The following is a 53,578-nucleotide window of genomic DNA, read 5'->3' on the forward strand; positions in this document are numbered from 1 at the left end:
CGCGGCTCGCGTCGGTCGGCCGCGCCGACGGCCCGCTGCTGCCGGGTGCCGCGCCGCTGTCGTTCGACGCGTTCGCGCGGCGCGCGCTGACCGAGAAGTTCGACCTGTGCCAGTTCGAATTCGAATCGCAGCCGTGGCGCTTCGACCGCGCGACGGTGAAGCGCCTGCGCGTGCCGCTCGCACTCGCCGCGGCGACGCTCGGCGTGGCGGTGATCGGGATGAACCTGCACTGGTGGAAGCTGTCGCGCGAGCGCGATGCGCTGTCGGCGCAGATCACCGAGACACTGCTGTCCGCATTCCCGAAGACGACGACGGTGCTCGATCCGCCCGCGCAGATGCAGCGCCAGCTCGATCAGCTGCGCGTGGCGGCCGGCGAGCTGTCGCCGAACGATTTCCTCGCGCTGTCGAGCGGGCTGTCGCGATCGATGGGTGCGCTGCCGCTGAACGGCATCGCGTCGCTCGACTATCACGACCGCCGGCTCGACGTCGGCTTCAAGCCGGAGGTCAAGGTCGATCCCGATTTCACGCAGCGCCTCGCGCGTAACGGACTGTCCGGCGAAGTCGACAGCAATACGGGCAAATGGACGATCCGGAGCCGCTCATGAAGACGGAACAACTGAACCAGACGCTGGCCCAGTTCTGGGGCGAGCGCTCGCCGCGCGAAAAAATGCTGCTCGGCTGGGGCGGCGCCGTGCTGGCGGTCGCGATCGCGTATTCGGTGCTGTGGTCGCCCGCGCAGGAAGGCCGCGCGCGGATCCAGCGCGAGCTGCCGACGATGCGCCGCGAGCTCGCGCAGATGACCGCGCAGGCGAACGAGGCGAAGTCGCTGGCGGCCGCCGCGCAAGGCGTGGCACCGACCGGCCTCGCGCTGAAGGACGCGCTGACCGCGTCGCTGTCCGATCACGGGATGCAGGGTGCGCAGGTACAGATCGTCGGCAACGGCGTGCAGATCCAGATGAAGAACGTGTCGTTCCCGGCGTGGACGCAGTGGCTCGACGATGCGCGCCGGCAGTTCAAGGTGCAGGTCGGCGAGGCGCATGCCACTGCGCTGAAGGACGACGGCCAGGTCGACCTGACGGCCGTGATGCAACCGTCTACGCAGAAATGACGCAGTGGATGACGCAAGTGGCGGTCGGCCGATGAGGCCGGGGATCAGGCGGCTCGCCACCGCATTGCCGTGGGTACTGGCGGGCGGACTGGCGACGGCGGTGACGCTCGTCGCGCTCGCGCCGGCCGCGTGGATCGCGCCGCAGTTCGCGCGCGCGACCGGCGGGCACGTGAATCTCGTCGATCCGGACGGGTCGCTGTGGCACGGTTCGGGCACGCTGATGCTCGCGCCGGGGGCCGACCAGAGCGCGGCGACGCTGCTGCCGGGCCGGGTCGAATGGACCACGGGCTTCTGGCCGCTCCTGACCGGGCGCGTGCAGATGCGCATGCGGCAGACCGACGCGATGCCGGATGCGGTCACGCTCGATGCGACGTGGCGCGGCGCGGTGTTGTCGGCGGGCACGATGGCCGTGCCGGCGTCGCTGCTCGCGGGGCTCGGCACGCCGTTCAACACGCTCGACCTGCAAGGCGACGTGCGGCTCGGCTGGAGCGACTGGCGCCTGATCGGCAACAACGCGTTCGGCCAGCTGACGGTGACGATCGACTCGATGAGTTCGCGCATCTCGCGCGTGAAGCCGCTCGGTTCGTACCGCGCGGTGCTGCAGGCGAAGGGGGCCGGCGCCGATCTCGACCTGTCGACGACGCAGGGCCCGCTGTTTCTCGACGGCCACGGCAACTTCGGCCCCGGCCAGGGATCGTTCCGCGGCACCGCGCATTCGGCGCCCGAGCAGCAGGCGAACCTCGCCGGGCTCCTGAACCTGCTCGGCCACCCGATCGGGAACAACGAGGTTTCGCTGATCTTCGGCGACGCGCAGCGCTGACGCGCGCGTCGCCCTTTCCTTCCTACTTCTGCGCGAGCGGCGCGGCGACCGACGGTGCGGTGGCCGCCGGCGCGGCCGCACCGGACGCCGGCACGGGTGCGGGCGCCGCCATGTCGCCGTTCTCGCGCGCCATCTCCGCGACGTTCCACCCGCCGCCGAGCGCCTTCACGAGCCCGACCGACGACACCATCCGCTGGCCGGCGATCGTCGCGAGCTTCTGCTGCGCGGTGAACGCGGTGGTCTGCGCGGTCAGCACGTTCAGGTACGCGACCGTGCCGGCCTTGTACTGGTTCGTGACGATTGCGAGCGCGTGCTCGGCGCTGTCGACGGCCTGCCGCTGCACGTCGATTTCCTGCGCGAGGATGCGTTGCGACGCGAGGTTGTCCTCGACGTCCTGGAATGCGGTGAGCACCGCGAGGCGGTACGCGGCGACGTCCTGGTCGTAGGTCGCACGCGCGGCGTCGGTCTGCGCGGCGCGCAGCCCTGCGTCGAACAGCGTGGCCGCGAGCTGCGGGCCGACCGTCCAGAAACGCGCCGGCAGCGTGAACAGCTGCGACCACACCGAGCTCTGGAAGCCGCCGGTGGCCGACAGCGTCAGGGTCGGGAAGAACGCCGAGATCGCGACGCCGATCTGCTCGTTCGCAGCCGCCGCACGGCGCTCGGCCGCCGCGATGTCGGGCCGGCGCTCGAGGATCGCGGACGGCACGTCGACCGGCGTGATCGGCGGCTCGGCCGCGAGCGGATTCGGCGGCAGCGAGAAGGTCGACGCCGGTTCGCCGATCAGCGTCGCGATTGCATGCTCGTACTGCGCGCGCGCGACGCCATTGTCGATCGACGCCGCCTGCGCGCTTTGCAGTTGCGTCTGCGCCTGGATCACGTCCGCGCGCGCGGCGACGCCCTGCGCGTACTGGTTCTGCGTGAGCGTCAGCGACCGCTGGTACGACTTCACGGTGTCGTCGAGCAGCTTCTGCAGCGCATCGGATGTGCGCAGCTGGTAATAGGTTTGCGCGAGCAGCGCCTGCTGCGACAGCCGCGCGTTCGCGAGATCGGCCGCGGCCGCCGCTTCGCCGGCGCGTTGCGCGCTGACGGTACGGCTCACCTTGCCCCACAGGTCGGGTTCCCAGCTCGCGTCGAGACCGACGCTGTAGCTGTTGTTGATCGAACCGGACGAGCCGCTGCCGAAACCCGACGACGAACCCGACGATACCGACGTGCGCGGCGTGCGGGCGCGCGAGCCCGACGCGGTCAGCCCGACGGTCGGGAAGTACGCGGCACGCGCCTCGGTGACGAGCGCGCGCGCCTTCCGGTAAGCGGCCGCCGATTGCGCGATGGTCTGGTTCGATGCATTGAGCTTGCCGATCAGCGCATCGAGCTGCGGATCGTTGTAGACCGTCCACCACGGGCCGCGATCGGTGCGGTCGGCGGGTTGCGCGACCTTCCAGCCGGCCGGCGCTTCCTTGTATGCGGCGGGGATCGACGTGTCGGGCCGGTGATAGTCGGGCCCGACGGCGCAGCCGGCGAGCAGCACGGCCGTCGCGACGGCGACGGCGGCGCTCAGCGGGCGAAGGGCGCGCGGGAGGGAGGCGTACGGCATGGTGATTTTCCTGTCTGGGCGCGACGTCCGGCGAGCGGCGTCGCGCGATGCGGTCGTCGTGCCGCTGGCGGACAAATGGTAACTGACGGCGGGATAGCTGCGCAGCCCAAAGGGTACGGTGCGCGGCGACAGGAATGTGTTACCGGCGCGAGCGGCCGGTTTACCGGCCATTACGGCTCGCTGGCCGGAAGACGGGCGGGCGGTGCCGGCCGTGCGGGGCGCGGCCGGGGTTCGGGACGGAACCCGGACGAAACAGTCGGGAAGGCAGGCGGAAGGTGCGCGCCGTCAGTGGCAGCGCGCGGGCAGCGGGAGCGGTTCGGCGGCGGGCCGCCATGTCGACGGCTCCGTCGCGGCCGGCTGGCCCGTGCGGCGCGCACCGTCTTTCGCGTTGCGCTGCCGGCGATGATCGAACCATGCCACCCCGAGCGCCGCGAGCGAACCGCCCGGCACCACCAGCATCGTCACGTACAGCGCGATCTTCCAGCCGCGGTGCGGCCCGGAAAACACATGGTGAGCGGTATCGGTCAGGTTGCGGCGCAGCGCGCCGGCGGCATTTTTCAGGAACAGCATCGCGAACATCCTCGGGTGCCCGGCAGCGCGGGCGAATCGGTCAGAACATAGTCTCCGGCAGTGCAACATGCACGTCGTAACTGGTAGTCTCGAATAATATTGACTAAGCAATCAATTTTCAAGATACTGGGCGCGTTCAAATCCGAAACGCACTATTGCTGCGCGCGCAATCGCATGACCGGCGGCCTCTACGATCCCGAGAACATCACGCTGGAAACGAGCCTCGGCTATTACCTGTCGAAGGCGAAGCAGGCGCTCGTCGAGCGGATGGATCGCGCGCTCGAGCCGCTCGACCTCACCGCGCAGCAGATCGGCGTGATCCTGCTGCTGGCGCGCGGTTATGCGCGTACACCGTTCGAGCTGTCCCGCAAGATGTCGTACGACAGCGGCTCGATGACCCGAATGCTCGACCGGCTCGAACGCAAGGGGCTGATTGCCCGCTCGCGCAGCGAGCAGGACCGCCGGATGATCGAGCTGACGCTGACCGAACGCGGCGCCGACGCTGCCCGTGCGCTGCCGTCGCTGATCGCGACCGCGCTCAACGCGCAGCTCGACGGTTTCTCGGCCGACGAGCTTGCGACGCTCACCGGCCTGCTGCAACGCTTCATCGCCAACGGGCCCGGCACCGCCGGTTGCCCGAAACCCGACGACGAAGCGGACTGCTGATGTGCGCGGAGGCCCTCATGTCTAGGTTAAGCGTTCGCTTATTTATCTGTCTGGGCAGAAGATGACAGGGCACGCGCTCCCTTTTTCCCTTTATCCGTTCCACCCGGCCGGGCTGCGCTGCGGCGCACACCCGTGCGTTGTGCCGGCGCGTCGCGCGCGCCGCGTCTAGGAGATTTCGATGTCCGCCACCACGGCATCCGCCGCCTCCCCCGCCGCCGAACCCGCGCCGCTGTCCGGCGGCGCCCTCGCGCTGCTCACCGTCGGGCTGGCGCTCGGCACCTTCATGGAAGTGCTCGACACGTCGATCGCGAACGTCGCGGTGCCGACCATCTCGGGCAGCCTCGGCGTCGCGACGAGCGAAGGCACCTGGGTGATCTCGTCGTACTCGGTCGCGTCCGCGATCGCGGTGCCGCTTACCGGCTGGCTCGCGCGGCGCGTCGGCGAGGTGCGGCTGTTCACGCTGTCGGTGCTCGCGTTCACGATCGCGTCGGCGCTGTGCGGCCTGGCGACCAACTTCGAGACGCTGATCGCGTTCCGGCTGCTGCAGGGCCTCGTGTCGGGGCCGATGGTGCCGCTGTCGCAGACGATCCTGATGCGCAGCTACCCGCCCGCGAAGCGCGGGCTCGCACTCGGGTTATGGGCGATGACGGTGATCGTCGCGCCGATCTTCGGCCCGCTGCTGGGCGGCTGGATCAGCGACAACTACACGTGGCCGTGGATCTTCTACATCAACCTGCCGATCGGCATCTTCTCGGCGACCTGCGCGTATTTCCTGCTGCGCGGCCGCGAGACGAAGACGACGAAGCAGCGGATCGACGCGATCGGCCTCGCGCTGCTCGTGATCGGCGTGTCGTGCCTGCAGATGATGCTCGACCTCGGCAAGGACCGCGACTGGTTCAACTCGACGTTCATCGTCGCGCTCGCGCTGATCGCGGTCGTGTCGCTCGCGTTCATGCTCGTGTGGGAGGCGACCGAGAAGGAACCGGTGGTCGACCTGTCGCTCTTCAAGGACCGCAACTTCGCGCTCGGCGCGATGATCATCTCGTTCGGCTTCATGGCGTTCTTCGGCTCGGTCGTGATCTTCCCGCTGTGGCTGCAGACGGTGATGGGCTACACGGCGGGCAAGGCCGGCCTCGCGACCGCGCCGGTCGGGCTGCTCGCGCTCGTGCTGTCGCCGCTGATCGGCCGCAACATGCACCGGCTCGACCTGCGGATGGTCGCGAGCTTCGCGTTCATCGTGTTCGCCGGCGTGTCGATCTGGAACTCGACGTTTACGCTCGACGTGCCGTTCAACCATGTGATCCTGCCGCGTCTCGTGCAGGGGATCGGCGTCGCGTGCTTCTTCGTGCCGATGACGACGATCACGCTGTCGAGCATCTCCGACGAGCGGCTCGCGAGCGCGTCGGGGCTGTCGAACTTCCTGCGCACGCTGTCGGGCGCGATCGGCACCGCGGCCAGCTCGACGTTCTGGGAGAACGACGCGATCTACCACCACGCGCGGCTGTCGGAATCGGTGAGCGTGTATGCGCAGAGCACGACCGACTACCAGGGCGCGCTGTCGCAGCTCGGCATCGTCGGCCAGACGGCCAACGCGCAGCTCAACCAGCTCGTCACGCAGCAGGGCTTCATGATGGCGACCAACGACTTCTTCCTGTTGTCGGCCTTCATGTTCGGCGCGCTCGCGGCGCTCGTGTGGATCACGAAGCCGAGGAAGGGGGCGGGGCCGGCGATGGGGCATTGAAATCGGCAAGCTGTTCGAGGGTGACGCATGAAGTTGCTGCTCGATACACGCCTGCTTCTTTGGGCGGCAGCCGGTGCGGCCGAACTGCCCGCCCGCGCCGGTGCGCTCATCGAGGATCCCGCCTGTACACCGCTTTTCAGCATCGCGAGCCTCTGGGAGATCGTCATCACGCGTGGCCTGGATCGCGACGATTTCCAGGTGGACCCAAACGTGCTCCGTCGCAATCTCCTCGATGACGGCTACATGGAATTGCCGATCACGAGCGCACACGCACTTGCAGTCGAACAACTGCCGTCGATCCATCGAGATCCGTTTGACCGTCTCCTGGTCGCGCAGGCAATCTCGAAAGGCATTACGCTGCTTACGCACGACCCTGCCGTCGCCCGCTATCCGGGCCCGATCAGGCACGTCTGAGTGCGCCGGGCATCGCCCGGCCGTCACGCCCTCGCCCGCAACCCGCCGAACGCCAGATCGTCGCCGGGCGCGATGGGCAGCGTCGCCCGCGCGACGTCGAGCCACGCGCGCGCCGCGTGCGACAGATACCCCTTCTTCAGCCAGCCGAGCGCGATCGCCCACGTGATTTCCGGCTCGACGATCGGCCGGCACGTGAACTGACCCGCGTCGAGCCGCCGGCAATACGGCTCGGGCAGCAGCGCGATGCCGACCCCCGCATGCACGAGCGCGGCCATGAAATCCCAGTGGCCGCTGCGGCTCACGATCGACGGCGTGAAGCCGGCCTGCCGGCACGCGTCCAGCACCGCGTCGTGCAGCGCGAGGCTTTCCGCGTAGAACACGAACGACTCGCGCGCGAGATCCGCGAGCGGCACGGCCGCGTGATCCTCCCAGCGCGACTCGCGCGGCGCGACGAGCCACAACGGCGCACGCACCATCGGCAGCCGCTCGAAGATGCCGGGATCCACCGGCTCCAGCAGCCCGCCGAGTTCCAGTTCACCCGACGTCAGCGCGGCCTCGATCATCCGCGCGCCCTGCTCGAACAGCTTCAGCTCGATGTTCGGGTAGCGCTGCTTGTACGCGGCGATGATCGGCGTGAACAGCGAGCCGCCGAGCGGCGGGATGCCGATCGTCAGCTCGCCGCGCCCGAGCGTGCCGAGATCGTTCAGCTCCGACTGCAGCTGCGCCTGCGCGGCGAGCACGTCCTGGCCGCGCTGGAACACGATCCGCCCCGCGTCGGTCAGCACCATCTGCCGACCATCCCGCAGCAGCAGCGGCGAACCGATCTCGTCCTCCAGCGCCTTCACCATCTTGCTGATGGTCGGCTGGGTCACGAACAGCCTGTCGGCGGCCGCCGTGAAGCTCTGCTGGCGAACCACCTCGACGAAGTACCGCAGTGCGCGCAATTCCATCGATCACTCCCCAGATTGGTGCAACGAACACAATCAGAATTCCGAATTGGAATGATAAGAATAGAGACAAGTCATTTTATTTATGGTTAGGGGAAACCCTATACTCCTCCCATCAACGCAATATCTGTATGGAGCCTGCCATGACCAAGCCGACCGCTACTGCCGCCGCCCGCCCCGCCGCTTCGGGCAGCATTGCGCACACGGGCCGGATCGTGCTGCAGGCCGCCGCGCTCGGCGTGCTGTGGATGGCGGTCGACTGGGCCGTGCGCAGGATCGGGCTGCCGATTCCGTCCGGCGTGATCGGCCTCGCGGTACTCCTCGTGCTGCTGTTCTCGGGCCGCGTCGCACCTGCGTGGGTGAAGGACGGCGCGAACTGGCTGCTGTCCGACATGCTGCTGTTCTTCGTGCCGGCCGCCGTCGCGGCCGTGCAATACGGCGGGTTGTTCCGCGAGGACGGCTGGCGCATCGCGCTGGTAATGCTCGCCGGCACCGCGTTCGTGATGGTCGCAGTGGCCGTCGCGGTCGACCTCGCCGCAAAGCTCGAGCGCCGGCTCGCCGCGCAGCGCGTGTTCGCCGAACGCCGCCGCGCGCGCCTCGCCACCGTGTCCGCCCACTGAGCCGGAGCCTGCCATGTTGCCGCTGCTGTCGAGCCTGTCCGCCGACCACGTGAATACCGCGATCTCGATCGGCTGCTTCGTTCTGACGGTCGCGCTGTATTTCGCGTCGAAGCGGCTCTACGCGTACAGGAAGACGCTGCTGTTCTCGCCGCTCGTGTTCGTGCCGGGCGTGCTGGTGCTGCTCGTGCTGCTGACCGGCATCCCGTATTCGGTCTACTTCCGCGACACGCGCTGGCTGATGTGGCTGCTCGGCCCGGCGACGATCGCGTTCGCGGTGCCGATCTACGACTATCGCGACCTGATCCGCCGCCACTGGCTGTCGCTGTCGGTCGGCGTCGCGGTCGGGATCGGCGCGGGCGTGTGCGGCTCGCTGCTGCTCGCGAAGCTGCTGCACCTGTCGCCTGAGCTGCAGCGCTCGCTGATGACGCGCTCGGTCTCGACCCCGTTCGCGCTCGCCGTCTCCGACAAGATCCATGCGCCGAAGGACCTCACCGCCCTGTTCGTGATCGCGACCGGCATCTGCGGGATGCTGCTCGGCGAGATCGTGCTCGCGCTGGTGCCGATGCGCACGCGGCTCGCGCGCGGTGCGCTGTTCGGCGCGGCCGCCCACGGCGTGGGCACCGCGAAGGCGCGCGAGATCGGCAGCGAGGAAGGCGTCGTGTCGAGCCTCACGATGATGATCGCGGGCGTCGCGATGGTGCTGATCGCGCCGCTGCTGTCGCTGTTGCCGATCTGACGTCGTTCGGGCGGGCGCCACGGCTCGCCCTCCCACCGTTCCTCGCTTTTCCCGCCTGACGGAGCGCCGGCCCGCCGCCGCGGCCGGTTTCCCCCGCCGTTCCTGCCCTGCATCGAGCCGCGCCGGCCGACAATCGGCTGAGATAGCCGCAAATCCCCCCTCTTTTCCGCCCATCAGGCTCGGCCCGGATGCCGAACAATGCATGCTACGAGACATCACGCACGCATCCACATGGCCTCCACGACCGCAAACCCGACCGCCGACAAGCCGGCTTCGTCCGGCAAGTTCAAGCGCATCGCGCTCATCGCCGTCATCGCGCTGGGCGCGGCGGCCGCCGCAGCCGGCGGCATGTACGTGTTCCTGAGCAAGGAAGGCGTCGGCCATGCGAGCGCGCCCGCCGAGCCGGCGCCGCTGGCCGCGCCGGTGTTCTTCCCGCTCGACCCGCTGACCGTGAACCTGCAGTCCGACGACGGCGCGCAGCACTACCTGCGTGTCGGCCTGTCGCTGAAGCTCACCGACCCGAAGGCGCAGGAGCAGCTGACTGCGCGGATGCCGGAGATCCGCAGCCGGATCCTGCTCGCGCTGTCGAACAAGCATCCCGAGGATCTGGCGACGCCGGACGGCAAACGTTCGCTCGCGAAGGAACTGCGGGAACTGATCGAACAGCCGACGCAGCCGGGCAACCAGCGCGCGAAGGTCGACGACGTGCTGTTCACCGAATTCGTCGTCCAGTAACGCGGCCGCGAAAGGAGCGCGTATGGGCCACCAGGAGTTCATGTCCCAGGAGGAGGTCGATGCCCTCCTCAAGGGCGTCACGGGCGAAACCGATTCGGTCGACGAGCAGCGCGACACGTCGGGCGTCCGCCCCTACAACATCGCGACGCAGGAGCGGATCGTCCGCGGCCGGATGCCCGGCCTCGAGATCATCAACGACCGCTTCGCGCGCCTGTTGCGGATCGGCATCTTCAACTTCATGCGGCGCACGGCGGAAATTTCCGTCAGCCAGGTGAAGGTGCAGAAGTACAGCGAGTTCACCCGCAACCTGCCGATCCCGACGAACCTGAACCTCGTGCACGTGAAGCCGCTGCGCGGCACGTCGCTGTTCGTGTTCGACCCGAACCTCGTGTTCTTCGTCGTCGACAACCTGTTCGGCGGCGACGGGCGCTTCCACACGCGCGTCGAGGGCCGCGATTTCACGGCCACCGAGCAGCGGATCATCGGCAAGCTGCTGAACCTCGTGTTCGAGCACTACACGACCGCGTGGAAGAGCGTGCGGCCGCTGCAGTTCGAATTCGTGCGCTCGGAGATGCACACGCAGTTCGCGAACGTCGCGACGCCGAACGAGATCGTGATCGTCACGCAGTTCTCGATCGAGTTCGGGCCGACGGGCGGCACGCTGCACATCTGCATGCCGTACTCGATGGTCGAGCCGATCCGCGACGTGCTCGCATCGCCGATCCAGGGCGAGGCGCTCGAAGTCGACCGCCGCTGGGTGCGCGTGCTGTCGCAGCAGGTGCAGGCCGCCGAGGTCGAGCTGACCGCGAATCTCGCCGAGATCTCGTCGACCTTCGAGAAGATCCTGAACCTGCGCGCGGGCGACGTGCTGCCGCTGGAGATCGAGGACACGATCACCGCGAAGGTCGACGGCGTGCCGGTGATGGAATGCGGCTACGGAATTTTCAATGGTCAATATGCGTTGCGCGTGCAGAAGATGATCAGCGCGGGCGACGCGATGAAGGAAGGTGGATATGAGTGAGCTGAACCAGACGCCCGAGGACGACGCGCAAGCGATGGCCGACGCGGCCCTCGCGGCCTCGGCCGCCGCCGCGCAGGCGGCACCGGCCGCAGCGGAGGAAGATCCGGGCATGGACGACTGGGCCGCCGCGCTCGCCGAGCAGAACCAGCAGCCGGTGCAGCCGGGCGCGACGGGCGCCGGCGTGTTCCAGCCGCTGTCGAAGGCCGCGGCCAGCTCGACGCACAACGACATCGAGATGATCCTCGACATCCCGGTCAAGATGACCGTGGAGCTCGGCCGCACGAAGATCGCGATCCGCAACCTGCTGCAGCTCGCGCAGGGTTCGGTCGTCGAGCTGGACGGCATGGCCGGCGAGCCGATGGACGTGCTCGTGAACGGCTGCCTGATCGCGCAGGGCGAGGTGGTGGTCGTCAACGACAAGTTCGGCATCCGCCTGACCGACATCATCACGCCGGCCGAACGCATCCGGAAGCTGAATCGATGAACGTGGCTAAGCCCGGCCGCCGTGCGCGCATCGCGAGGGCGGTGGCGGCTGTCGCGGCCATCGCGGCGTCGCTCGCGTGCGCACCGGCCGGTGCCGCCGACATGAACGCGGTGAACCACGCCGGGGCGATCGCATCGAGCGTGGCCGTCGGTTCGGCCGCGCCGTCGCTGGGCATCGGCGCGGTGCTGCAGACCCTCGTCGGGCTCGCGGTCGTGATCGGTCTCGTGTTCGCGTGCGCGTGGCTCGCGCGTCGCTTCGGCTTCCAGCACGTGCGCCGCGGCGGCCCGCTGAAGGTCGTGTCGAGCGTCGCGGTGGGCGCCAAGGAAAGCGCGACGATCGTCGAGATCGGCGACACCTGGCTCGTGCTCGGCGTCGCGCCGGGCAACGTGCGGCTGCTGCATGCGCTGCCGGCCGGTTCGGCGGCGGCCGGTGCGACGACCGCCCCGACCGGCGCACCTTCCGGCGCCGCACCGTCCGAAGGCGGCCTGCCCGGTACGTTCGGCTCGCGGTTTCGCGACGCGCTCGCGGGCGAAGCCGTGAAGCGCCTCGGTCGCGGCAAGGACCGCTGACATGGCGCCGCGCCCTCTTTCCGACTCCGCATTTCGATGAAACACGCACTCCTGCATCGCGCGGCGCGCTTCGCGCCCGTGCTGATCCTCTGCCTCGCCCCCGCGCTCGCCTGCGCGCAGGCGAACGGCCTGCCCGCGTTCAACGCGAGCCCGGGCCCGCACGGCGGCACCACCTATTCGCTGAGCGTGCAGACGATGCTGCTGCTCACGATGCTGTCGTTCCTGCCGGCGATGCTGCTGATGATGACGAGCTTCACGCGCATCATCATCGTGCTGTCGCTGCTGCGCCAGGCGCTCGGCACCGCGACGACGCCGCCGAACCAGGTGCTCGTCGGCCTCGCGATGTTCCTCACCTTCTTCGTGATGTCGCCGGTGCTCGACCGGGCCTACAACGACGGCTACAAGCCGTTTTCCGACGGCTCGATGCCGATGGAGCAGGCCGTGCAGCGCGGCGTCGCGCCGTTCAAGACCTTCATGCTGAAGCAGACCCGCGAGACCGATCTCGCGCTGTTCGCGAAGATCTCGAAGGCCGCGCCGATGCAGGGCCCGGAAGACGTGCCGCTGTCGCTGCTGGTGCCGGCGTTCGTCACGAGCGAGCTGAAGACCGGCTTCCAGATCGGCTTCACGGTCTTCATCCCGTTCCTGATCATCGACATGGTCGTCGCGAGCGTGCTGATGTCGATGGGGATGATGATGGTGTCGCCGTCCACCGTGTCGCTGCCGTTCAAGCTGATGCTGTTCGTGCTGGTCGACGGCTGGCAGCTGCTGATCGGCTCGCTCGCGCAGAGCTTCACGTAAGCCGCGGAGGAAACGCACGATGACGCCCGAACAGGTGATGACCCTCGCGCACCAGGCCATGATGGTCGGCCTGCTGCTCTCCGCCCCGCTGCTGCTGGTCGCGCTCGCGGTCGGCCTCGTCGTGAGCCTGTTCCAGGCCGCGACGCAGATCAACGAAGCGACGCTGTCGTTCATCCCGAAACTGCTCGCGGTGGCCGCGACGCTCGTGATCGCCGGCCCGTGGATGATGACGACGATGCTCGACTACCTGCGGCAGACGCTGTTGCACGTCGCGACGCTCGGCGTCGGCTGAGCCGCGCGCGCACGATCCGGCGGCGATGTTCTCGGTTACCTACGCGCAGCTCAACGGCTGGCTCACGGCGTTCCTGTGGCCGTTCGTGCGGATGCTCGCGCTCGTCGCGACCGCGCCCGTCGTGGGCCACGCATCGGTGCCCGCGCGCGTGAAGATCGGCCTGGCCGCGTTCATGGCGCTGGTCGTCGCGCCGACGCTCGGCGCGATGCCGGACGTCACCGTGTTTTCCGCGCAGGGCATCTGGATCCTCGTCACGCAGTTCCTGATCGGCGCCGCGATGGGCTTCACGATGCAGATCGTGTTCGCGGCCGTCGAGGCGGCCGGCGACTTCATCGGGTTGTCGATGGGGCTCGGCTTCGCCACCTTCTTCGATCCGCACACGAGCGGCGCGACGCCCGTGATGGGCCGCTTCCTGAACGCGGTCGCGATGCTCGCGTTCCTCGCGGTGGGCGGCCACCTGCAGGTGTTCGCCGCGCTCACCGCGTCGTTCCAGTCGCTGCCGGTGTCGGCCGACCTGCTGCACGCGCCCGGCTGGCGCACGCTCGCCGCGTTCGGCACGACGGTGTTCGGGATGGGGCTGCTGCTCTCGCTGCCGGTGGTCGCGGCGCTCCTGATCACGAACCTCGCGCTCGGCATCCTGAACCGCGCGGCGCCGCAGATCGGCGTGTTCCAGATCGGCTTTCCCGTCACGATGCTCGTCGGGCTGTTGCTCGTGCAGCTGATGGTGCCGAACCTCGTGCCGTTCGTGTCGCACCTGTTCGACATGGGGGTCGACGCGATGGGGCGGGTGCTGATCGGCTGGCGGTGATGCGCCGGTGATTCGTCACGAGATCGGGGCGCTGCCTCGGCCAATTCATCGCGATCTCGTATCGATTCAGCGCGCATTCGCCCGGCTAAATGGCGGCGATTCTGCCGATCGATCCGGAAAGGATTCGATCGTCGGATGACGATACTCGCCAGCGTGTTGCGAGCAGCATGGCCAAGCGTTGACCGCTGCCAACGGCGGAGCGCTGGTGCCGCGGTTGCAACAGTGCGGCCTTGTCAGACTGTCGATGTGTTTGCTGGTGGTTGTGTTTCGTTCCGGCCGGACGTCCTCGGTGCGCTCCTGTGCAGCAACGCGCACGCCGGTGCATTGCACGGCCTGCCGCTATTTCCGCTCGGCGCTCCGCCGCGTCGCACTGTTCGCAAGCCTGCCGGCACCTGTCCGAAATTGGACGAACGACGATATCGTGCCGCTCCCCGCCACTGAATAATCTCCGCTTTGCGGCGCGACATCGCCGCGGTTCTCGCGACCGTCAGGCAGCGGCGCGTACAGGCAGATGATTTCGACACGATCCTTCCGGCTGGTGGCCGTTCTCGGCTGGCTCGGCGCCGCATGGCCGGCGCACGCGGCCGACCTGCTCGACGCGGTGAACGCGGCGCGGCGGTTCGATGCGGGCATCGGCGCGGCACGCAACGCGCAGCTCGCCGGCCGCGAGAAACGCTGGCAAGGTCTTGCGGGGCTACTGCCGCGTGCGGAGCTCAACGGCAGCTACACGAAGCAGGACCAGCCCACCGCCGCGTACGCAGCGGCGGTCCGCCGTCACAGCGTGTCCGCAACCGTCACGCAGCCGCTGTTCGACGTGTCCCGCGTCGCAGATTTCAAGCGCGGCGGCACGCTCGCCGACCAAGCCGACATCGAGTACGAGAAAGCGTCGCAAACCCTGATCACCGATGTCGCCGGCGCCTATTTCGACGTCCTGTTCGGACGCGAAGTGCTGCAGGCCGCCGAAGCCGCGCAGCAGGCATTCCACAAGCAACTCGAGCAGGCGCAGGCCGCGCTGCGGATCGGCGACGGCACGCGGACCGACGTCGACGAGGCGCGCGCGAATCTCGACGAAGCGCTGGCGCGTACGGTGAGCGCGCAAACGGATCTGGCGATCGCGAACGGCACGCTGCAGCGGATCACCGGGTTGACGGCGACCGAGCTGGCGCCGATCTCGTGGCAATGCGCGCCGCGGGCCGCGCCGGTCGATCTCGCGACCGCGATGGACGACGCGGCCCGCGACAACGTCGACGTGCGGATCGCCGGCAAGCTGCTCGACCAGTCGCAGGCCGACATCGTCGCCGCGACGGGCGCGCACCTGCCGGTCGTGAACCTGCAGGCGAGCTACGGCACGAACTGGAGCCGCGGCGCCAACGAGAACGGGCTCGACGCCGTGTTTGGCACGACGTCGAAAACCCGCTCGTCGATGATCGGCGTGACGGTCACGATCCCGCTGTTCGCCGGCGGCGGCCCGCTGTCGGCGAGCCGCGAAGCGTACCGCCGGCGCGACCAGGCGCGCGATGCGCTCGAGGATGCGCGCCGCAAGGCTCGCGAACACGCCCGTGCCGCGTATCTCGGCATCACCAACGGCATCGCGCTGATCCGCGCGCAGGAGCGCGCGCTCGCGTCGGCCGACAGCAAGGTGAAGTCGACCCGCCTCGGGCGCGAAGTCGGGCTGCGCACACAGATCGACGAACTGAATGCGCAGCAGCGCTATTTCGAAGCGATCCGCGATCTCGCCGACGCCCGCTATCGCTACCTGCGTGCGCGGCTGCAACTGTCCGCCGCGCTCGGCACGCTCGGCGACGACGACGTGGCCGCAATCGGCTGCCGCGCTGACGGCCCGGCGCCGGCCGGGAGAGTCCGCTCATGACCGATTCCCTGTTCCGCCAGGAAGCGCTCGACGCGACCCGGCACAAGCTGATGGGTACCGTCAGCCTGTATTCGCCGCCCTGGCGCTGGCTGACGATCGGCGTCGCGACCGCGCTGACGCTGGTGGTCGTTGCGTTCTTCGTGTTCGGCAGCTACACGAAGCGTGAGCGCGTGGCCGGCCAGCTGTTACCGGCGCAAGGGCTGCTGTCGGTGGCGCCGCCGCTGACCGGCACGGTGACCGGCCTGCGCGTGCGCGAAGGCCAGACGGTCGCGGCCGGGGCGGAATTGCTGGCGATCTCGGCCGAAGTGGCGACCGAGCTCGGCGGCACGCGCGAGACGGTGGCACGGCAACTGAAGTTCCAGCGTTCGCGCCTGGAGACCGATCTGACCAGCCAATCGCAACTGAGCAGAGAAGCGCAGCGCGGCCTGCGCACGCGCGAGGCGGCGCTGGACGACCAGCTCACGCAGATCGCGCGGCAGCACGCGCAGCGGCTGCGCCAGGCCGAGCTCGCGCAACGCCAGCTCGACAAGCTGCAGTCGATGCGCGCGCAGGGTTATGCGTCGAACAGCCAGGTCGAGCAGCAGGAAGGCGTGCTGCTCGACGCGCAGGCGCGGCTGCAGGAACTCGCCCGCCAGCGGCTCGAGGTCGGCCAGCAACTCGACCAGACCCGCCAGCAGCTGCGCGAGCTGCCGCTCACCACCCGCAACCAGCAGAACGACATCGAGCGCAAGCTCGCGGACGTCGAGCAGTCGATCGCTGAGAACGAAGCGCGTCGCACGGTCATCCTGCGCGCACCGCAGGCGAGCGTCGTGGCCGCGCTGCTCGCGAAGCCCGGGCAGATCGTCAACGCGGGCCAGTCGGCCGTGTCGCTGTTGCCGCAAGGCGCGCCGCTCGAAGCGCAACTGATGGTGCCGAGCCGCGCGATCGGCTTCGTGCGCACCGGCGCGCGCGTCGTGCTGCGCTACGAGGCGTACCCGTTCCAGAAATTCGGCCAGCAGTTCGGGCACGTGACCGAGGTGTCGCGTACCGCGCTGTCGCCGCAGGAAGTCGCGAACCTGACCGGGCGCGCCAACGTGCCGGAGCAGCTCTACCGCGTCGTTGTCGCGCTCGATCGCCAGGACATCGTCGCGTACGGCAAGCACGAGGCGCTGCGGCCCGGGATGGCGCTCGAGGCCGACGTGCTGATCGACCGGCGCCGGCTGGTCGAGTGGGTGCTCGAGCCGCTGTATGCACTCGGCCGCCGCGTGTCGGCCTGATGCGCGCCTTCAACGCATTCGTCACGGAGCCCGTTCAACCATGAAATGGATCGAAGCGCTGCAATTCGGCTGGCGCCGCCGCCTGCCGGTGATCCTGCAGACGCAGGCGGCCGAATGCGGGCTCGCGTGCGTCGGGATGGTCGCGAGCCACTATGGCCACGACCTCGACCTCGTCAGCCTGCGCCGGCGCTTCAGCCCGTCGCTGAAGGGGGCCACCCTCAACGACGTGATGCTGATCGCGTACCGGCTCGGCCTCGCGTCGCGTGCGCTGCGGCTCGAACTCGACGAACTGGGCAAGCTGCGCCGCCCGTGCATCCTGCACTGGGACATGAACCACTTCGTCGTACTGAAGTCGGTGTCGCGCGGCCGGATCACGATCCACGATCCGGCGCGCGGGCGTCGCGACGTGCCGCTCGCCGAAGTGTCCGAGCACTTCACCGGCGTCGCGCTGGAGCTGATGCCGTCGCCGTCGTTCGAGCGCACGCAGGCACGCGAGGCGATCTCGATGACGAAGCTCGTCGGCGGCGTCACGGGCCTCCGAACGACGTTCGCGCAGGTGCTGCTGCTGTCGGCGGCGCTGGAAGTGTTCGGTATCGCCACGCCGTTCTACATGCAGTGGGTGATGGACCAGGTGCTGGTGTCGGCCGATGCGGACCTGCTGACGCTGCTCGGCATCGGCTTCCTGCTCGTCGTGCTGTTCCAGAACGCGGTGTCGGCCCTGCGCTCGTGGGTGGTGACGTGGTTCTCGAGCCTGCTCGGCGTGCAGTGGACCGCCAACGTCTGCGCGCACCTGCTCAGGCTGCCGATGGCGTATTTCGAGCAGCGCCACATCGGCGACGTGGTGTCGCGATTCGGCGCGATCAATACGATCCAGGCCACGCTGACCACGCAGTTCATCGGCGCGCTGCTCGACGGCGTGATGGCGGTCGCGACGCTCGCGATGCTGTTCGTCTACAGCCCTTCGCTCACGTGGCTCGTACTCGGCCTGTTCGCCGCGTACGGCGCGATCCGCTGGATCGCGTACCGGCCGTTCCGGCAGGCGAACGAGGAACAGATCGTCTACGCGGCGCGCGCGCAGTCGAACCTGCTCGAATCGATCCGCGGCGTGCAGGCGATCAAGCTCGCGAACAAGCAGGAAGCGCGTGTCGCCACCTATGCGAACGCAGTCGTCGAAACCACCAACAAGCACGTCGCGATCGAGCGGCTGTCGATCGGCTTCTCGACGCTGCAGGGCGTGATTTCGGGTGCGGGGCGCGTGGTGCTCGTGTGGCTGGCGGCGAAGCAGGTTCTCGACGGGCAGTTCTCGGCCGGGATGCTGGTCGCGTTCGTCAGCTTTGCCGACCAGTTCATGGCGCGCGGCGCCGGGCTGATCGGCACGCTGATCGATTTCCGGATGCTGCGCCTGCATGGCGAGCGTCTCGCCGACATCGTGCTGACCGACGTCGAAGCCGACATGGAGGCGAAGGTCGCGCGGCCGCCGCGGGCGGGCCATGCAACGCCACCCGCGATCGACGTGCGCGAGGTGCGCTTCCGCTACGCGGAAACCGAGCCGTGGGTGCTCGACGGCTGCTCGTTCTCGATCGCGCCCGGCGAATCGGTCGCGCTGGTTGGCCCGTCGGGCCAGGGCAAGACGACGATGGCGAAGCTGCTGCTCGGCCTGCTCGCGCCGGAGCACGGCAGCGTGCAGGTCGACGGCATCGACATCCGCAAGCTCGGCCTGCATCCGTATCGCGACAGGATCGGCTGCGTGATGCAGGACGACATCCTGTTCGCGGGCTCGATCGCCGACAACATCGGCTTCTTCGACCCGCAGCCCGACGACGCGCGCGTCGAGCATGCCGCGCGACTCGCGCAGATCCACGACGACATCGTCGCGATGCCGATGGGCTATCGGAGCCTCGTCGGCGACATGGGGTCGTCGCTGTCGGGCGGGCAATGCCAGCGCGTGCTGCTCGCCCGCGCGTTCTACCGCCAGCCGGCGATCCTGGTGCTCGACGAAGCGACGAGCCATCTCGATCTCGCGCGCGAACGCCTGATCAACGATGCGGTGCGGGCGATGAACGTCACGCGGATCATCATCGCGCACCGTCCGGAAACGATCCGCAGCGCGGATCGCGTGATCGAGATCGCGGGCGGCGCAGCCCATGAGCTACCCGTCGGCGCGCGCGTCGCGCCCGAGCCGGCGTAGCGCCGCGGCGTCGCGAAGCATTCGGCCGCCCGACGGGCGGCGAAACGGCCGATGCCGATCCGGCCTTGCGCGATCGGCACCCTGCAGTAACAAGGAGAAACGCAAATGCGTGAGTTGACCACGATGGAATGCCATGAAGTGAGCGGCGGCGGCTTTTTCGGCACCGTCGGTGCAGCGCTGCTCGGCGCCACGGCCGGCCTGGTCGCCGGCGGCTTCAAGGGCGCGGCGACGGGCGGCAGCCAGGGCGGGATCCTGGGCTTCGGCATCCTCAGCGCGGGTGTCGGCCTGATCGCGGGCGCAGCGCTCGGCGTGATCGGCGGCAACGCATACGGCCTCGTCAATGGCGTGGCGCAGACGCTCAGGATCTTCAATCGCGTGATGGAAGGCCTGTTCGACCCGAACCTGCCGGCACAGAAGTGAGGCGCGGCGGGCCCGTTTATCCATTCCAGTTTTTTCCAGAGGGCAAACATCATGCGTGAAATGCACCATGCGGAATGTGCGGCCGTATCCGGCGGTCTGTCGTCCAGCGATCTTGTCGGCTGGCTCAACAACCTGTTCGCGCCACGCGAGCCGCGCGAGCCGTGGGTCAATCCGTTCCCGTCGGACAACAGCGGGACGGAGGCAGTCGGGACGCTCGGCAAGATTGCCGTCGCGGTGGGCGTGACGGCGATCGCCGTCTCGCTGGCGGTACTGCGGCGCGCAGCGCGATAGCCAGCGCGCTGCCCGAACGGGCGCCACGTTGTCTCGATATTCAGGAATGCTGATTCAATGGAAAACGCGGCATTTCTGGATCGTTTGCGATTGTGGCGCCCTTTACTGGAAAGCTAAATTTATCCGCCCGGATCGTGGAACGGCCGGCGGAGTTTTTTCGAGCAAATCACAGAGGAAGCAGAACATGATCAAGCAACTTACCCTGGCGTCGGCGATCACTGCCGCGATGGCGCTCGCGCCGCTCACCGCGCATGCGTACGACGGCACCGTGACCATCACGGGCACGCTGAGCGGCGCGACCTGCGACGTCAAGATCAACAACGGCAGCAACAACGCCACGGTCGGGCTGCCGGGCGTGAGCGCGAGCACGCTGTCGTCGAAGGGCGCAACCACCGGCGCGACCAATTTCACGATCGCGCTCAGCAATTGCACGAACGCGACCGGCAAGTCGGTGCGCACCTTCTTCGAAGCCGGCCCGAACGTGAACACTGCGGACGGCACGTTGACCAACCGGGCGGTCAGCAACGCGGCCACCAACGTTTCCGTGCAGTTGCTCGACATCGATGGCAATGCGCTGAAGGCGGGTGACGCCAGCCAGCGCAACCCGAGCAAGACCTCGGTGCCGATCGTCAACAACGGCGCCACGATGGTCTACGGCGCGCAGTACTACGCGCAGGGCGCGGCGACTGCCGGTGACGTGAACACGTCGGTCACCTACTCGATCGACTACCTCTGATCCCCAGGCTGCCGCGACGGGCAGCACGCGTGGCGTGCGCGCCCGTCGCGGCGATATCGGCCGGCGGCACCGCGGGTGTCGCCGGCATGACCGTGCCGCACGGGTGCGCCGGCCGCCGGCGTTCCCTGCCCATCGCGCTACATATGATGATTCCGATTCTCCCGTCCCTTTTGCGCCCGTTCTCGCTGTGCATCTGCGCCGCGCTCGTGTGCTTCGCGCAGCAGGCCGCGGCGAGCGTCATCGTGTCCGGCACCCGCGTGATCTACCCGGGAGGCGACCGTGAAGTGACCGTCAAGCTCGACAACAACGGCGCGCAACCCGCGCTCGTGCAGACGTGGCTCGACGACGGCGACCCACGCGCACGACCCGGCACCACGAAGGTGCCGTTCGTGCTGATGCCGCCCGTGTTCCGGATCGACCCCGGCCGAGGGCAGACCGTGCGGATCGTCTACACCGGCGACGCGCTGCCGCAGGACCGCGAATCGGTGTTCTGGCTGAACGTACTGGACGTGCCGCCCGGCGTCGACGAAACGCAGTCGACCACCGTTCTGCAACTCGCGTTCCGTTCGCGGATCAAGCTGTTCTTCCGGCCGGTCGGACTGAATGCGAACGGCGCCATTGCCGCCGCGAGGCAACTGAAGTGGTCGCTCGCGCCCGCGCCGGACGGCAAGGGCCACGCACTGCGCGCGACGAATCCGACGCCTTATAACGTCGTCGTGCTGTCGGCGCGCGTCGTGCACGGCGGCCGCACCTTCTCGCTCAGCGACGGGGCAATGATCGCGCCGCAGGCATCGCATGTTTTTCCGCTCGATGCGGCACTGCCGGCGTTGCCGCCCGGCACGACGTTCGACTACGCAACCATCAACGACTTCGGCACCGGCGTCGAGTGGCGGGCGGTGCTCGACGACACCCGCTAGCTGCGCCGTCCGCACCGCGAAGCCGACACCTTCAGCGCCGGGGCGCCGCCCCGTGCGCGACACGTTCAATTCGAGTATCTGGAGCGAATTTCATGGAACGCGCTGACCGTGCAACGAGGTGGTGCGCCCGCCTGGCCGTGCCCGTCCCGCGCCGATCGTACGCAATGGCGTTGCTCGCGTGTTCGGCGCTGCCGCTCGGCGCCGCCGCAAGCGAGCACGAACCCGAACCCGCCGACGACCGGCCGCCGAGGATCGGCGAGGCCGGGACGGGTGCCGGCGCCGTGCGCTTCAACCCCGATCTCGTCGCATCGCCGCCCGGCGGGCTCGACCTGTCGCGCTACGAACGGGGCAATCCGGTCTGGCCCGGCCAGTATCGTTCGGATATCTACCTGAACGGCGTCATGCTCGGCCGCGACGACGTGACGGTGCGCGAGGTGCGCCCGGACGTCGCGCAGGTATGCATCGGCCGCCCGCTGCTGGACAAGTTCAATGCGGACCCGCGACGGTTCGCACCCGACGCGCTCGTGCTGCTCGATGCGGCCGACGCGTGCCAGCCGCTCGAAGCGCTGCTGCCCGGCGCAACCGCGTCGTTCGATGCAGGCGCGGCGCGCCTCGACGTGCAGATCCCGCAGGCGCTGCTGCGGCGCTCGGCGCGCGGCTACGTCGATCCGTCACGGTGGGACGACGGCGTGACGGCCGGCTGGGTCGGCTACAACACGAACCTGTACCGCAACGTCACGCACGGCCAGGGCGCGACCACCGCGTACGTCGGCCTGAATGCGGGCATCAACATCGGTGGCTGGTATTTTCGCCACGACGGCGCGTTGAACTGGCAGCAGCACGGCGGCCGCCACTACAGCGTGGCGAATACCTACGTACAGCGCGACCTGTCGGCACTGACGGCGCGCGTGCGGATCGGCGACGCGAACACGTCCGGGGAGCTGTTCGATACGTTCGCGTTCCGTGGCGTGCAGCTCGCGACCGACGACCGGATGTGGCCCGATTCGCAGCGCGGCTACGCGCCGGTCGTGCGCGGGATCGCCAACACCAGCGCGCGCGTGAGGATCCGCCAGAACGGCGCGGTGATCTACGACACGGCGGTGCCACCGGGCCCGTTCGTGATCGACGACCTGTTCCCGACCGGTTATGGCGGCAACCTCGTCGTCACCGTCACCGAGGCGGATGGCAGCGAGCGCACCTTCAGCGTGCCGTACGCGGCGGTCGCGCAGTCGCTGCGGCCGGGGCGCAGCCGGTTCGGCTTCGTCGCGGGCACCGTGCGCAACGTCGACCTGTCGTACACGCCGCGCGTGGTGCAGGCGACCTACAGCCGCGGCGTGAACAACCTGCTGACGCTGTACGGCGGCGTGCTCGCGAACGAGCACTACCGGAACGTGCTCGCCGGAGGTGCGTTCAACACGCCGCTGGGCGCGTTGGCGCTCGACGTGTCCGGCGCGTTCACGTCGGCATACGGGCAGCGGACGCGCGGGTCGAGCGTGCGCGTCACGTACAGCAAGACGATCGACGCGACGAACAGCAACCTGTCGGTGGCCGCCTATCGCTTCTCGTCGTCGGGGTATCTCGACTTCGGCAATGCGCTCGCGTTCGTCGACAACGCGAAACGCAACCTGACCGGCGCAGCCGCGCGACCCGCGTGGCGCGCGCGCAACCGCGTGTCGGTCACCGCCGCGCAGCCGTTCGGCGAGCGCTGGGGCCAGCTGTATGTGAGCGGCTACACGCAGAACTACTGGACACGCAGCGGCACCGACACGCAATTCCAGATCAGCTACAGCAACCGCTACCGCCAGTTCGACTACACGATATCCGTGAACCGCTCGCTCGCGTCCGGCGGCAACGCCGATACGCAGGCGATGCTGAGCGTGTCGGTCCCGCTCGGCGCGAGCGCGCGATCGCCGCGACTGAGCGTCTATGCCGCGCGCGACAGCCTGAACGGCTTCACGTCGACGGCCACCGCGACCGGTTCCGTCGGCGCGGCGTACGAGGGCAATTACTCGGTTTCCGCGGCACGCAATGCCGACGCGACCTACGCGGGCACGGTCTCGGGTCAGTACCGGACGCCGGTCGCCGCACTGCAGGGGATGCTCGGCAAGGGCAACGACTACGGCTCGGCGTCGCTGGGCGTCAGCGGCACGGTCGTCGCCCATCCGGGCGGCGTGACGGCGGTCCCGTATACGGCCGACACAATGGCCGTCGTCGCCGCGCCGGCCGCCGGCGGCGCAACCGTGGCCGGCTACAGCGGCATCCGTCTCGACCGGCGCGGCTACGCGGTCGTCCCGTACCTGAGCCCGTATCGCGTGAACCAGGTCGAGATCGATCCGCGCGGCCTGCCGGCCGACGTCGAGCTGCAGACGACGAGCCAGCAGGTCGCGCCGCGCCAGGGGGCGATCGTGATGCTGCGTTATCCGACGGTGACGGGCCGCCCGCTTCTGATCCATGCGGCGGCGCCGGCGGGCACGGAACTGCCGTTCGGCGCGCCGGTGTTCGACGGACGCGGCAACAACGTCGGAATCGTGTCGCAGGGCGGCCAGGTCTACGCCCGGCTATCGGAGCCGAACGACACGCTGACCGTGAAATGGGGGCACGCCGACGCGTGGCGGTGCACGATCCGGGTCGCGCTGCCGCCGCTGGAGCAACGGGCGGCGCCGATCGGCATCGAGCGCATCGAGGCGCCCTGCAAACTCGACAACCCATCCGCTGACGCGCCCGAGGTCCGGCGCGCCCCGGCAGGAGAATCGTGATGGAACACCGCAGAATGAATCGAAGCCTGCACCCGCACCCGTGCGCTCGCGACGGGAATCGCGGCGCCGGCCTTCGAATGGCGCTCACCGCGCTGGTGCTGGGCGCGGCCGGCGTCGGCCATGCGCACGCGTCCACGGCCACCTGCATCAACACGTCGTCGTCGAAGCTCGGCGAGCTGCCGTCCGGCTTCAAGATCGCGGCGGACGCCCCGATCGGCACCGTGCTGTGGAGCAAGGACGGCATCGAGATCGCCGCGAGTTGCTGGATGAAGGTACCCGGAAGCAGGGCCGTCGAGGCCACGCTGTATCGATGGGCGGACGACCCGGACCTGACGGCCAACGGGCTCACGCTTTACGTGACCTATGACGGCAACCGCGGGCACGGCACGTCGTCGCTGCCGATGGGCACGACGATCAAGTCGATCGGGAAGACTGCCGTTACCGCGAAAGTGGACGTCGAGCTGGTCAAGAGCGGCGCGACACCGTCGGTCGCGAAGCCGTTTCCGGTGCTGTCGGTCCTGACGGCGCTGATCGGCGGTCCGGACAATTCGACCGCCGACGCAACCCGCTACCTGATGTACGGCTTCGACAACATCTCGTTCCAGCCGACGACCTGCACGACGACCACCCCGTCGGTGTCGGTCGACCTCGGGGCCCATGCGTTGAACGCGTCGTCCGGCATCGGCTCGGGCGCCGGCTCGACGTCGAAATCGAAGGGCTTCGCGATCGGCCTGCGCTGCGATACCGGCGTGGCGGGCGCGTTCGAAGTCAACCTGACGCTGGACGGCAAGGCAGTCGATGCATCGAAAGGCGTGCTGGCGCTGTCGTCGTCGAGCGACGCCTCCGGTGTCGGCATCCAGTTGCTCAAGGGCGACGACACGCCCGTCGAGCTCGGCACGCCTTGGAAGGTCAGCGACTCGCCGTCGGCGTCCGCGACCTTCTCGGTGCCGCTGTCGGCCCGCTACTACCAGACCGGTGCAACGGCGAAGCCGGGCATCGCGAACAGCTCGGCTACCTTCACGGTCACGTACAAATGACCGCGCCGTCAGATCAGCCCGTTTTCGTACGCGTAACGAATCAGGTGGGTGTTCGAATCGGCCTGCAGCTTGCGCATCGCCGTGTATTTCTGCGTCGACACGGTGCTGACCGAGCGGCCGAGCTGCTTCGCGATGTCCTGCAGCGTATGCCCGGATGCGAATAACCGTACGACTTCGAGCTCCCGCGCCGTGAGCGCCGGGTGCCCGCCGAGCGTGCCCGCCTCGCCGCGCTCGACGGCCGCCCGCGCCGTCGGCGACAGGTAACACGCGCGGGCCGTACCGACCCGCCGGCACGCGCCGACGATCTCGGCGAGCGGGTCGTCCTTGCTGACGATCGCGGCGACCCCGAGCTTCAGCGCGGCCGCAAGCACGCTCGGATTCGAATGCGCGGTGAACATCACGCAGCGCGTGCGGGGCGCGATATCGCGCAGCTTGCGCAGCAGCGGGAGGCCGTCGAGCGGCCGCTCGCCGCGGCTCATCGAATAGTCGACGACGGCAATATCGACAGGAGATTGCGTCAGCGCGGCAATCAGTTCCGTGCCGCTGCGGCAGGTATGCACGACGCGAAAAGGCGGATGCCGTTGCAACAGTCGATCAAGCGACTCCAGGACTACCGGATGGTCGTCGGCCACGGCGACGGTTATTGTTTTCATATCTCGCATTGCGTTTTTCAAAAAACATGACGACGCCTGTCGATACGGCCTGACTGCATCAAACGGCACTCACGGAAGGCGCTCACGGAACCCACGCGTGCGCCACGCCAGACTTTAATGCTCGTGATTATTTAATGAAAGGGCATTTATTATCGATTGATTATTCCGAAATTAAGGATCTTATGCACATATCGCAACGGAATACCACCTGAACAGGCCAATAACGATCCTGTCCACTCATGTTTATCGCGTTTATCGAACTCGTCCTAATTCAAATTGGATAAATCGATTGCCGGTCCGCAACTGCACGGGTTCGCCGTGGAGCGCACACGGCCGCGCGAGACGCGAGGCGGTCGCGTGCCGCGCCCCCCGTTCCGGCCCCCCGTTGCTGGAAAACCCCTAAAGGAATCGCCGGCCCGCGAAAGGTAGCGGAAGGTTTCGCCTCCCTATACTCGTCGTGACGATGCAGCAAGCATCGCGCCAGACGAATACAACGAACGGAGACGACCCGATGCGACCCATCCTGCGCACCCTCGCCGTGGCAGCCAGCCTGAGCTGCGCGCTCGCCGCTCACCCCGCCTTCGCCGACGACGGCGGCAAGATCACGATCATGGTCGGCGGGATCGCGAAGCTCATCTACCTGCCCGCGCGGCTCACGCAGGAGCTCGGCTACTTCAAGGCCGAAGGCCTCGATGTCGAGCTGCTGTCGCAGCCGGCCGGCGTCGACGCCGAGAACGAGTTGCTCGCGGGCGCCGTGCAGGGCGTCGTCGGCTTCTACGACCACACGATCGACCTGCAGAGCAAGGGCAAGGACGTGAAGGCGATCGCCGTGTTCGGCCAGGTGCCGGGCGAAGTCGAGATGGTGTCGACCAAGGCCGCGCCGACGTTCAAGTCGATGGCCGACGCGAAGGGCAAGACGCTCGGCGTGACGGGCCTCGGCTCGTCAACGAGCTTCCTCACCCAATACCTCGCGCTCGCGCACGGCGTGCCGTCGACGCAGTACACGATGCTGCCGGTCGGCGCCGACGCGAGCTTCATCGCCGCGATCAAGCAGGGGCGTATCGATGCCGGGATGACGACCGAACCGACGGTGTCCGCGCTCGAGAAGATGGGCGATGCGAAGGTGCTGGTCGACCTGCGCACGCTGGAAGGCACGCGCGCGGCGCTCGGCGGCACCTACCCGGCCGCGAGCCTGTACGTGCAGTCGGCGTGGGCCGATTCGCACAAGGCTGAAGCGACCAAGCTCGCGCACGCGTTCGCGAAGACGATGCAGTTCATCCACACGCACAGCGCCGACGAAATCGCCGCGAAGATGCCGGCCGACTACCAGAAGGACAAGGCGCTGTACGTGAGCGCGCTGAAGGCGTCGCTGCCGATGTTCACCGCCGACGCGAAGATGCCGGCCGACGGCCCGGCGACCGTGCTGAAGGTGCTGTCGGCGTTCAACCCGTCGGTGAAGGGCAAGCACATCGACCTGGCGCGTACCTACACGAACGATTTCGTGAACGCGAAATAAGCAGCGGCGCCGGCGGCGGCGATCCCGCCGCCGTGCGTTCCCCGTTCCGGCCCGTTTGACCGGCCCGGCGTTGCGTCACGATGCGACGCCCTCCTCACCCGCAGGACGAATGCGATGAACCAGGCAGTCCCCCCGAGCACACCGGCGATCGAGTTTCGCAACGTGTCGTGCCGCTTCATTTCGCCGGAAGGCAAGGCCACCGTCGCGCTGCGCGACTTCAGCATGAGCGTCGCGCGCGGCGAGTTCATCGCGATCGTCGGGCCGACCGGCTGCGGCAAGTCGACGACGCTGAACCTGATCACCGGGCTGCTCAAGCCCGCGTCGGGCGAAGTGCGCGTGATGGGCCGCCCGGTCGACGGGATCGACCCGCGCATCGGCTTCGTGTTCCAGGCCGACGCGGTGTTCCCGTGGCGCAACGTGATCGACAACGTCGCGGCGGGCCCGCTGTTTCGCGGCCGCTCGAAGGACGTCGCGTATGCGCAGGCCGAGGAATGGATCCGCAAGGTCGGCCTCGACAAGTTCACGAAGCACTACCCGCACCAGCTCTCCGGCGGGATGAGGAAGCGCGTCGCGCTCGCGCAGACCTTCATCAACCAGCCGGAAATCCTGCTGATGGACGAGCCGTTCTCCGCGCTCGACATGCAGACGCGCACGCTGATGCAGGACGAGCTGCTGCAGCTCTGGTCCGCGAACAAGGGCTCGGTCGTGTTCGTCACGCACGATCTCGAGGAGGCGATCGCGCTCGCCGACCGCGTGTTCGTGCTGACCGCTCGCCCCGCGACGCTCAAGCGCGTGTACGAGATCGACCTGCCGCGCCCGCGCGTCACGTCGGAGATCCGCTACGACACGCGCTTCATCGAAATTTCCAAGGACATCTGGCACGACCTGCGCGAAGAAGTGCAGATCGGCTGACGCATACGCCGCACGGCAAGGACAGCAAGGACAGGAGCATGACCGACATGACGCTTCCCCCCACCGCCATTCCGGCGAAGTCGCTCGACGACGAGTCGCGCGCCGCGCAAACCCGGCTGCGCCGCCGCCGGCAACTGATCATCGGCCTGCGGATCGCCGTGCTCGTCATCGTGCTGGGCGGCTGGGAACTCGCCGCGCGGCTGAAGTGGATCGATCCGTTCTTCTTCTCGCAGCCGACGCTGATCTTCGCGCAGATCCAGGACTGGTTCGTCAACGGCACGTCGCAAGGGCCACTGCTCACGCAGGTGTGGGTGACGCTCGAGGAAACCACGATCGGCTTCCTGATCGGCTCGGTGGCCGGCGTGATCTGCGGGATCGTGCTCGGCCGCAACAAGCTGATGGCCGACGTGTTCGGCCTGTACATCCAGATCGCGAACTCGATCCCGCGCGTCGTGCTCGGCTCGATCTTCGTGATCGCGCTCGGCCTCGGGATGGCGTCGAAGATCGCGCTGGCCGTCGTGATGGTGTTCTTCGTCGTGTTCGGCAACGCGTTCCAGGGCGTGCGCGAAGCCGACCGCTACCTGATCGCGAACGCGCAGATCCTCGGCGCGTCGCGCCGGCAGATCACGACGTCGGTCGTGATCCCGTCCGCGCTCTCGTGGATTCTCGCGAGCCTGCACGTGAGCTTCGGTTTCGCGCTGGTCGGCGCGGTCGTCGGCGAATTCCTGGGTTCCAAGCAGGGCATCGGTTTGCTAATCTCCACCGCCCAGGGCGCGTTCAACGCGAGCGGCGTGTTCGCGGCGATGATCGTGCTGGCCGTGGTCGCGCTGGCCGCCGATTACCTGCTGACCTGGCTCGAGAAGCGGCTGCTGAAGTGGCGGCCCGCGGCGTTCTGAACGCCGCCGGCGTACGCCTGACATGACATTTCCGACCGCGCCGGCGCTCCCGGCGCGGTTCGGCATTCCGGAGAAGGAGCGCAACAGGATGGCGCACAGCCTGCGCGGGCGATTGCTGTGGTGGCTGCTGCTGCCGCTCGCGGTGTTCGTGCTGATCGCGGGCGCGATGTCGTACGACACCGCGCGGACCACGGCCGCGCTCGTGCAGGACAGCGCGCTCGTCGCGTCCGCACGCACGATCGGCGAGGACGTCGAATGGCGCAACGGGCTGCCGGTCGCCGACGTGCCGCCGGCCGCGCTGGAGATCTTCGAGTCGCCGTCGGGCGATTCGGTGTTCTACAAGGTGATCGACGGGCACGACCGCCTGCTCGCCGGCACGCCGGCGCTCGACGTGCCCGCGCGGCACGGCGTCGAGCCGACGCTGTACGACACGTCGCTCGACGGCGTGCCGCTGCGCGCGGTGGCCTACGATCGGCAGCTGTACGACGAAGGGCAGGTCGAGACGGTCACGGTGGTCGTCGCGAAGACGACGCGCTCGCATCGCGCGATGGTCGCCACGATCTGGCGGCCGCAGCTCGTGCGCCTGTCGCTGATGCTGATGCTCGCGATGGGGCTCGTGTACCTCGGCCTCACCTTCGAGATGCGCCCGCTGATGAAGCTGAAGGACGATGTGGCCGACCGCGGGCCGATGGAGCTGGAGCCGATCCGCCCCGAGCGGCTGCAGAACGAGCTGCGGCCGATCGTCGATGCGATCAACCAGTGCATCGCGCGGCTGAACATGCACACGGCCACGCAGCGCCGCTTCATCGCGGATGCCGCGCACCAGTTGCGCACGCCGATCGCGGTGCTCGACACGCAGATCCAGTACGCGCAGCGGCGCGGGCACGACGATCCGGAGCTCGCGGCGGTGCTCGACAGCATGCAGCGCAGCAGCCGCAAGATGGCCGACGTGACCGACAAGCTGCTGCTGCTCGCGCACGCGGAGGCCACGCCGTCGACGCTGCTGACCCAGCGCGTCGATCTCGCGGCCGTGGTATCGAGCGTGCTCGAGGAAACGATCGTGCTCGCGCAGCGGCGCGATATCGATCTCGGCGCCGATCTCGGCGAGCGGCTCGACGTCGCCGGCAGCGACAGCCTGCTGACCGCGCTGGTGATGAACCTCGTCGACAACGCGGTGCGCTACACGCAGCCCGGCGGCTGCGTGACGGTGGCCGCACGCCGCGACGGCGACGCGATCGTGCTCGACGTGATCGACAACGGCCCCGGCATCCCGGCCGAAGCGCGCCCGCACGTGTTCAAGCGGTTCTACCGCGTGTCGGCCGACACCGAAGGCTCGGGCCTCGGACTCGCGATCGTCCGTGAAATCGCGCAGGCGCACGGCGGCAGCGCGTCGCTCGCGCCGGGGGCCGGCAATCGCGGTATCGTCGTGACCGTACGGCTGCCCGCCTACGATTGAAGAGAAAGCCGTCATGAAACTCCTGCTGGTCGAAGACAACGCCGAACTCGCGCACTGGATCGTGAACCTGCTGCGCGGCGAGGACTTCGCGGTCGATTCCGTCGGCGACGGCGAACGCGCCGACACGGTGCTGAAGACCGAACGCTACGACGCGGTGCTGCTCGACATGCGCCTGCCCGGCATCAGCGGCAAGGAAGTGCTCGCGCGGCTGCGGCGCCGCAACGACAACGTGCCGGTGCTGATGCTGACCGCGCACGGCTCGGTCGACGACAAGGTCGACTGCTTCGGCGCGGGCGCCGACGACTACGTCGTGAAGCCGTTCGAATCGCGCGAGCTGGTCGCACGGATTCGCGCGCTGATCCGCCGGCAGGCCGGCGTCGGCACGACGCAGCTCGTGTGCGGCGATCTCGTCTATGCGTTCGGCACGCGCGAATTCCGCTGCGGCGAAACGGTGCTCACGCTGCGCCGCCGCGAGCACGCGATCCTCGAGACGCTGATGCTGCAGCAGAACAAGACGGTGTCGAAGGCGCGGCTGATGGACAGCGTGTTCGCGCTCGACGACGAGCCCAGCGCCGACGCGATCGACATCTATATTCACCGGCTGCGCAAGCATCTCGCGGGCAGCACGGCCGAGATCATCACGCTGCGCGGGCTGGGTTACATCCTGCGCATGAAAAGCGCGCAGGACTGACGGGCACGCACCCGCCGCACGGAACATCGATTCGTAGCACGAAAGGTCGACCAGGCCAGCCGGATGCCGGCAGGCCCGCTTGCGCACGCCTGCCTGATCCGTGATCGTTGCGCGTTCGGTGTTTTCACCGATCCGATTCCTGCGTCCGGGAAAGCGTCGTGAAGGATTGCACGCTCTACGATGCTACGCGTCGGCCCTCTCGCTGTGGCCGGCAAGAGTCGGCATACATTACGTACTGCAAACGACAAGATTTCAATGCGGCAGCTCGGAGGAGACGATCTTGAAACGAAAAACCCTTGCCCTTTCCATCGCGGCGGCCGGCCTGTGCGCCGGTACGCACGCGCAAGCGCAGTCGAGCGTGCAGCTCTACGGCCTGATGGACCTGAGCTTTCCGACCTACCGGACCCACGCCGACGCGAACGGCAATCACGTGATCGGGATGGGCAACGAAGGCGAGCCGTGGTTCAGCGGCAGCCGCTGGGGCCTGCGCGGCGCAGAAGATATCGGCGGCGGCACGAAGATCATCTTCCGCCTTGAAAGCGAATTCGTGGTCGCGAACGGCCAGATGGAAGACGAAGGCCAGATCTTCGACCGCGACGCGTGGGTCGGCGTCGAGGACGAGCGCTTCGGCAAGCTGACGGCCGGCTTCCAGAACACGATCGCGCGTGACGCATCGGCGATCTACGGCGACGCGTACGGTTCCGCGAAGCTGTCGACCGAGGAAGGCGGCTGGACCAACTCGAACAACTTCAAGCAGATGATCTTCTACGCGGCCGGCCCGACCGGCACGCGCTACAACAACGGCATCGCGTGGAAGAAGCTGTTCAGCAACGGCATCTTCGCGAGCGCCGGCTACCAGTTCAGCAACTCGACGTCGTTCGCGACCGGCTCCGCCTACCAGGCCGCGCTCGGCTACAACGGCGGGCCGTTCAACGTGTCGGGCTTCTACAACCACGTGAACCACAACGGCTTCCGGAACCAGACGTTCTCGGTCGGCGGCAACTACACGTTCGACATCGTGCGCCTGAATGCCGGCTACTTCCGCTACAACGGCGACCAGGGCCCGCTCGGCCAGCGTCACGACGATTCGTGGACGGTGTCGATGAAGATCGCGCCGAAGGGCGCGCTCGACTACGAGCTCGGCTACCAGCAGATGCGCATCAAGAACGCCGCGAACAACTCCGACGGCTTCACGCCGAACGCGAACCTCGGCGCGTTCAGCCTGACCAACGGCGTCGCCAACGGCTTCAAGGAGACGATCTACGGGTCGGTGTTCTATCACCTGAGCAAGCGCACCGAGGTGTACCTCGCCGGCGACTACATGAAGCTGCACGGAGGCTACACGGCTGCGTCGACGTTCGGCGCGAAGAACCAGCTCGAACTGACGTCGGGCATCCGCACGCGTTTCTGACCTGCGGGCCGGCCATCCGGGCGGGGCTGCGGTACCCCGCCTTTCCCTGCCTCCAGGATTTCTCCATGCGGGCACGGCGGCGCTTTGCGCCGACCGTGCCCTTTTTTTCGTCCTTTCCGCGGCGCTCCGGGGTGCCCGGACAACGGCCGCCGGCCGCCCGTGCGACAACCGGCCCGAAGCCGCTTGCGGCCCGTGGGGCGGGCGATCGCGGCCGATGCGCGCACGCTCGGCCCACATCGGCGCTTGACCTCGGCCGGTCGACTCGATAGCGTTTCGGGTTTGCCCGGGTGGCCATTGCCGCCGGTGCCGTGAGCGCGCCCGACGTCCTGGCGCGCGCGGCCGGGCTCCGATGGAAAAGACGATGCAGAAACTCGATGCGGCCAGCCCGCAGGCGATGTCGACCGATTTCACCGCCGACAACGTCGCGCGCCTGAAGGCGCTGTTCCCCGAACTCGTGACCGAAGGCCCCGGCGGCGCGTCGGTCGACATCGACGTGCTGAAGGCGCTGGTCGGCGATTGCACGGTCGGCGACGCCGAAGAACGCTACGGCTTCCACTGGCATGGCAAGCGCAGCGCGCGCCAGGCCGCGCTCACGCCGTCGACCGGCACGCTGCGGCCCTGCCCCGACGACAGCGTCGCGTGGGACGATACGCGCCATCTCGTGATCGAGGGCGACAACCTCGACGTGATGAAGCTCCTGCACAAGAGTTACGCGGGCAAGGTGAAGCTCGTCTACATCGATCCGCCGTACAACACCGGCAGCGATTTCGTCTATCCGGACGACTTCAGCGACAGCATCCGCCACTACCTGGCGATGACCGGGCAGACCCAGGGCGGCGTGAAGCGCAGCACCAACACCGAGGCGAACGGCCGGTTCCACACCGACTGGCTGAACATGATGTATCCGCGCCTGAAGCTCGCGCACGCGCTGCTGTCCGACGAAGGGCTGATCGCCGTGCACATCGACGAGCACGAAGTGCACGCGCTGGTGCTGATGCTGCGTGAGATCTTCGGCGAGGAGAACGAGCTCGGCGTCGCCGTGTGGGACAAGCGCAACCCGAAGGGCGACGCACGCGGCGTCGCGTACCAGCACGAATCGCTGGTGCTGTTCGCGCGCAACGCCGAGACGCTGCTCGAACGGGCGCCGCTCAAGCGCCCGAAACGCAATGCGCAGCGCATGCTCGATGCCGCGCACGACGCCGTGTACCGCAGCGGCAACGCGAAGGACGCGCAGAAGGCGTACCGCGCGTGGATGAAGGCGCAGACCAACCTGTCCGGCGGCGAGGCGATGTACGACCGGCTGTCGGCCGACGGGCGCGTGTACCGTCTCGTGTCGATGGCCTGGCCGAACAAGAAGAAGGCGCCGGAAGAGTATTTCACGCCGCTGATCCACCCGGTCACCGGCAAGCCGTGCGCGATGCCGGCGCGCGGCTGGCGCAACCCGCCCGCGACGATGCAGGCGCTGATCGAGCGCGGCCAGATCGAGTTCGGCGCGGATGAAACCACGCAGCCGCAGCGGATCTACTACCTCGACGAGAACATGTACGAGAACGTGCCGTCGGTGCTGCCGTTCGCCGGCTCCGACGACGCGCTGCTGAAGACGCTCGGCATCCCGTTCGACCTGCCGAAGCCGGTCGATTTCGCGGCGGCCGTGATTGGCTGGTGCACGCGCGGCGACGACATCGTGCTCGACTGCTTCGCGGGCTCCGGCTCGACCGGCCACGCGGTGATGCAGGTGAACGCGACCGACGGCGGCGCGCGCCGCTACGTGCTCGTGCAGCTGCCCGAGGCGCTCGACCGCCGCGACAAGACGCAGCTGGCGGCCGCCGATTTCTGCGCGAAGCTGAAAAAGCCGCTGACGCTCGCCGAAATCACCAAGGAACGCCTGCGCCGCGCCGCGCAGCAGGTCGCGCGCGATTACCCGGAAAGCTATGGCGACCTCGGTTTCCGCGTGTACCGGCTCGACACGACCAACGTGATCGAGTGGGACCCGCGCCGCGACGATTTCGACCATGCGCTGTTCGCATCCGTCGAGCACGTGAAGACCGGCCGCACGGAAGACGACCTGCTCGCCGAGCTGACGCTGAAGCTCGGCCTCGACCTCTGCACGCCGGTCGAGCATCACCAGGTGGCCGGCAAGACCGTGCACCTGATCGGCCGCGCGATCGTCGCGTGCTTCGATGCGCGCATCTCGCGCGACGACGCGGGCCCGCTCGCCGACGGCATCGTCGACCTGCTCGATGCGACCGGCACGACGCACGACGTCACGTGCCTGTTCCGCGACAGCGGTTTCGTCGACGACGTCGCGAAGCTCAATCTCGCCGCGCTGCTCGAACAGCACGGCGTGAAGCGCGTGCGGAGCCTGTGATGCGGCTGCATTTCGAAGCGGATCTCGACTACCAGCGCGAGGCGATCGACGCCGTCTGCGACCTGTTTCGCGGCCAGGAATCGTATCGCGGCGACTTCAGCGTGCTCGCGAACGCCGCGCCCGGCACGACGGCGGCCGCGCAAGGCTCGCTCGGCTTCGCGGTGTCGGAACAGGGCGTCGGCAACCGGCTGTCGCTGACCGACGACGCGCTCGCGCGCAATCTCGCCGACGTGCAGCTGCGCGGCGGGCTGCCGCCGTCCGGCCTGCCCGGCTCGCGCGACTTCACCGTCGAGATGGAGACCGGCACCGGCAAGACCTACGTGTACCTGCGCACGATCTTCGAGCTGAACCGTCGTTACGGCTTCACGAAGTTCGTGATCGTCGTGCCGTCGATCGCGATCAAGGAAGGCGTGCACAAGACGCTTTCCATCACCGAGGATCACTTCCGCGCGCTGTACGCGGGCGTGCCGTACGACTACTTCCTGTACGACTCCGCGAAGCTCGGCCAGGTGCGTCACTTCGCGGCGAGCGCGGCGATCCAGATCATGGTGATGACGGTCGCCGCGATCAACAAGAAGGAAATCAACAACCTCTACAAGGACAGCGAGAAGACCGGCGGCGAGAAGCCGATCGACCTGATCCGCGCGACGCGGCCGATCGTGATCGTCGACGAGCCGCAAAGCGTCGACGGCGGCCTCGAGGGGCGCGGGCGCGAAGCGCTCGCCGCGATGGCGCCGCTCTGCACGCTGCGCTATTCGGCCACGCACGTCGACCGCCATCACATGGTGTACCGGCTCGACGCGGTCGACGCGTACGAGCGCAAGCTCGTGAAGCAGATCGAGATCGCGTCGGCGATCGTCGAGGACGCGCACAACAAGCCGTACGTGCGGCTCGTCGGCGTGTCGAACCGGCGCGGCGCGATCAGCGCGCGTGTCGAGCTCGACGTCGCGACGGCGGCCGGCGTGAAGCGCCAGATCGTGACGGCCACCGACGGCGACGATCTCGAACGCCTGACCAAGCGTGCGCTGTACGCGGGGCTGCGGATCGGCGAGGTCCATGCGGTGAAGGGCGCCGAATACGTCGAGCTGCGCCATCCGGAAGGCGAGGCGTTCCTGTCGCTCGGCGAGGCGTTCGGCGACATCGACACGCTCGCCGTGCAGCGCGAGATGATCCGCCGCACGATCCGCGAGCATCTCGACAAGGAACTGCGCCTTGCGGAGCGCGGCGTGAAGGTGCTGTCGCTGTTCTTCGTCGATTCGGTCGAGCGTTATCGCCGCTACGACGAGAACGGCATGCCCGTGAAGGGCGATTACGCGCTGATCTTCGAAGAGGAATATGCGCGTGCGGCGCGCGTGCCGGCCTACCGTGCGCTGTTCGACGGCGTCGACGTGGCGCTCGAAGTCGGGCGCGCGCACAACGGCTACTTCTCGATCGACCGCAAGGGCGGCTGGACCGATACGAGCGAAAGCAGCGCGGCGGCGCGCGAGAACGCCGAACGCGCGTACGGCCTGATCATGCGCGAGAAGGAAGCGCTGCTGTCGTTCGACACGCCGCTGAAGTTCATCTTCTCGCACTCGGCGCTCAAGGAAGGCTGGGACAACCCGAACGTGTTCCAGATCTGCACGCTGCGCGACATCCAGACCGAGCGCGAGCGCCGCCAGACGCTCGGCCGCGGGTTGCGCCTCGCCGTCGACCAGGACGGCGAACGCGTGCGCGACCCGGGCGTGAACACGCTCACCGTGATCGCGACCGAGCGCTACGAGTCGTTCGCGGAGAACCTGCAGAAGGAAATCGAGGCCGATACGGGCATCCGTTTCGGGATCGTCGAGGAACACCAGTTCGCGGCGCTGCCCGTACAGGAAGGCGACGCGCCCGCGCATGCGCTCGGCATCGAGCTGTCGCGCGTGCTGTGGAATCATCTGCACGAGCAGGGTTACGTCGATGCGCAGGGCAAGGTGCTCGACCGGCTGAAGGATGCGCTGCGCCAGAGCGCGCTGGTGCTGCCCGAGGCGTTCGAGATGCTGCGCGCGCCGATCGTCGCGACGCTGCGCAAGCTGTCGGGCCGTTTTGCCGTACGCAACGCGGACGAGCGCCGTGCAATCGCGCTGCGGCGCGATGCGTCGGGCAAGGCCGTCGTGTTCGGCGAGGATTTCCGCGCGTTGTGGGACCGCATCCGCCATCGCACCGTGTACCGCGTCGAGTTCGACAACGCGAAGCTCGTGCGCGACTGCGCGGCCGCGCTGCACGACGCGCCGGACATCGCGCGCGCACGGCTGCAGTGGCGCAAGGCCGAGATCGATATCGGCAAGGCCGGCATCGAGGCGATCGAGGTGGGCGGCGCCGGCACGGTGCTGCTCGACGAAGGCGAGCTGCCGCTGCCCGACCTGCTCACCGAGCTGCAGGACCGCACGCAGCTCACGCGCCGTTCGCTTGCGACGATCCTGGCCGACAGCGGCCGGCTCGACGATTTTCGCGTGAATCCGCAGCAGTTCATCGCGGTCGCGGCCGATGCGATCAACCGCTGCAAGCGGCTCGCGCTCGTCGCGGGCATCGCGTATCGCAAGCTCGGCGAGCGCCATGTGCATGCGCTCGAATCGTTCGAAAGCGAGGCGCTGACGGGTTACCTGCGCAACCTGCGGCCCGACGCGCGGAAGTCGATCCACGAAGCGGTCGTGTGCGAGACGGACGCGGAGCGCGCGTTCGCCGATGCGCTCGAGGCGCACGACGGCGTGAAGCTGTACGCGAAGCTGCCCGCGTGGTTCCGCGTGCAGACACCGCTCGGCAGCTATCACCCCGACTGGGCCGTGCTCGCGGAGCAGGACGGCGGCGAGCGGCTGTACTTCGTCGTCGATACGCCGAATACCGACGGCCATGTGCCGAGCGAGCACGAGCGTGCGAAGCTCGCGTGCGGCGAAGCGCATTTCCGTGCACTGGTGGACGGCGACGGCGCGGCGCGCTTCGTGCGCGTCAGGCAGGCCGATGCGTTGTTCGAACCTGCGGTGCCGCTGGCAGGCGCCGGGCGGTGATACGAAGGGCGGCGATGAGCCGCCCTTTTTTCTGCGTTGGTGAGCGTGCCGGACACGCTCGCGGCGCCTTCTTCATGCGCCGGTTTCTCTTCCGTCATCCGCGTGAAGGCGATCCCTATTCCTGCATGAGTACGACGCGGTTACGGCTGGTTGCAAATCGGGTCGGCACGACGTTTCCGCGCGACGGCGGCAATGCGTTGCCTCGATGAAAAAAGGGCGCCGAAGCGCCCTTCTCCCGCATGCGTGCGCCGCGCTTACAGCGTGCGGCCGAATGCGTTGTGATGCGAACGATGCGTGGACGTCGACGCATGCGTGGTATGGCCATGCGCATGCCCGTGCGTGTGACCATGACCCGGCTGCACGCCGGCGCGATCGGCGATCGTATCCGAGCGGTCGGCCGCGCGCGACAGGCCCTTGTCGCGGTCCCCCGCGTGCATGCCGTTCGAGTTGCTCAGCGCCTGGCCGCTCATGTGGCCGCCGGACATGCCGCCCGCGTTGCCGCCCGAGCCGCCTGCGCCATGACCGCCACCGTTGCCACCGCCATTGCCGCCGGCCGCCGCGTACGCGGACACCGAGCCGAGCGCGAGCAGCGCGGCCGTCAATACGGACAGATATCGTTGCTGTTTCATCTTGTGCTCCCTGGAGCGCGTTCGTGTGACTGCATTCTATGAACGCACAAAATTCGCGCCACGCGACGTTGTAAATGATCGTAACGATGCGCGCGGCGCGCATTCGTCGGATCGATCCGGGTGTTGCATGAACGGGGAGCGAAGCAGGCGGCGGCGGCGCGTTGGCGCCGCCCCGGTGATGAAGTGCTTACTGCGCCGGCTGCATGCCCTGCGCGGCGGCCTTGTGTTGAGCGGCCTGCTCCTGCGCCTGCTTCTTCGCCATGTGGTGGCCGACGATACAGCCACCGACCGCACCGACAACCGCGTGGTGCCCCGCATAGTGGCCGGCGACCCCGCCGACCACCGCACCCTTCATGCAGCCCGCCGCGTGCGCGCTGCCGATCGTTGCGAGCGCGACGACAGCGGCGGCGGCGCACAGCCTGATGTGACGAATGGGCATCATGTTGTCACTCTCCTCTCGTGGTGATCAGCCGGGCCGCTTAGTCCCAGCGGCCGCCGCGCCAGCCGCCGCGGTCGCGCCACTCGTGCTCGCGCCACTCACGGCGGCGCCACTCGTGTTCGCGCCATTCGCGTTGACGCCAGCCATCGCCACGCCAGCCGTCATCGCGGTAGCCGACCGGCGCGTACATGACGGGCGGCGGCGGCGCGACGTAGACCGGTGCGGGCGCCGCGTAGACGCCCGGCACGCCGATGCCGACCGACAGGTCGACGTGGGCCGACGCGACGCCCGAAGCTGCCAGCGCCGCTACACCGAGAACTGCACCGAGAATAAGTTTCTTGCTCATCTCGCGACTCCCTGCACGTGTCGTGCGTCATGTGAATACGGTTCGGAGTCTAGGCACCGGACACAGACACAGGTGAAACGGGTATGCGAGACCGGTAACGGACGTTTACGGATGCCCGCAAAGCCTTGCGGGGCAAGGGAGAGGCCGTGCTCGAAACGCCGTTGCGGCGATGCATCGGGCCGGTAAAAAGGGCGTTTCGGCACGAAACCGGGCGATTCGATCGCGCTCGCCGGCGTGCGCGGGAAGCGAACCGCCCGCGCGGCGCGAGCGGTTCGCAACAGCGGGCGTTACGCGCGGATATCGTCGACGCTGCGCAGCCAGTGCACGCTGAACAGGTTGTCCGCGTCGGTCCACACGGTATCGGGCTCGAATCCCGCGCGGCGCGCGATCGCATGGAAGCCGTCGATCGTGAACTTGTGCGAGTTCTCCGTGTGGATGCGCTCGCCGGCTTCGAAGCGGAACGCGTGGCCGCGCACGTGCACCGTCTGCGCGACATCGCTGACGAGATGCATCTCGATGCGCTGCCGCTCGCTGTCGTAGAACGCGCAATGCGAGAACGCGTCGACGTCGAAATCCGCGCCGAGCTCCGCGTTCGCGCGCACCAGCAGGTTCAGGTTGAACCGCGCGGTCACGCCCTGCGCATCGTTGTACGCGTCGTGCAGCGTGCGCGCGTCCTTCACGAGGTCGGCACCGACCAGCAGGCCGCCGCCGCGCAGCAGCCGCGCGGCATCGCGCAGGAATGCGTCGGCCTCTTCCCGCGAGAAATTGCCGATCGTCGAGCCGGGAAAGAAACCGATGCGCCGCGCCGGTGTCGCGGTCAGCGCGGCCAGTTGCTCGGCCTTCGTGTAGTCGGCCGCGAGCGGCGCGACGTCGAGCCACGGATAGGCCGAACGCAGTCGCGCGGCCGCGCCGTGCAGGTAGTCCGCCGAGATGTCCACCGGCACGTAGCGCGCCGGCGCGTTCGCATAGTTGCCCGCGAACGCGTCGAGCAGCACGCGGATCTTCTCGAGCGAGCCGGCGCCGAATTCGACGAGTTCCGCATGCGGGCCGACGCGCCGCACGATCTCGGCCGCGCGATCGCGCAGGATGCCGAGCTCGGTGCGGGTCGGGTAATACTCGGGCAGTTCGCAGATGCGATCGAACAGCGCGGAGCCGGCCGCATCGTAGAAGTATTTCGGCGGAATGCTGCGCGGCGTGCGCGACAGTCCGTCGATCAGGTCGCGCTCGAACGCGCTCGGCCGCGAATCGCGGGCGGGTTGCTGGCCACCGCTCGTGGCCGTCTGGTCAGACGTCTCGCGCAAGTCGCACTCCCGTGAATTGCCAGCGTGCCGCCGGCGGAAAGAAATTGCGGTACGTCGGCCGTTCGTGCCCCGGCGGCGTCGCGATGCTGCTGCCGCGCAGGACCTGCTGGCCGACCATGAACTTGCCGTTGTATTCGGCCGCGACACCCGCGAGCGGCCGAAAGCCCGGGTACGGCTCGTACGACGAGCGCGTCCATTGCCACACGTGCCCGAGCATCTGCCGGATGCCTTCGGAGGGGAACGCGGCTTCCCATTCGAATTCGGTCGGCAGGCGGGCGCCGGCCCATTCCGCGTACGCGGCCGCTTCGTAGAAGCTCACGTGGCACACCGGTGCGTCGGGCGCGAGCGGTTCGACGCCGTGCAGGCCGAACGTGCGACGTACGCGCGTGGCGGCCGCATCGTCGTCGTCGGGCATCCAGTACGCGGGCCCTTGCCACCCTTCCCGCTGCACCGTGGCCCAGCCGTCGGACAGCCAGAACTCGGGGCGTGTGTAGCCGCCGTCTGCGACGAACGCCGCATATTCCGCATTCGTCACGAGACGGTTCGCGATCTCGTACGGCCGCACGAGCGCCGTGTGGCGCGGCCGTTCGTTGTCGAACGAGAACGCATCGCCGTCGTGGCCGATCTCGACGAGCCCGCCCGGCTGGTGAAGCCAGTGCAGCGCGCCCGCATCGCCCGCGGCCATCGCATCGCCGTCCATCCCGTTGCGCGGCCGGAACGCCGGCTTCAGCGGGTTGCACGAGAACGCGTGCAGCATGTCGGTCACGATCAATTCCTGGTGCTGCTGCTCGTGATGCAGGCCGAGCACGACCTCGGGCGCGATTGCGTCGAGCAGCGCCGCATCGGCGCCGGCCAGCGCGCGCAGCATCGCGTCGTCGACGTATTGCCGGTACGCATGCACCTCGTCGAGCGACGGGCGCGTGAGCAGCCCGCGCTGCGGCCGCGGATGGCGCGGGCCGAGCGCTTCGTAATAGGAATTGAAGAGGAACTGGAATGCGTCGTCGAACGGCGCGTAGCCGGGCACGCGGCGCATCAGCACGACGGTTTCGAAGAACCAGGTCGTATGCGCGAGATGCCATTTCGTCGGACTCGCGTCGGGCATCGACTGCACGGCCTGGTCTTCGGCGGACAACGTCGCGGTCAACGCGACGCTATGGGTGCGCACGTCCTGGTAACGGCGCTGAAGCTGTGATGCAAGGAGGCTCATCGGTTTACCGTCCACGTCGCGATTCGCTGCGTTGCGTTGCCGGAAAAGGGAAAGCCTTGCGCGTGATGCGCGCGGCTGACGTGCGACCTGCTGCTGCGTCGACGGGCAGCCGGCGCGCGCGCCGGGCCGCGAATACGGCGTCACTTCATCTGCCCGTGCAGAACAGTATGGTCCAGAAATGTGAATGCTGCGAATCGGGATGCCGGTGAAACGCGAACGAAAGAGAAATGAAAGTGTCGGCTGCGCGCGTGTCGCACGCGTGACACGCCGGGCAGGCCTGCCGGTTCGGGCGTGAACGCCGTGCACGACGCGCTGGGCCGCGCAGGCGGGCTGCTGACACCCCATGACATCCGCGCGGCGATCGTGAGTGCATGCCCCGAGATGCCCGGATTTGTCTGACGAACGTGTGCGTGCGCCGCGACCGGCACGGCGATGAACCGCCCCGCCCTTCGTCCGGGTCCGCGGCCAAACGCGCTTCGAAAAAATTTTCAGCCGATGTCACACACGCGGGGGGCTCGCTCGTCATGTCACCGGAACCCACACGAAAGGAGAAGGACCATGACTGCGAAACTCAATCCGTTTGCCGCCGCACCTGCACTGATGAAGAACTGGATGACCGTGTCGGTCGCCGCTGCCGGGAGCCTCGAGCCGACGCTGATCGAGCTCGTCAAGATCCGCGCATCGCAGATCAACGCGTGCGCGAACTGCATTAACATGCACACGGCCGAGGCCCGCGAGCAAGGCGAGACCGAGCAGCGCATCTATCTGCTCGCCGCGTGGCGCGAAGCGCCCTGCTACACCGACCGCGAACGCGCGGCCCTCGGCTGGACCGATGCGCTCACGCGGCTGTCGGAGGGCCACGCCGCACACGAGGCAGCCTACGCGGCGCTGAACGACCACTTCAGCCAGGAGGAACAGGTGAAGCTCACGCTGATGATCAACGTGATCAACGGCTGGAACCGGCTCGCCGTCGGCTTCGGGCTGTGGATCGACCCGGCCGACGCGAAGGCCGCCGCCGCGAAGATGGTGGCCTGATGCCGCCTCTCGACCCGGCCAGGGGCAGCGCCGAAGCACGGGCCGACGCGGCGGCGAGCTTCGACCCGCTGCGTCGCACGCTGATCCGCGTCGCGTACCGGATGCTCGGTTCCGTCGCGGATGCCGAGGACATGGTGCAGGACGCGTTCATCCGCTGGATGGACGTCGACCGTACCGAGGTGCGCGTGCCCGAGGCGTTCCTGCGCCGCATGGTGATGCGCATGTGCCTCGACCAGCTGAAGTCCGCGCGGCACCAGCGCGAGACCTATATCGGCCCGTGGCTGCCCGAGCCGGTCGTCGAGGAAGACGAACAGGAAGACGTCACGCTGCCGCTGCTGCTCGCGCTCGAACGGCTCTCGCCGCTCGAACGCGCGGCGTTCCTGCTGCACGACGTGTTCGGCCTCGAGTTCGACGAAGTGGCCGCGACGATCCAGCGCGACCCGGCCGCGTGCCGGCAGCTCGCCGCACGGGCGCGTACGCATGTGCGCGAGGCGCGGCCGCGCTTTCATGTCGAGAAACAGCGCGGGATCGAATTGGCGGAAGCGTTTTTTGCCGCGTCACGCAGCGGCGACATGCGCACGCTCGGCGCGATGCTCGCCGAGGACGTGAGCCTGCATTCGGACGGCGGCGGCAAGCGCTCGGCGGCGGGCAAGCCGGTGTTCGGCTTCGAGCGCGTGATGAAGGTGCACGAGTATCTGGCCGAGCTGTTTGCGACACATGCATCGAAGCTCGTGCGTGCCGGGTTCATCAACGGGCTGCCGGGTTTCGTCACGCTGGAATCCGATGGCGAGCTGCAGACCACGGCGCTTGAGATCGAGGACGGCAAGATCGTCGCGATCTATGTCGTGCGCAATCCTGACAAGTTGAAGCATCTGCACTGAGGGTGGCGGAGTCGCGCGTCGGGTGCCGTGGACATCCACGGCCGCGATGCGCGCTGTTCACCGTCCTGCCGCCCTGCTTTACCGGCCGCCGGTTCGTGCTCGTACTCGTGCAATCAATACGTGCCGACCACGAGGTTGCGGATCACGATCATCAGGAAGCCGAGCAACGGCGTCGCGATCGCGAAACCGGTCGCCGCGAGCCAGTTCGTGCCGCCCTGCGCTTCCAGCAACGCGAGAAACGATTCGCGCGACGTCGCGTTCGGGCGCAGCTTGTCGATCCGGCGCTCGACGTGCGCCTTGTAGAGGCCGTTCCCGTACCAGCCGAGCGACACCGCGATCCCGATCGTGACCGGGTCGAGCGTGCTCGATTCGAAGTATGTCGGGAAGAACAGCAGCTCGACCAGCGTGATCGCGAGCGACGCGCCAAGGACGGCCGCCGCCTGCCAGTACATGCATCGATACGCCATCCAGACCGGGCCCAGGAAACAGGCTGCCCAGTTCCACGACTGCCGGTTCTTGCGCGACGCGGCGATCGTCCATTTCCGCTCGAACCAGGCAGCCTTCTTGCCGACGTAAGCGGCGATTTCGTCGTTGCTCGCGGACGATGCGGCGGTCGTGACGTCGGACATGGTCGGGTGCTCTCAGTCGCGCGGGTCGCGCGTTGTTGTTTTGATGTGGTCGGATGCGGTGAAAGTCGAACGGCGCAGCCGCTTCGGTCGCACACGATTCTACCTGCCGTGCAGCGCAGGTCGCAGCGTCACGGGCCAGGATGTCGGTGGAGATGCGATGCCGTGGATCGCGCGACGCATCAGGGCGACATGCGTCGTTTCGCGTTGTTTCGGCCGGAAAAAGAAAAACGCCACGCGAGGTTGCCGCGTGGCGTTTGTATGTTTGGCGAGCCGCGTTGCCTGTAGGCAATTTGCGCTGCCGGACCCCTTCATTTTGTTCGTTGGTAGGCTCGATTGGATTCGAACCAACGACCCCCACCATGTCAAGGTGGTGCTCTAACCAACTGAGCTACGAGCCTAAGAAGCCGCGAATTATAGAGAGGGTTTTTGAGGAGCACAAGCCCTTTCGTGAAAATTTTTTGAATCGGCGCGTGCGGGGGCAAACGATCGATGGTGCATGGCGATGCCGGGCACGTCGCCCTCACCGCTTCGCATCACAGCAAAACGCGTCGATGCGCGGTGATGTTATCCACATTGCCCTCTGGATAACCGTCCGGCAAGCCTCTGGATTCACAGTGGAACGATTGAGGATATGTCGGCGAGTCTGTGAATCGGCGAAAAGTTGTTCTGTGCTGCGCGGAGCTGTTCACGTGCGACACCCATGGTTATGCATCCGGCTTCGTGCTGAAAATTCAGTGCGTTACGGAGGTTATCCACTGTGAGGCACAGCGCTTGTTAACTATCACTACGTATATATACGAACCCTGTTAACACCTTTGGATAAGCACAGTCCGTCGACTGTGATCCGCCCGGGATATGCACTGCGTGCGGCGAACAGAAGAACGAATCGGGAAGCTGTGAAGTGCGTGGGTGATGTGCGGACCCTTATGTCTGTAGAATCGCCGGCATCCAGGATGCAAAGGCCCGTCGAACAGGCTCACGACACATGACCGATTCTTCGTTGCCCAGGCTCGACACGCTCGATATCGACACAGTCGTGCATCGAATGCAGCAACATCCGGGCGACATCGTGTTCGAGCAACGCGTGTCGATCCCGGAAGCCGATGTCCTGTGCTGCCGCTACAAAGGTGAGCGATTCAACGTGAAGTTCGATCTCGGCTACGGGGTATTTGTCGATCGCGTCGGAAAGCTGTCTCGCCAAGACATCGAAGACATCATCAGATGGCTCGTAATGGTGTGAACCGGATGACGAGAGGCACAGGCACATGATTGATTCCTTGACTGCGCTGCAGCGCTGGTACGAATCGCGTTGCGATGGCGTCTGGGAACACGCGCACGGCATCGAGGTCGTCACGCTGGACAATCCGGGATGGAAGGTGAAGCTCGACGGCGCGACGTCTGGCAAGGTGATCGATCTGTCGATCGAGCGCAACGAGTCGGACTGGATATCCGTGCGTGCGACCAGCGCTGAATTCACCGGCTACGGCGGCCCGGGCAATTTGCAGGAGCTCCTCTTGCTCGCGGTCGAGTGGATTGACTGGCGCGCGACGAACGACGAAGGACAAAGCGATCGATGAAGGCACCTGTCGACGAAATGCTGGTGACGGAGATTGCCGGCCGTGTTGCGGTTGTCGTGACCGAGGTGGTCGCCGTCGCCGATGGGCTGGCACGGTTGGGCTTGGCTCGGCAATCCGGTCGCGGGGAATGCGCGATCGCTCGATGTCTTCCACGGCGCGACGAAACCGAAGAAAGAACAGGGCGACGCAAGCGGCGCTCGCAACTGGAGTGAGGAATGGGACCGATCGTTTGCCATCGACACGGACGCGCTTCCACGGCGACAACATCGAAGGGTGTGGACGCACGCATCAGGCTGCGCGGGCAGTGTATGCCCGGTGAACTCGTGAAGGTCTCGCTCGACCGGCCGAGATACAGCTGGGAGATGTGGGTGTTGCGCGCCGAGCTTGACGAGCACGAGGTCGATGCGATCTTCGTCGATCGGGTCGCGCACGTGAAGGCATTTCCGAAGATCGCGGCATTGGAGCGCTTGCGCGCGTATGTCTGTCTGGCGTGTCTGGACGAACTGCTCGTGCGCTCCGGCGAAGCGCCTCATCAACCGACGACGAAAGAGCAGGCGTTCGATACGTCCGTCGTCGCGGCGAATGCAAAGTGGCCGAGCGGTTTCGCGCGATGCGAACTTCACGGGCTGATCTGGCCGACGCGGTCGTCGCCGGATATCGAAACGGCGATTCTCACGATCGATGTGATCCGTGATTGTCACGTCGTGCGGGTGATCGATGCCCGTGTGAAGCACGAGCCCAAGTATTGGTTCGACGAAGCGTTTTTGCGCAAGGTGCTCGGGCCGGATATCGACATCGTCGATTCGACGTTCCGGATCGACGATCCGGCCATGTTCGTGCGGCTGCAGGACGCCGGTGAGTATGTGTGTCCGGTGTGCCTGCGGGAGGTGTTGAAACGCAGCGGCCTGGGCGATGACGCTGCGCCGGCGTGAACGCAAAGGAGAGGGCATGACGGGCAGGCAACCGGCGCCGTTTGCGATCGAGCAGGACGACATGACGGACGACGCTACCCGGCGCAAGATTTTCTGGCTGCTGCAACGCCTGACGAGCCTGTCGCTCTGGACGCGCAAGCGCGAGGCATTCGAGCGCTTCGCGAACGCGTACGAGCATGCAGTGAACACGTGGCCCGATGGTGATCCGGAGGCCATCCAGCGCACCCACTTTCCGATCATCGCCGACATTCTCGCGGCTTACGATCGAGGGCTGACCGAGCTGGCCCGAGGGAACCGGATTGGCTGGCGGAGCGGTGGGCCGTTCAAGCACGTGTACCGGCAATACCACCTTCTGGACGCGTATTTCTACCCGAATCCCGATTACTGGGATCGCGGTGGGCAGGTTGCCCCGTACCCGCCGAAGATCGACGCGCTGGCCCGGCTGCTGCACGCATCGGAATACCAGATGGAGTCTGCGCCGTTCGATTCGGACGATCGATTCGGCAACCTCGCACGTCTGCGCTCGGCGAGACAGCTGTTGTCCCCGAATGCCTATGAGCGCAACTTCCACACGGTTTCCTACCCGGTGTTTCCGGAGGAGCTGCCTGCGGTTCCAGAAGCGGTTGGCCCGATCATCTGGACCGGCCGGAAAGTGCCTTGCGACGGCATCTGGGAGCCTGTCGTCGTCAAGTGGTCGAGGCGGCCGGGCCTCGTGCCGATCGTCATGCCCGGCTTGCGTAACGGAGGTTGCTTCAATTATTTCGTTCGGGGCACGCGTGCGCCGAACATCACGGACGATTTCCCGGGATTGTTCATCCCGACGTGTTGGCGATTGCTGTGGGAAGACCGGCGTTACGTGAACGGCGTCATTCCCGACGAATCGCAATATTTCCTCGAGCCACGGCAAGCGCCGCAGACGAACCCGAACCCGTGATATCCGGAGAACGCCATGAGCAAGCTGAATTTCGGCGAAGTCGATCGATGTTCCGTCCGGCTCAATACCGCGACGCTGCTCGGTCTGAAAGCCGCCTATGACGACTTCGCGAAGACCGGGCAGGATTTGCACAACTTCGAGATCTGGATCACGGACGAAAGTGCCGCGACGGTCGATCCGAAACCGGACGACCACGTCATCGGCGTGACGTTTCTGGCGAAGATGCCTCCCGGCGCGCGCGGGCTCGGCAATGCAAGCCCGCTCGGGACGTCGATGAAATACGTCATCTCCCCGGAAACAGGCGAGATTCTCAAGGTTTATCTGACCAAGTGACCTGGGCGGCGGTGAAGGTGGTCAGCCTTCGTATGTGGGTAACTGCGGCGCAAACGACGTGAAACGCTGTGCGAGCAACAGGTGAGCATGCGCTCGGATCGCAAGCGGGGGGCGGATCCCGACGAATTCTGACCGTGACGAGCCGATCCGGATACGTGAGCCCGCGACTGAGCGCAGAAATGCCGGCTCCACGATGCGAGCGCGGGGGAAAGTGCATCACGTTCGTGCGCTTGCCGACGTGCCGCATGTGGACAACCTGCACGCCCAGCCAGTCGAATCGCTGTGCCTCGGACAGGTGAGCGCCATGCACTCGACCATGTGAAACAGCCCGAATGCCTTGCTGGACAGGGATTTTCCGGAATGGAGCAGGTGATGGGGAGAATGTTCGCGCGATCCGCCGTGACTGAGTGCCGTGTGGATATCGAGCAGCCAGGACACTCGAAATCCTGTGCATTCAGCGGGTGAGGGTACGCGAATGTGGTGAGGATGTTTGCGTCACCTCGCGGGTTGTGGATATCACGCTTCCACGCAACTCGAAACACTGTGCAGACCCAAGGTGAGCGAACCGAACGATATCAGCATGTAGCGTCACCACGATCAAGCTGACCGGCCTCCACGATTCCCGGTGCGGTTCGGACACCGACTCGACTGGCGTCGCGAGAGAAGGCGGCATATACCAGGACAAAGTCGCACGGCGAGGACGATCGTTCGCTATGCTGCCGGTGACAACGCACCTATCCATCGGATACACATGAGCGCAACTGCAACTGCACGGATCATTCTCAAAGCCATGCTGAGCATTCCCATTGCCTTTGGGCTCGCCTATCCCCTTGTCCATCCTTCAGAAGACGGTGGCATTCTCGGCGAAATGGAGAGGCTTGGGACAATCGGCGGCATCGTCGTCATCACGGTTTTCCTGGCTCTGGTCTATGCGTACGCGAGCGACCTGAGGACTACCCTGAAATCGGTCAACCAAGGATCGCGCGCGGCCGAACCCAACAGCGTCTGGCTCATGTTCCTCTTGCCGTACAACTTCATCGAGGACTTCTTCATTATTTCCAACGTTGCGAAGTCCCTGGAAGCGGAGTCTCGTATCAATCCGGCGCTGTCGGGTCTGCGCTCGTTCGGCCGGATCAGTGGCATCGGGTGGTGTCTTGCGCAGGTTGTTTCGTTGATACCCGATACCCTTGGCTCCATCGCCGGTGGCGTTGCAGTTTTCCTCTGGGTTTGGCACTGGGTGTTCGTGCGTCGAGCGAACAAGATGCTTGCCGGCAGCCAGGTCTCGGTGGCGACTCTACCTGGACGGACAGGATCGTAGCCATCCTTGGAAGCCGGATCGCTTACCCGTGATCGATGTGGACATCCTGTTCCGCAGCGACTCGAAACCCTGTGATTCCAAAGGTGAGGGCACCGGAGCGGCTTCGATGTGCATAACAGCCAGGGAAAGTCAGTCGAAACACTGTGCAAGCGAGCGGTGAGCGTGCGCCCGTTCAAGCCCGCCGGGCCGCGCCACAAAAGGCGCTGGCGGCCACCCCCGACCGCCGACCGGGCGCGCATCGCACCACTCAAGTCTGCTGATCGAGCGCCTGCGCGACCGCTTTCTCCGCGAGACTCCCGGCCGGCCCGACCACCGCATAGTTGAGCCCGTTCACCGACCCGTACCGCGCGAGCAACGCGCCATCCACACGTTGCCCGGCCGGCAGCAGACGATGTTTCGATTCCGCCGGCCGGAGATAGAAGCTGAGCGTCCGCCCGGCCTCGTCTTCATAGAGCACCATCGCAGCCGTGGCCCCGCTATCCGTCGTGAACAACCGCCCTCCGACCGGCCTGAACCCCGCCGCGCTCAGATCCGGCAGCCTTGCCGATGCCCCCACTCGCCGGGTGAGCCACCCCTGCAAATCGCCCGCACCGGTCGGCCGGTAATCCACCTTGGCCGTCTGATCGACCACCATCATCCGGTAAGCCTCGACTGCATCGCTCATCGGTGCAATGGGCGGCGCCGCGTTCCATCCACGCGCCTGCCATCCGCCGAATGTCCCCAGCCCGACGCAGAACACGAACGAAGCCGCGATCGCGAACCGCATCCGCGTGCGCTCCGCCTGCCTGCCGCGAATGGCGGCAGGATCCAGCGCAAGGTTATCCGCCGGCATCCGCACGCTTTCCAGCGCGGCCCGCAACCGCTGCGCATCCTGCTGCCATTGCTTCACCTGTTCCGCGCGCTCCGGATGCAGCGCGAGATAACGCTCGACCGCGGCGCGCGCATCGCCGTCGAGCTGGCCGTCGACGTAGGCCTGGAGGTCGTGTTCGTTCGGAGGAATGTTCATTTCTTCATCAACCGGAGAGAAGGAGCTGGAAGCTCGCCGTCGCTGAGCTGGCGCAGCGCCTGGCGCGCGCGGGAGAGCCGCGACATCACGGTGCCGATCGGCACCTCGAGCAGGTCGGCGACTTCCTGATAGGTGAAGCCCTCGACCGCGACGAGCAGCAGCAGGCTGCGCTGCTCGTCGGAGAGCCGGCCGAATGCTTCGAGCGTCGCGCGCGCCGCGAATTCGCGTTCAGCGGACGGCCAGTGCGCTTCGTCGTCGTCGCGGATGCGCCCGAGCAGCCACGCGTAGCGCTTCGCGCTGCGTTTGCCGTCGAGAAACTGCCGGTACAGGATCGTGAAGAGCCAGCTGCGCAGCGACGCGTCGTCGCGGCGGCTCGTCCAGCGCGACAGTGCGCGCTCGAGCGTCGACTGGACGAGATCGTCGGCCGCGTGGACGTCACGCGCGAGCCAGAGCGCGAAGCGTCGCAGCCTGGGGATGAGTTCGCGCAATGCGTCGTCGTCGAGGGCGGTGGAGGGCATGGCCGGGCCGGTTGCCGAATGGGTAGAGATGCCGCGTAAGACGCCGGTGGGCGCCGCTTATTCCACCAGCATAGGAAAAAAATTTTCGTGGAATAAAGCGGCGCGGGTGGCGTCCTACGCGGGTTCGACAATGACCTGATGGTCGGGAGCACATTCATGGAGCGATCTTCTTCCTCTTCTTCGCCGCAGCGCGAGCCTGGGCGCGGGTGGTGGCGCTGGGCCGCGATCGGCGGCGCGGTGGCCGGCGTGGCCGTGGCGTTCGGCTACGCGGGCGGCTGGCTTGCGCCGGCGCGTCTGACCCCGCACCGGATCGTCGATGCGTTGCAGACGGCCGGCGGCGGCATTCACCCGGGCTTCCGGCGCAATCACGCGAAGGGCGTGTGCGTGACCGGTTACTTCGAAGGCAACGGCGCCGCGAGCGCGTATTCGGTCGCGCCGTTCTTCAAGGCGGTGCGCACGCCGGTGGTCGGGCGCTTCGCGTTGCCGGGCGGGAACCCGTACGCGCCCGACAGCAGCGTGCCGATCCGCAGCCTCGCGCTGAAGCTCACCGCGCCCGATGGCGAGCAATGGCGAACGGGGATGAACGCGATGCCCGTGTTTCCGGTGGCGACGCCGCAGGCGTTCTACGCGCAATTGCTGGCGACCCGGCCCGATCCGAAGACGGGCAAGCCCGACCCGGCGAAGGTAAAGGCGTTTTTCGGCGCGCACCCGGAGGCGGGCGCGTTCCTGCAATGGGTGAAGGGTGCGAAGCCGAGCGCGAGCTACGTCACCGAAAGCTATTACGGATTGAACGCGTTCTACTTCGTCGACGCGGCCGGCAAGCGCCAGGCGGTGCGGTGGCGCGTCGTGCCGGAGCAGACGGCCGGCGCCGGCGACGTCGCGACGGCGGCGGACCCGAACGTGTTGCAGCAGGACGTGACGCAACGTATTGCGGCGGGTGCGCAGAAGTGGAAGCTGCTGGTCACGTTGGCGGAGCCCGGCGATCCGGTGGACGACGCCACGAAGGTCTGGCCCGCGCAGCGCACGACGATCGACGCGGGCACGCTCGTGCTCGACCGCGTGGAGGCGCAGGACAGCGGGCCGTGCCGGGATGTGAATTACGACCCGACGGTGCTGCCGCAGGGGATTCAGGTGTCGGGGGATCCGTTGCTGGCGGCGCGCTCGGCTGCCTATGCGGATTCGTATCTGCGCAGGACGAGTGAAGAGGCCGGCGTGGCGGGCGTGGCCAGGTTGAGTTCGGAGGGACGGTGATGAAGACTTCTGCGACGTTTGGTTTGCCCGCGAGGGTGCTGCACTGGGTGATGGCCGCGATGATTCTCGCGATGCTGTTCATCGGGGTGGGGATGGTGGCGTCCGTTTCCGGGCGGCACGAGGTTCTGGTGGCGATTCACAAGCCGCTGGGTGTGGCCGTGCTGGTGCTGGTGTGCGTGCGGATCGTGGTGCGGGTGTTGTCGAAGCCGCCGGCGTTACCCGAGGATCTGCCGTGGTGGCAGAAGGCGGCCGCGCACGGATCGCATCTCGTGCTGTATGCGCTGATGGTCGCGATGCCGCTGATCGGGTGGGCGATGCTGTCGGCGGGCGGGTATCCGGTGACGTTGGGCGGCGGTGTGCAGCTGCCGGCGCTGGTGTCGGCTGATCCGGTGACGTTCGCCTGGCTGAGGGTCGCGCATCGTGTGCTGGCGTATCTGTTCTTCTTGACGTTCCTCGCGCACTTTGCGGCGGCGCTGTATCACGGACTGATCCGGCGGGACGGCGTGGTGAGGGCGATGGTCGGGCGGTAACCGACGGGAAGGTCGAGTTCGCGGCGGCGGGGCTGTATACGGGCGACCGGGGCAGCTCTTGCCGTGCCGCTTATATATGGCCACTCGGGTAGGCTCGGCTGCTCCCGGCATAGCATGTCAAAAATATTTCACGAAAGGGGTTGCGGAGACGGGGGCAGGTGCTTAGAATCACGCCTCTTTCGCGCTAACGGAAACGCAGCGCGGAGGAAGAAGGGAAGCGGTGCTGTTGAAGTTGGTTTTAGCAACTCCAGTACATACGAAATTAAACCGCAGTCGTCGCAACGAAGTAGTTAAAAAAGTTGTTGACGAGTTTTAAAAAACGGTTAATAATCTCGCTTCTCTGCTGCTGAAAACGCAGCACTGCTGAGAAACACGAAGTTCCTCGCAGA

55 protein-coding genes and 1 tRNA gene are annotated in these 53,578 nt (G+C 67.2%); 43 read left to right on the forward strand and 13 right to left on the reverse strand.

Going from position 1 to position 53,578, the window contains the following annotated elements; all coding sequences use genetic code 11:
* The 3 genes from gspL to L810_RS31220 all read left to right on the forward strand — a co-directional run.
* On the forward strand, positions 1 to 605 hold a 605-nt coding region (gene gspL / locus L810_RS31210), incomplete at its 5' end, for a type II secretion system protein GspL (protein WP_042976871.1).
* On the forward strand, positions 602 to 1,108 hold the full coding sequence (gspM, locus tag L810_RS31215) for a type II secretion system protein GspM (protein WP_021162223.1): 507 nt from the start codon (positions 602 to 604) through the stop codon (positions 1,106 to 1,108). The genes gspL and gspM, both read left to right, overlap by 4 nt.
* A 31-nt stretch (positions 1,109 to 1,139) precedes the next feature.
* A complete protein-coding gene (locus L810_RS31220; protein ID WP_021162224.1) occupies positions 1,140 to 1,928 on the forward strand; it encodes a type II secretion system protein N in 789 nt (262 codons plus the stop codon).
* Positions 1,929 to 1,950: 22 nt separating this feature from the next.
* On the opposite strand, the gene L810_RS31225 is transcribed toward L810_RS31220, so the two are convergent.
* The gene (locus tag L810_RS31225) at positions 1,951 to 3,522 is read right to left on the reverse strand and encodes an efflux transporter outer membrane subunit (protein ID WP_021162225.1); all 1,572 of its coding nucleotides are present in this window, start codon (positions 3,520 to 3,522) and stop codon (positions 1,951 to 1,953) included.
* 285 nt (positions 3,523 to 3,807) lie between these two features.
* Positions 3,808 to 4,092, reverse strand: coding sequence for a hypothetical protein (locus L810_RS31230; RefSeq protein WP_048023998.1), 285 nt, complete (start codon positions 4,090 to 4,092; stop codon positions 3,808 to 3,810).
* 174 nt (positions 4,093 to 4,266) lie between these two features.
* Here L810_RS31230 and L810_RS31235 point away from each other — a divergent pair, with 174 nt between their 5' ends.
* The 3 genes from L810_RS31235 to L810_RS31245 all read left to right on the forward strand — a co-directional run bounded on the left by L810_RS31235 (position 4,267) and on the right by L810_RS31245 (position 6,913).
* Positions 4,267 to 4,758 carry a MarR family winged helix-turn-helix transcriptional regulator gene (locus L810_RS31235; RefSeq protein WP_042976873.1) on the forward strand — a complete coding sequence of 164 codons (492 nt, stop codon included), beginning with the start codon at positions 4,267 to 4,269 and terminating at the stop codon, positions 4,756 to 4,758.
* 178 nt (positions 4,759 to 4,936) lie between these two features.
* Entirely contained in the window at positions 4,937 to 6,499 is a 1,563-nt protein-coding gene (locus L810_RS31240; RefSeq protein ID WP_021162228.1) for a DHA2 family efflux MFS transporter permease subunit, read from the forward strand.
* A 27-nt stretch (positions 6,500 to 6,526) separates the two neighbouring features.
* Positions 6,527 to 6,913 (forward strand): type II toxin-antitoxin system VapC family toxin, encoded by a 387-nt coding sequence (locus L810_RS31245; RefSeq protein WP_021162229.1) that lies wholly within the window; start codon positions 6,527 to 6,529, stop codon positions 6,911 to 6,913.
* Positions 6,914 to 6,936: 23 nt separating this feature from the next.
* Here L810_RS31245 and L810_RS31250 read toward each other — a convergent pair whose 3' ends face one another.
* Entirely contained in the window at positions 6,937 to 7,863 is a 927-nt protein-coding gene (locus L810_RS31250) for a LysR family transcriptional regulator (protein WP_021162230.1), read from the reverse strand.
* 140 nt (positions 7,864 to 8,003) lie between these two features.
* Between L810_RS31250 and L810_RS31255 the strand changes: the two genes are divergently transcribed.
* From L810_RS31255 to L810_RS44180, 18 genes are all read left to right on the forward strand, one after another.
* A complete protein-coding gene (locus tag L810_RS31255; protein WP_021162231.1) occupies positions 8,004 to 8,480 on the forward strand; it encodes a CidA/LrgA family protein in 477 nt (158 codons plus the stop codon).
* A gap of 13 nt (positions 8,481 to 8,493) precedes the next feature.
* Positions 8,494 to 9,216 carry an LrgB family protein gene (locus L810_RS31260; protein WP_021162232.1) on the forward strand — a complete coding sequence of 241 codons (723 nt, stop codon included), beginning with the start codon at positions 8,494 to 8,496 and terminating at the stop codon, positions 9,214 to 9,216.
* 198 nt (positions 9,217 to 9,414) lie between these two features.
* Entirely contained in the window at positions 9,415 to 9,951 is a 537-nt protein-coding gene (gene fliL, locus L810_RS31265; protein WP_049097223.1) for a flagellar basal body-associated protein FliL, read from the forward strand.
* 22 nt (positions 9,952 to 9,973) lie between these two features.
* Complete coding sequence (gene fliM, locus L810_RS31270) at positions 9,974 to 10,972, forward strand: flagellar motor switch protein FliM (RefSeq protein WP_021162234.1); 999 nt, start codon at positions 9,974 to 9,976, stop codon at positions 10,970 to 10,972.
* Positions 10,965 to 11,456: a flagellar motor switch protein FliN gene (gene fliN / locus L810_RS31275; RefSeq protein ID WP_021162235.1), complete on the forward strand. Its 492-nt coding sequence runs from the start codon at positions 10,965 to 10,967 to the stop codon at positions 11,454 to 11,456. Before fliM ends, fliN begins: the two co-directional genes overlap by 8 nt.
* Entirely contained in the window at positions 11,453 to 12,025 is a 573-nt protein-coding gene (gene fliO / locus L810_RS31280; protein WP_042976875.1) for a flagellar biosynthetic protein FliO, read from the forward strand. Before fliN ends, fliO begins: the two co-directional genes overlap by 4 nt.
* Before the next feature lie 36 nt (positions 12,026 to 12,061).
* On the forward strand, positions 12,062 to 12,823 hold the full coding sequence (gene fliP, locus L810_RS31285) for a flagellar type III secretion system pore protein FliP (RefSeq protein ID WP_021162237.1): 762 nt from the start codon (positions 12,062 to 12,064) through the stop codon (positions 12,821 to 12,823).
* 19 nt (positions 12,824 to 12,842) lie between these two features.
* Entirely contained in the window at positions 12,843 to 13,115 is a 273-nt protein-coding gene (gene fliQ / locus L810_RS31290) for a flagellar biosynthesis protein FliQ (protein ID WP_021162238.1), read from the forward strand.
* Positions 13,116 to 13,140: 25 nt separating this feature from the next.
* Positions 13,141 to 13,923 (forward strand): flagellar biosynthetic protein FliR, encoded by a 783-nt coding sequence (fliR, locus tag L810_RS31295; protein WP_021162239.1) that lies wholly within the window; start codon positions 13,141 to 13,143, stop codon positions 13,921 to 13,923.
* 511 nt (positions 13,924 to 14,434) lie between these two features.
* The gene (locus L810_RS31300) at positions 14,435 to 15,793 is read left to right on the forward strand and encodes a TolC family outer membrane protein (RefSeq protein ID WP_051392348.1); all 1,359 of its coding nucleotides are present in this window, start codon (positions 14,435 to 14,437) and stop codon (positions 15,791 to 15,793) included.
* Positions 15,790 to 17,049, forward strand: coding sequence for an HlyD family secretion protein (locus L810_RS31305; protein ID WP_021162243.1), 1,260 nt, complete (start codon positions 15,790 to 15,792; stop codon positions 17,047 to 17,049). Before L810_RS31300 ends, L810_RS31305 begins: the two co-directional genes overlap by 4 nt.
* Positions 17,050 to 17,089: 40 nt before the next feature.
* Positions 17,090 to 19,237 (forward strand): peptidase domain-containing ABC transporter, encoded by a 2,148-nt coding sequence (locus L810_RS31310; protein ID WP_021162244.1) that lies wholly within the window; start codon positions 17,090 to 17,092, stop codon positions 19,235 to 19,237.
* 105 nt (positions 19,238 to 19,342) lie between these two features.
* Entirely contained in the window at positions 19,343 to 19,657 is a 315-nt protein-coding gene (locus L810_RS31315; protein WP_021162245.1) for a colicin V precursor, read from the forward strand.
* 51 nt (positions 19,658 to 19,708) lie between these two features.
* Positions 19,709 to 19,948, forward strand: a complete 240-nt coding sequence (locus tag L810_RS31320; protein ID WP_021162246.1) for a hypothetical protein — start codon at positions 19,709 to 19,711, stop codon at positions 19,946 to 19,948.
* Positions 19,949 to 20,132: 184 nt separating this feature from the next.
* A complete protein-coding gene (locus tag L810_RS31325; protein WP_021162247.1) occupies positions 20,133 to 20,684 on the forward strand; it encodes a fimbrial protein in 552 nt (183 codons plus the stop codon).
* 143 nt (positions 20,685 to 20,827) lie between these two features.
* Complete coding sequence (locus tag L810_RS31330; protein ID WP_162175304.1) at positions 20,828 to 21,601, forward strand: fimbria/pilus periplasmic chaperone; 774 nt, start codon at positions 20,828 to 20,830, stop codon at positions 21,599 to 21,601.
* Between the two features lie 164 nt (positions 21,602 to 21,765).
* On the forward strand, positions 21,766 to 24,357 hold the full coding sequence (locus L810_RS31335; RefSeq protein WP_021162249.1) for a fimbria/pilus outer membrane usher protein: 2,592 nt from the start codon (positions 21,766 to 21,768) through the stop codon (positions 24,355 to 24,357).
* Positions 24,357 to 25,394, forward strand: coding sequence for a fimbrial protein (locus tag L810_RS44180; RefSeq protein WP_021162250.1), 1,038 nt, complete (start codon positions 24,357 to 24,359; stop codon positions 25,392 to 25,394). Before L810_RS31335 ends, L810_RS44180 begins: the two co-directional genes overlap by 1 nt.
* Positions 25,395 to 25,402: 8 nt before the next feature.
* Here the strand turns inward: L810_RS44180 and L810_RS31345 are convergent, their stop codons facing one another.
* Positions 25,403 to 26,047 carry a response regulator transcription factor gene (locus tag L810_RS31345; protein WP_051392351.1) on the reverse strand — a complete coding sequence of 215 codons (645 nt, stop codon included), beginning with the start codon at positions 26,045 to 26,047 and terminating at the stop codon, positions 25,403 to 25,405.
* Between the two features lie 511 nt (positions 26,048 to 26,558).
* On the opposite strand from L810_RS31345, the gene L810_RS31350 reads away from it, so the two are divergent.
* The 8 genes from L810_RS31350 to L810_RS31385 all read left to right on the forward strand — a co-directional run bounded on the left by L810_RS31350 (position 26,559) and on the right by L810_RS31385 (position 38,323).
* Positions 26,559 to 27,563, forward strand: a complete 1,005-nt coding sequence (locus L810_RS31350; RefSeq protein WP_021162252.1) for an ABC transporter substrate-binding protein — start codon at positions 26,559 to 26,561, stop codon at positions 27,561 to 27,563.
* Between the two features lie 114 nt (positions 27,564 to 27,677).
* Entirely contained in the window at positions 27,678 to 28,475 is a 798-nt protein-coding gene (locus L810_RS31355) for an ABC transporter ATP-binding protein (protein ID WP_021162253.1), read from the forward strand.
* Positions 28,476 to 28,513: 38 nt separating this feature from the next.
* Positions 28,514 to 29,371, forward strand: a complete 858-nt coding sequence (locus L810_RS31360) for an ABC transporter permease (protein ID WP_104767571.1) — start codon at positions 28,514 to 28,516, stop codon at positions 29,369 to 29,371.
* An 88-nt stretch (positions 29,372 to 29,459) separates the two neighbouring features.
* Complete coding sequence (locus tag L810_RS31365) at positions 29,460 to 30,827, forward strand: sensor histidine kinase (RefSeq protein ID WP_021162255.1); 1,368 nt, start codon at positions 29,460 to 29,462, stop codon at positions 30,825 to 30,827.
* Between the two features lie 13 nt (positions 30,828 to 30,840).
* Positions 30,841 to 31,518, forward strand: coding sequence for a response regulator (locus L810_RS31370; RefSeq protein ID WP_021162256.1), 678 nt, complete (start codon positions 30,841 to 30,843; stop codon positions 31,516 to 31,518).
* Positions 31,519 to 31,798: 280 nt separating this feature from the next.
* Complete coding sequence (locus L810_RS31375) at positions 31,799 to 32,929, forward strand: porin (protein ID WP_042976882.1); 1,131 nt, start codon at positions 31,799 to 31,801, stop codon at positions 32,927 to 32,929.
* Positions 32,930 to 33,278: 349 nt separating this feature from the next.
* Positions 33,279 to 35,297 carry a site-specific DNA-methyltransferase gene (locus tag L810_RS31380; protein WP_042976884.1) on the forward strand — a complete coding sequence of 673 codons (2,019 nt, stop codon included), beginning with the start codon at positions 33,279 to 33,281 and terminating at the stop codon, positions 35,295 to 35,297.
* On the forward strand, positions 35,297 to 38,323 hold the full coding sequence (locus L810_RS31385) for a type III restriction-modification system endonuclease (protein WP_021162259.1): 3,027 nt from the start codon (positions 35,297 to 35,299) through the stop codon (positions 38,321 to 38,323). The genes L810_RS31380 and L810_RS31385 overlap by 1 nt, the downstream gene beginning before the upstream one ends.
* A 254-nt stretch (positions 38,324 to 38,577) precedes the next feature.
* On the opposite strand, the gene L810_RS31390 is transcribed toward L810_RS31385, so the two are convergent.
* The 5 genes from L810_RS31390 to egtB all read right to left on the reverse strand — a co-directional run bounded on the left by L810_RS31390 (position 38,578) and on the right by egtB (position 42,245).
* A complete protein-coding gene (locus tag L810_RS31390; RefSeq protein ID WP_021162261.1) occupies positions 38,578 to 38,952 on the reverse strand; it encodes a hypothetical protein in 375 nt (124 codons plus the stop codon).
* A 187-nt stretch (positions 38,953 to 39,139) separates the two neighbouring features.
* Positions 39,140 to 39,394 (reverse strand): hypothetical protein, encoded by a 255-nt coding sequence (locus L810_RS31395; protein ID WP_021162262.1) that lies wholly within the window; start codon positions 39,392 to 39,394, stop codon positions 39,140 to 39,142.
* Between the two features lie 37 nt (positions 39,395 to 39,431).
* Positions 39,432 to 39,737, reverse strand: coding sequence for a hypothetical protein (locus L810_RS31400; protein WP_021162263.1), 306 nt, complete (start codon positions 39,735 to 39,737; stop codon positions 39,432 to 39,434).
* A 287-nt stretch (positions 39,738 to 40,024) separates the two neighbouring features.
* Positions 40,025 to 41,038, reverse strand: a complete 1,014-nt coding sequence (gene egtD, locus L810_RS31405) for an L-histidine N(alpha)-methyltransferase (protein WP_021162264.1) — start codon at positions 41,036 to 41,038, stop codon at positions 40,025 to 40,027.
* Positions 41,022 to 42,245 carry an ergothioneine biosynthesis protein EgtB gene (gene egtB, locus L810_RS31410; protein ID WP_042976886.1) on the reverse strand — a complete coding sequence of 408 codons (1,224 nt, stop codon included), beginning with the start codon at positions 42,243 to 42,245 and terminating at the stop codon, positions 41,022 to 41,024. Before egtB ends, egtD begins: the two co-directional genes overlap by 17 nt.
* Before the next feature lie 558 nt (positions 42,246 to 42,803).
* Here egtB and L810_RS31415 point away from each other — a divergent pair.
* Together L810_RS31415 and L810_RS31420 are read left to right on the forward strand one after the other, a co-directional pair.
* Positions 42,804 to 43,280, forward strand: coding sequence for a carboxymuconolactone decarboxylase family protein (locus L810_RS31415; protein WP_021162266.1), 477 nt, complete (start codon positions 42,804 to 42,806; stop codon positions 43,278 to 43,280).
* A complete protein-coding gene (locus tag L810_RS31420; protein WP_021162267.1) occupies positions 43,280 to 44,161 on the forward strand; it encodes a sigma-70 family RNA polymerase sigma factor in 882 nt (293 codons plus the stop codon). Before L810_RS31415 ends, L810_RS31420 begins: the two co-directional genes overlap by 1 nt.
* 113 nt (positions 44,162 to 44,274) lie before the next feature.
* On the opposite strand, the gene L810_RS31425 is transcribed toward L810_RS31420, so the two are convergent.
* On the reverse strand, positions 44,275 to 44,790 hold the full coding sequence (locus tag L810_RS31425) for a DUF2628 domain-containing protein (RefSeq protein ID WP_021162268.1): 516 nt from the start codon (positions 44,788 to 44,790) through the stop codon (positions 44,275 to 44,277).
* Between the two features lie 321 nt (positions 44,791 to 45,111).
* Positions 45,112 to 45,188, reverse strand: a tRNA-Val gene (locus L810_RS31430).
* 587 nt (positions 45,189 to 45,775) lie between these two features.
* Between L810_RS31430 and L810_RS31435 the strand changes: the two genes are divergently transcribed.
* From L810_RS31435 to L810_RS31460, 7 genes are all read left to right on the forward strand, one after another.
* A complete protein-coding gene (locus tag L810_RS31435) occupies positions 45,776 to 46,030 on the forward strand; it encodes a hypothetical protein (protein WP_042976888.1) in 255 nt (84 codons plus the stop codon).
* A gap of 25 nt (positions 46,031 to 46,055) precedes the next feature.
* A complete protein-coding gene (locus tag L810_RS31440) occupies positions 46,056 to 46,367 on the forward strand; it encodes an Imm53 family immunity protein (RefSeq protein ID WP_021162270.1) in 312 nt (103 codons plus the stop codon).
* Positions 46,364 to 46,579 carry a hypothetical protein gene (locus L810_RS45980; RefSeq protein WP_081076152.1) on the forward strand — a complete coding sequence of 72 codons (216 nt, stop codon included), beginning with the start codon at positions 46,364 to 46,366 and terminating at the stop codon, positions 46,577 to 46,579. Before L810_RS31440 ends, L810_RS45980 begins: the two co-directional genes overlap by 4 nt.
* 96 nt (positions 46,580 to 46,675) lie before the next feature.
* Positions 46,676 to 47,299, forward strand: coding sequence for a hypothetical protein (locus L810_RS31445; protein WP_021162271.1), 624 nt, complete (start codon positions 46,676 to 46,678; stop codon positions 47,297 to 47,299).
* A 16-nt stretch (positions 47,300 to 47,315) separates the two neighbouring features.
* On the forward strand, positions 47,316 to 48,233 hold the full coding sequence (locus L810_RS31450; RefSeq protein ID WP_021162272.1) for an Imm72 family immunity protein: 918 nt from the start codon (positions 47,316 to 47,318) through the stop codon (positions 48,231 to 48,233).
* Between the two features lie 15 nt (positions 48,234 to 48,248).
* Positions 48,249 to 48,566 (forward strand): hypothetical protein, encoded by a 318-nt coding sequence (locus tag L810_RS31455; RefSeq protein ID WP_021162273.1) that lies wholly within the window; start codon positions 48,249 to 48,251, stop codon positions 48,564 to 48,566.
* A gap of 751 nt (positions 48,567 to 49,317) precedes the next feature.
* Complete coding sequence (locus L810_RS31460; RefSeq protein ID WP_042976889.1) at positions 49,318 to 49,884, forward strand: hypothetical protein; 567 nt, start codon at positions 49,318 to 49,320, stop codon at positions 49,882 to 49,884.
* 247 nt (positions 49,885 to 50,131) lie between these two features.
* On the opposite strand, the gene L810_RS31465 is transcribed toward L810_RS31460, so the two are convergent.
* Both L810_RS31465 and L810_RS31470 read right to left on the reverse strand, forming a co-directional pair.
* A complete protein-coding gene (locus tag L810_RS31465) occupies positions 50,132 to 50,890 on the reverse strand; it encodes an anti-sigma factor family protein (RefSeq protein ID WP_021162274.1) in 759 nt (252 codons plus the stop codon).
* On the reverse strand, positions 50,887 to 51,408 hold the full coding sequence (locus L810_RS31470) for a sigma-70 family RNA polymerase sigma factor (protein WP_021162275.1): 522 nt from the start codon (positions 51,406 to 51,408) through the stop codon (positions 50,887 to 50,889). Before L810_RS31470 ends, L810_RS31465 begins: the two co-directional genes overlap by 4 nt.
* 156 nt (positions 51,409 to 51,564) lie before the next feature.
* On the opposite strand from L810_RS31470, the gene L810_RS31475 reads away from it, so the two are divergent.
* Together L810_RS31475 and L810_RS31480 are read left to right on the forward strand one after the other, a co-directional pair.
* On the forward strand, positions 51,565 to 52,659 hold the full coding sequence (locus tag L810_RS31475; RefSeq protein WP_021162276.1) for a catalase family peroxidase: 1,095 nt from the start codon (positions 51,565 to 51,567) through the stop codon (positions 52,657 to 52,659).
* Complete coding sequence (locus tag L810_RS31480) at positions 52,659 to 53,189, forward strand: cytochrome b (protein ID WP_021162277.1); 531 nt, start codon at positions 52,659 to 52,661, stop codon at positions 53,187 to 53,189. The genes L810_RS31475 and L810_RS31480 overlap by 1 nt, the downstream gene beginning before the upstream one ends.
* Positions 53,190 to 53,578 lie beyond the last annotated feature (389 nt).

The organism is Burkholderia sp. AU4i (assembly GCF_000466765.1).
Lineage (GTDB): Bacteria > Pseudomonadota > Gammaproteobacteria > Burkholderiales > Burkholderiaceae > Burkholderia > Burkholderia cepacia.

Bases quoted from the DNA above. Each gene is read 5' to 3' on its own strand.
- L810_RS31220 (WP_021162224.1), top strand. From the start codon at position 1,140: ATGAGGCCGGGGATCAGGCGGCTCGCCACCGCATTGCCGTGGGTACTG.
- L810_RS44180 (WP_021162250.1), top strand. From the start codon at position 24,357: ATGGAACACCGCAGAATGAATCGAAGCCTGCACCCGCACCCGTGCGCT.
- L810_RS31310 (WP_021162244.1), top strand. From the start codon at position 17,090: ATGAAATGGATCGAAGCGCTGCAATTCGGCTGGCGCCGCCGCCTGCCG.
- fliR (WP_021162239.1), top strand. From the start codon at position 13,141: ATGTTCTCGGTTACCTACGCGCAGCTCAACGGCTGGCTCACGGCGTTC.
- L810_RS31260 (WP_021162232.1), top strand. From the start codon at position 8,494: ATGTTGCCGCTGCTGTCGAGCCTGTCCGCCGACCACGTGAATACCGCG.
- L810_RS31240 (WP_021162228.1), top strand. From the start codon at position 4,937: ATGTCCGCCACCACGGCATCCGCCGCCTCCCCCGCCGCCGAACCCGCG.
- L810_RS31450 (WP_021162272.1), top strand. From the start codon at position 47,316: ATGACGGGCAGGCAACCGGCGCCGTTTGCGATCGAGCAGGACGACATG.
- L810_RS31425 (WP_021162268.1), bottom strand. From the start codon at position 44,790: ATGTCCGACGTCACGACCGCCGCATCGTCCGCGAGCAACGACGAAATC.
- L810_RS31400 (WP_021162263.1), bottom strand. From the start codon at position 39,737: ATGAGCAAGAAACTTATTCTCGGTGCAGTTCTCGGTGTAGCGGCGCTG.
- L810_RS31435 (WP_042976888.1), top strand. From the start codon at position 45,776: ATGACCGATTCTTCGTTGCCCAGGCTCGACACGCTCGATATCGACACA.
- L810_RS45980 (WP_081076152.1), top strand. From the start codon at position 46,364: ATGAAGGCACCTGTCGACGAAATGCTGGTGACGGAGATTGCCGGCCGT.
- L810_RS31475 (WP_021162276.1), top strand. From the start codon at position 51,565: ATGGAGCGATCTTCTTCCTCTTCTTCGCCGCAGCGCGAGCCTGGGCGC.
- L810_RS31335 (WP_021162249.1), top strand. From the start codon at position 21,766: ATGGCGTTGCTCGCGTGTTCGGCGCTGCCGCTCGGCGCCGCCGCAAGC.
- L810_RS31330 (WP_162175304.1), top strand. From the start codon at position 20,828: ATGATGATTCCGATTCTCCCGTCCCTTTTGCGCCCGTTCTCGCTGTGC.
- egtB (WP_042976886.1), bottom strand. From the start codon at position 42,245: ATGAGCCTCCTTGCATCACAGCTTCAGCGCCGTTACCAGGACGTGCGC.
- L810_RS31380 (WP_042976884.1), top strand. From the start codon at position 33,279: ATGGAAAAGACGATGCAGAAACTCGATGCGGCCAGCCCGCAGGCGATG.
- L810_RS31390 (WP_021162261.1), bottom strand. From the start codon at position 38,952: ATGAAACAGCAACGATATCTGTCCGTATTGACGGCCGCGCTGCTCGCG.
- fliL (WP_049097223.1), top strand. From the start codon at position 9,415: ATGCATGCTACGAGACATCACGCACGCATCCACATGGCCTCCACGACC.
- L810_RS31325 (WP_021162247.1), top strand. From the start codon at position 20,133: ATGATCAAGCAACTTACCCTGGCGTCGGCGATCACTGCCGCGATGGCG.
- L810_RS31420 (WP_021162267.1), top strand. From the start codon at position 43,280: ATGCCGCCTCTCGACCCGGCCAGGGGCAGCGCCGAAGCACGGGCCGAC.
- gspM (WP_021162223.1), top strand. From the start codon at position 602: ATGAAGACGGAACAACTGAACCAGACGCTGGCCCAGTTCTGGGGCGAG.
- L810_RS31225 (WP_021162225.1), bottom strand. From the start codon at position 3,522: ATGCCGTACGCCTCCCTCCCGCGCGCCCTTCGCCCGCTGAGCGCCGCC.
- L810_RS31415 (WP_021162266.1), top strand. From the start codon at position 42,804: ATGACTGCGAAACTCAATCCGTTTGCCGCCGCACCTGCACTGATGAAG.
- L810_RS31230 (WP_048023998.1), bottom strand. From the start codon at position 4,092: ATGCTGTTCCTGAAAAATGCCGCCGGCGCGCTGCGCCGCAACCTGACC.
- L810_RS31385 (WP_021162259.1), top strand. From the start codon at position 35,297: ATGCGGCTGCATTTCGAAGCGGATCTCGACTACCAGCGCGAGGCGATC.
- L810_RS31245 (WP_021162229.1), top strand. From the start codon at position 6,527: ATGAAGTTGCTGCTCGATACACGCCTGCTTCTTTGGGCGGCAGCCGGT.
- L810_RS31395 (WP_021162262.1), bottom strand. From the start codon at position 39,394: ATGATGCCCATTCGTCACATCAGGCTGTGCGCCGCCGCCGCTGTCGTC.
- L810_RS31235 (WP_042976873.1), top strand. From the start codon at position 4,267: ATGACCGGCGGCCTCTACGATCCCGAGAACATCACGCTGGAAACGAGC.
- L810_RS31255 (WP_021162231.1), top strand. From the start codon at position 8,004: ATGACCAAGCCGACCGCTACTGCCGCCGCCCGCCCCGCCGCTTCGGGC.
- L810_RS31465 (WP_021162274.1), bottom strand. From the start codon at position 50,890: ATGAACATTCCTCCGAACGAACACGACCTCCAGGCCTACGTCGACGGC.
- L810_RS31480 (WP_021162277.1), top strand. From the start codon at position 52,659: ATGAAGACTTCTGCGACGTTTGGTTTGCCCGCGAGGGTGCTGCACTGG.
- fliO (WP_042976875.1), top strand. From the start codon at position 11,453: ATGAACGTGGCTAAGCCCGGCCGCCGTGCGCGCATCGCGAGGGCGGTG.
- L810_RS31250 (WP_021162230.1), bottom strand. From the start codon at position 7,863: ATGGAATTGCGCGCACTGCGGTACTTCGTCGAGGTGGTTCGCCAGCAG.
- L810_RS31365 (WP_021162255.1), top strand. From the start codon at position 29,460: ATGGCGCACAGCCTGCGCGGGCGATTGCTGTGGTGGCTGCTGCTGCCG.
- L810_RS31445 (WP_021162271.1), top strand. From the start codon at position 46,676: ATGCCCGGTGAACTCGTGAAGGTCTCGCTCGACCGGCCGAGATACAGC.
- fliN (WP_021162235.1), top strand. From the start codon at position 10,965: ATGAGTGAGCTGAACCAGACGCCCGAGGACGACGCGCAAGCGATGGCC.
- fliM (WP_021162234.1), top strand. From the start codon at position 9,974: ATGGGCCACCAGGAGTTCATGTCCCAGGAGGAGGTCGATGCCCTCCTC.
- L810_RS31315 (WP_021162245.1), top strand. From the start codon at position 19,343: ATGCGTGAGTTGACCACGATGGAATGCCATGAAGTGAGCGGCGGCGGC.
- L810_RS31360 (WP_104767571.1), top strand. From the start codon at position 28,514: ATGACCGACATGACGCTTCCCCCCACCGCCATTCCGGCGAAGTCGCTC.
- L810_RS31300 (WP_051392348.1), top strand. From the start codon at position 14,435: ATGATTTCGACACGATCCTTCCGGCTGGTGGCCGTTCTCGGCTGGCTC.
- L810_RS31440 (WP_021162270.1), top strand. From the start codon at position 46,056: ATGATTGATTCCTTGACTGCGCTGCAGCGCTGGTACGAATCGCGTTGC.
- fliP (WP_021162237.1), top strand. From the start codon at position 12,062: ATGAAACACGCACTCCTGCATCGCGCGGCGCGCTTCGCGCCCGTGCTG.
- L810_RS31470 (WP_021162275.1), bottom strand. From the start codon at position 51,408: ATGCCCTCCACCGCCCTCGACGACGACGCATTGCGCGAACTCATCCCC.
- L810_RS31345 (WP_051392351.1), bottom strand. From the start codon at position 26,047: ATGAAAACAATAACCGTCGCCGTGGCCGACGACCATCCGGTAGTCCTG.
- L810_RS31320 (WP_021162246.1), top strand. From the start codon at position 19,709: ATGCGTGAAATGCACCATGCGGAATGTGCGGCCGTATCCGGCGGTCTG.
- L810_RS31350 (WP_021162252.1), top strand. From the start codon at position 26,559: ATGCGACCCATCCTGCGCACCCTCGCCGTGGCAGCCAGCCTGAGCTGC.
- fliQ (WP_021162238.1), top strand. From the start codon at position 12,843: ATGACGCCCGAACAGGTGATGACCCTCGCGCACCAGGCCATGATGGTC.
- L810_RS31370 (WP_021162256.1), top strand. From the start codon at position 30,841: ATGAAACTCCTGCTGGTCGAAGACAACGCCGAACTCGCGCACTGGATC.
- L810_RS31355 (WP_021162253.1), top strand. From the start codon at position 27,678: ATGAACCAGGCAGTCCCCCCGAGCACACCGGCGATCGAGTTTCGCAAC.
- L810_RS31460 (WP_042976889.1), top strand. From the start codon at position 49,318: ATGAGCGCAACTGCAACTGCACGGATCATTCTCAAAGCCATGCTGAGC.
- L810_RS31305 (WP_021162243.1), top strand. From the start codon at position 15,790: ATGACCGATTCCCTGTTCCGCCAGGAAGCGCTCGACGCGACCCGGCAC.
- L810_RS31455 (WP_021162273.1), top strand. From the start codon at position 48,249: ATGAGCAAGCTGAATTTCGGCGAAGTCGATCGATGTTCCGTCCGGCTC.